Source organism: Marinovum sp. PR37, assembly GCF_028807375.1.
Lineage (GTDB): Bacteria > Pseudomonadota > Alphaproteobacteria > Rhodobacterales > Rhodobacteraceae > Marinovum > Marinovum algicola.
This window is the reverse complement of sequence record NZ_JARAML010000012.1, coordinates 1-56,630: the sequence shown is the minus strand read 5'-3', so window position 1 is coordinate 56,630 and position 56,630 is coordinate 1. Positions and strand designations below refer to the sequence as shown.

Below are 56,630 nucleotides of genomic sequence, written 5' to 3'. Positions count from 1 at the left end.
CGCCCGGGCGGCCTGTTCGTCGACGCTCTCGGCGCGCACTTGCGCGGCACCCGTCATCGCCTTTCGTTCGTAGGGCACGACCTGAACCATCGGCGTTCCGGCGGGCAGATGCGCTTCGGCGCTCTGCGCCTGCCAGACAAAGGGCACATTCACCGGCACCTCCAGCGCGTCACAATCCACCGCTCCGGAAAAGGCCCGGAAGGGCAGCTCGAAATGGTTCTGCGGATGCAGGAAGGCGGCTGACCAGCCCGCCGGCAGGATCACACGCCAGGGATTGAGGAACTTCAGCGGCTGGACGGCCTGAAACGGCGGCCGGCCGGCGCCGATCTGACCCGGGTGGTGCGGTTCGATCGGAGCGAAGGGCAGACCCTCGGCCCAGCGGAACTGCAACTGGCCGGTGTCCGGGTCGACGCCGGCGGAAATGTCGAAGGGCAGCGGGATGATCCAGCCCAGCGCCATGATGTCTGCCACCGGCAGGCAAGCCCGCACCGTCAGCCCCGGCAGCCCATGGGCATCGCGCAGACCCATCTCGCGCGGCAGGTCGCGAAACCACTGCGGCAGGAATTTCGCCGCCGGCTGCGGATGCGGAATATGGTCGAGCAGCTCGGGCGGGCACAGGAATTGCATTGCCTCAACCTAGCGGTGGCCCTTGATCGCGCAAGCAGAAATCCGGCGGCCTGCCCGGCGCGCCCCCGGTCTGCGCGCCGCAATAGGCGCAGTGCCACTGGCTCTCCTCCGCCCCGCGCCGCTCCCGCCAGCGACACTGCCGCGTCGCGGGCCGCGCAAAGATCAGCAGCAGGATAAAAGCGATCAGAAGGCCGAGTAGGATGATCATGGGACCGCAGGTGGCTTGGCGTGCCGGATGACATCTAGCTCGCGCGGCGCGGCTGTCGACCGGCCTGCCGGGTTGCTCGGCGCGAGGGAGGTCCCGGATCAGGTCCGGGACGGGGAGAGCTTGGGGCGCGGGGCCCGTCCCCTGTCGCGGTCCATGGGCCTGACCCGGACCCGATCCGGCGGCCTGCCCCGGACGTGATCCGGGGCCTCCAAGCCCGATGCGCCCCGGGGATCAGACCGCGCGTTCGACCATCATCTTCTTGATGTGGGCAATCGCCTCCGCCGGGTTCAGCCCCTTGGGGCAGGTCTTGGTGCAGTTCATGATGGTGTGGCAGCGATAGAGCTTGAACGGATCTTCCAGATCGTCCAGCCGCTCGCCTGTGGCCTCGTCGCGGCTGTCGATGATCCAGCGATAGGCATGCAGCAGCGCCGCCGGCCCGAGGTATTTGTCGCCGTTCCACCAATAAGACGGGCAGGCTGTCGAGCAGGACGCGCACATCACGCATTCATAAAGCCCATCGAGCTTCTTGCGGTCCTCAATCGATTGCTTCCATTCCTTGGCCGGGCGATTGGTCTTGGTCTCCAGCCAGGGCATGATCGAGGCGTGCTGGGCATAGAAATGCGTCAGATCGGGGATCAGATCCTTGACCACCGGCATATGCGGCAGCGGATAGATCTTCACGTCGCCGCTGATCTCGTCGAGGCCGTAGATACAGGCCAGCGTGTTGATCCCGTCGATGTTCATCGCGCAGGAGCCGCAGATGCCTTCGCGGCACGACCGGCGGAAAGTCAGCGTCGGGTCGATCTCGTTCTTGATCTTGATCAGCGCGTCGAGCACCATCGGCCCGCATTTGTCCATGTCGAGGAAATAGGTGTCGACCGTGGGATTGCCGCCCTCTTCCGGGCTCCAGCGATAGATCTGGAACTTGCGAACATTGGTCGCGCCCTCGGGCTTGGGCCAGGTCTTGCCGGTCTTGATGCGGGAATTCTTGGGGAGGGTCAGTTGTACCATGTCGTTGCTCCTATTGCAGCAAGGCGCTGACGCCATTGGTCAGCAGGCATTGGAGGGTCTCGGGTTTGCGCGCAATCCCGGTGATGATTTCCCAGGTCGAGGCGGTGGGCCCGGTGACGCTGTCCGCCGCAAGCACCAGAATCTGCTGCGACGTGGCATTGTCGATAATGCAATCGGTATAGGGCGCGACCGGCACGCCGGGCAGCCGCTCGGCGGCGGCACGCGCCACCACGGATTTCGCCGCGCCACGGGCCAACTGGTCCTGCGACGCCGGCGTACAGGCGGCCAGCACCAGCGCCAGCGCGGCGAGGGAGATGGCCCTCGTGCCCGTCACTCCGGTCACGTCAGTGCCCCGGGCAGATCAGCGTGCCGCGCTGCATCACGCCCAGCCCCATGACACAGCCGAAAGTCTCGGACGGCGCCGCGCGCGCGGGCTCGACATAGACACGGGCCTCCTTGCCCGGCGCGACGTAATGATCGTCGGCGGCCACATAGGATTTGGCATCCACCCCACTGATCCAGCCCTTTTCGCCATAAGACTGGGACAGCGCGGCAACCGGAGCGGCGCAGAACGCCGCGAGAGTCAGTACCTGGGTCAGCTTCATCAGAACGTCCTTTCCTTGGGCGCGATCCGTTTCAGCGCGATACCGCCCTCGTCTTCTGTGGTCAGCGGGTCCTTGACCACCGGGCGGAAGCTGAGATCGACCTTGGTGCCATCGACCGTGGCGATGGTGTGTACCCGCCAGTTCTCGTCGTCACGCTTGGGGTGATCCTCATGGGCATGGGCGCCACGGCTTTCCTTGCGCGCCTCGGCGCCGACGATAGTGGCCAGCGCATTGGGCATCAGGTTGGTCAGCTCCAGCGTCTCCATCAGATCGGAGTTCCAGATCAGCGAGCTGTCGGTGACATGCAGATCGTCAAGCTTGGCGGCGATCTTGGTCATCTTCTCGACACCCTGCGACAGGGTCTCGGCAGTGCGGAAAACGGCGGCGTCCTCCTGCATGGTCTTCTGCATTTCGAGCCGAAGCTCGGCCGTCGGCGTGCCGCCCTTGGCGTTGCGAAGCCCGTCGAACCGGTCGAAGGCCTTGTCGATCTCGGCCTTGGGCGCGGTCGGCACCGCGCTCTCGGCGTCGACCACCTTGCCGGCACGGATCGCGGCGGCGCGGCCAAAGACCACCAGGTCGATCAGCGAGTTCGAGCCGAGGCGGTTGGCGCCATGCACCGAGGCGCAACCGGCCTCGCCCACGGCCATCAGACCGGGAACCACGCGGTTGGGGTCATCCGCGGTGGGGTTGAGCACCTCGCCCCAGTAGTTGGTCGGAATGCCGCCCATGTTGTAATGCACCGTCGGCAGTACCGGGATCGGTTCTTTCGTGACATCGACACCGGCAAAGATCTTGGCGCTCTCGGAAATCCCCGGCAGGCGTTCGGCCAGCGCCTCGGGCGGCAGATGCGACAGGTTGAGGTGGATGTGATCCCCGTCCTCACCGACGCCGCGGCCTTCGCGGATTTCCATGGTCATCGAGCGGCTCACGTAGTCGCGCGGCGCCAGGTCCTTGTATTGCGGTGCATAGCGCTCCATGAAGCGCTCGCCTTCGGAGTTGGTGAGGTATCCGCCCTCGCCCCGCGCGCCTTCGGTGATCAGGCAGCCGGAGCCGTAGATGCCGGTGGGGTGGAACTGGACGAACTCCATGTCCTGAAGCGGCAGGCCGGCGCGGGCCACCATGCCGCCGCCGTCGCCGGTGCAGGTGTGGGCCGAAGTGGCGGAGAAATAGGCGCGGCCATAGCCGCCGGTGGCCAGCACCACGGTCTTGGCGTTGAAGACGTGCATGGTGCCGTCGTCGAGCTTCCAGCAGAGCACGCCCTGACAGGCGCCGTCTTCGCTCATCAACAGGTCGATGGCGAAATATTCGACGTAGAATTCGGCCTTCTGCTTCAGCGACTGGCCGTAGAGCGTGTGCAGGATGGCATGGCCGGTGCGGTCGGCGGCGGCGCAGGTGCGCTGCACGGCCGGGCCTTCGCCGAACTCGGTGGTGTGGCCGCCGAAGGGACGCTGGTAGATCTTGCCTTCCTCGGTGCGCGAGAACGGGACGCCGTAGTGCTCGAGTTCATAGACCGCCTTGGGCGCCTCGCGCGCGAGATATTCCATCGCGTCGGTGTCGCCGAGCCAGTCGGAACCCTTGACCGTGTCATACATGTGCCACTGCCAATGATCGGGGCCCATGTTGGAAAGCGAGGCGGCGATACCGCCCTGCGCCGCCACGGTATGCGAGCGGGTCGGAAAGACCTTGGTCACACAGGCGGTGCGCAGGCCCTGTTCGGCCATGCCCAGCGTCGCGCGCAGGCCAGCACCGCCGGCGCCCACCACAACGACGTCATAATCATGCGTCTCGTATTCGTAAGCTGCTGTCATTGTTGTTTTCCTTCTCGCGCGGCGGATCAGAGGGCGAGTTTCAAAAGAGCGAAGAGGCCGGCCACCATCAGCGTGTAGACCAGCGCCGCCGTGGCCACGAGGGTCAGCTTGCGGGCGATGCCGTGGACGTAATCCTCGACTGCTTCGTCAATTTCCATCTTGATGTGGGTCAGGCCCACGATCAGCCCCATGGCGATCACGATCAGCGGGAACGGGCGCGAAAAGAAGGCCATGACCGCTTCCTGGCTGCGGCCGAGCGCGCTGCCAAAGACAAAGACGAACAGCGGCACCAGCACGACAAGGCTGATCGAGGTCACCATCATTTTCCAGTGGTGATGCGTGCCTTCGCGGCCCGAGCCAAGCCCTTCGGCGCGTTTGCGATCTGTCAGGTAATTCATCCTAGGCCTCCTTAAAGCACGATGGCCGTGAACAGGGCCAGACCGGTGGCGGCGATGAACATGCCCCAGCCCATCTTTTCCGAGGTCTCGAGCGAGAGCCCGTAGCCGAAATCCCAGATCACATGCCGCAGCCGGCCCAGCATGTGATACCAGATCGCCCAGGAGGCGAGCAGCAGGATCAGGTCGCCGAACCAGCTGCGCAGCAGGCCGTCGATCAGGCCGAAGGCACTTTCCGAAGTCGCCGCCGCCAGCAGCCACCAGACCACGAGGAGGGCGCTGCCGAGCGAAGCAATGCCGGTGAGACGGACCATGATTGACGAGATCGAGGTGATCTGCGGCCGGTAATACGGTCCAATCATGAAAGGAGAGAGCGGGCGATTGCCCCGGTTCACATCAGCCATGGCGGTTCCTTTCGGTTCTCTTGACTATAGGTGATAGTGATTTTTTCCGGCGTGTCACCGGGCGCGCCCCCGATAAGACGTGGTTTTTTGGCCCAATTGGCGGATTTTTCGGGATTTGTGATCACAGCCTCGGAGGCAGTGATCACAAAATTGCCGCTATGCAGAAAACCCGGTGATTCGGTGCAGATCCAGGCGGCATATACCTGCCAAAATTCATCAGGTATATGTTAGCGATCACGTCTCGGGCGGGTCTCGGGGAGGTCTCGGGAGGGGTGTGATCACGCGGTTTGGAGGGCGGGACAATGGGGCAGACCCGCCCTACCTTTGGGTCAGACGGGCATCAGCGCCCAGTAGTCGAGATCGAGCAATACATGGCTCAGGTACTTGCCGTCCGCGCCCTTGAGGGTGAAGGGATCGCCGCCGGAAGTGGCCACCAGCCGCAGCCGGATCGCGCCGACGCCGGGCGCGCCGGTCTCGGCCTTGTCGAGCACCTCTGACCAGGCCTTGACCGTCAACCCGGAATAACAGGGGTTGGCATGTGCGCCGCCGTTCAGCCCGACGATCATCTGGGCATTGGCCAGCCCGTTGAAGCTGAGCGCGCGCGCTAGCGATATCACATGCCCACCGTAGATCAGCCGCTGCCCGTCGGGACGGAAAGTGGCATCAAAATGCACTTTGGCGGTGTTCTGCCAGAGCCGGGTGGCCAGCATGTGTTCGGCCTCTTCGACGGTGACGCCATCGACGTGATCGATGGTCTCGCCCACCACATAGTCACCCCAGCGGTGCGGCTCGCCTGCCAGATCGAAATCATAGCCGGAAAAGTCGAGCCCGTCGGGGATCACGAGATCCGCCGCCGGGATCACCTTTTGCAGTTCGGGGATCACCGTCTCCGGTGCCGGCGCCGCGAGATCGCGTTTGCGCACCATGACCCAGCGGACATAATCCAACACGACTTCGTCGCGCTGGTTGAGCCCCCGGGTGCGGACATAGACCACGCCGGATTTGCCGTTGGAGTTCTGCTTGAGCCCGATCACCTCGCTTTCCGCGCGCAGGGTGTCGCCGGGATAGACCGGAAGATGCCAGCGCCCCTCGGCATAGCCGAGGTTGGCGACGGCATTGAGCGAGATATCCGGCACCGTCTTGCCAAACACCAGATGGAACGCCGCCAGATCATCGACCGGTGCGGAAGGCAGGCCCGAGCCGCGGGCGAATTCATCCGAGGAATAAAGCGCGTGACGCGCCGGGTACAGGGCATGATAAAGCGCCCTTTCGCCGCCAGAGACGGTGCGCGGCACGGCGTGGCGGATCACCTCGCCCAGCCGGTAATCCTCGAAGAAGCGGCCCGGGTTGGTCTTGGCGGTCGTCGTCGCGGCCATTACTGCGCCCCCAGCTTCATGTCCGGCGAATACTTACCCTCGACCTCCTTGGTCACCGCCTGACCACAGCGCATGACGCCATTGGCATGGTCAAAGGCATAGGTCGGGTCGCCGTAGAGCGCCCAGCCCTTGTCGAGCGCGGCCGAGACCTTGTGACAGAATTCCGACGTGTCGTCGGCGGATAGAAAACGATAGAGTTTCATTTAGTTACCCCGGAAATGGAGACGGGCCGATCAGCCCGTGGATATAGCCGATCACACCCAGAAGCACGATCGAGGCCAGAAAGAACATGGCATCCTTGCCATAGGAGCCCGGCGCCGGCGCCACCCAGCGCGGCTCGGCCCGGTTGATCACCAGAATCTCGGCCGTGGCCCAGATCAGCAGCCCGCCAAACAGCACGATCGAGGCGACATCGCCATTGACCAGCAGATGCGCCAGCGCCCAGAGGCCGAAGCCCATCAGCATCGGATGGCGCATGCCCCAGAGCAGGCGGCCTTTCTTGGGGGCGGGCGACATCATGAAGAGCGCGATCAGCACCATCAGGTTGTTGAGATGCCGCGCCCATTCCGGCGGATACCAGACATCGACGAACGGCGCCGCGCGATAGCCCAGCACCATCAGCACCACCGAGACAACCAGCGCCAGCGCCACCGCCCCCTTGCCCTTGCCGCCCATCGCGGCGCGGCGGGCCGGGAGCAGACGTTTGAAGAAATGTGCCAGCGCCCAGAGCGCGAGACCGAGGACAAGAAGAAACATGAGGCTACTCCGATGAGAGGGCTGCAATTGCCTCTGCTTTTGCCAGTATCTCGCGTGCCGTGGCAACATGCAGGTTCTCGACGATGCGGCCATCGACGACGGCCACCCCCTGCCCCTTCGCCTCGGCCTCCTCGAAGGCGGCGATCTGGCGCCCGGCAAGATCGATGTCCTCGCCCGAGGGCGCAAAGACCTCGTTGGCGATGGCCACCTGCGCCGGGTGGATCAGCGTCTTGCCGTCCATGCCCAGGTCACGGCCCTGCTGGCATTCGCTGCGCAGGCCATCGTCATCCTTGAAGGCATTGTAGACCCCATCGACAATCACCACACCATGCGCCTTGGCCGCCAGCAGGCAAAGCCCGAGCGACGCCATCAGCGGCAGGCGATCGGCGCGGAAGCGGCATTGCAGATCCTTGGCAAGGTCATTGGTGCCCATGACAAAGCCCGCGAGTTTCGGATGGGCGGCGATCTCTTCGGCGCGCAACATGCCTTGCGGCGTCTCCATCATCGCCCAGATCGGCAGGTCGCCGGTGATCTCGGCCAGAGCATCGAGATCGTTGGCGGAATTCACCTTGGGCAGCAGAACCGCGTCGGGCCGCATCTCGACCACCGCCCGGGCGTCTTGGTGGCCCCATTCGGTGTCGAGCCCGTTGATCCGCACGATCCTCATCCGCGGGCCATAGCCGCCTTCGGACAGAGCCGCGGCCAGCGTCGCCCTGGCATTGGCCTTTTCCTCGACCGAGACCGCATCCTCGAGATCGAAGATGATCGCATCCACCGCCATGCCCCGCGCCTTGTCCAGCGCCCGGGTCTTGGAGCCGGGAATATAGAGAACGGAACGGTAAGGGCGCGCGCGCATATCCATCGAGAGGATCCTCCTTGCAAGATTGTTGCGCGGATTAGGGTCATTAATTTCCGAAAAGTTCAAGGGGTGAAGTGCCGCAGTGCAGCAGAAACCCCGAAAACAGGCAACGTGCGCCAGGTTTACCGCGGAATTAACCCATTTGCCGCAGGCTGATCCCATCCACCGGCCGGCGTCAGACGCCCGCCCCAACCAGAGGGACCGACATGAAAAACGTCTTTGAACTGAGCCTCGGCCTTGGCGCCTGCCTGCTGGCGCTGGCCGCCGATCGGGCCAGCGCCCAGACCACCCCCAATTGCGCCCCGCGTGACGCGGTGATCGCGCGGCTGGCGGAAAAATACGGCGAAAGCCGGCAATCCATGGGCCTCGGCGGCAACAATGCGGTGATGGAGCTTTTTGCCTCGCGCGACACCGGCAGCTGGACGATCACCGTCACCACCGCCAACGGCATCACCTGCCTGATGGCCGCCGGCCAGGCCTTTGAAACCCTGGCCGAGCCGCTGCCCGCCAAGGGCAGTGACACCTGACGCCCCTGTGAACACCGCTATGCCAGGGCATCCCAGATCAGCTTCACCCCGGTGCAGCTCAGCAGCACATAGGTGACCGCGAAAAACGCCCGCTCGGGGATCATGTGATGCGCCTTCACCCCCAGCCAGGCCCCGATCAGCGCGGCGGGCGCAAGCAGGAGATCGGCAATCAGCGTCTGGATGGTGAAAATGCCGAGGAAGCTGTAAGGCACGAATTTGAACAGGTTGATCACCCAGAACACGATCACTGTGGTCGCCTGATACCGGGTCTTGTCGAGCTTGCGGCCCAGCAGAAAGACCGCCGCCGGCGGGCCGCCCGCATGGCTGACGAAGCTGGTGAACCCGGCGGTCATCCCCGACAGATAGCCGCCGCGCAACGGCAGCGGCCGCCCGCCCAGCGTGACCCAGCCGCGCGCCAGGCTGATCTGCCAGATCACGAACGCCAGCGAAATCACCCCGATCAGCAACCGGATGGCATCGTCATCGGCGATCCGGTAGAGCCAGGCCCCCAGCGCCACGCCGGGCAGCGCGCCCAGCATCAGCGCCCGTGCCTCGGGCCAGGACCAGCGCCGCCAATAGGGCCGCAGGCTGGCCAGATCGATCAGCATCAGAAGCGGCAGCATGATCCCGAGGGCAAGGCCCGGCGGCAGAACAAGCGCCAGAATCGAGGCACTTGCAAAGGACGCGCCCGAGCCGAAACCGGCCTTGGACACCCCGGCAAACACCACCGCAGGCAGCGCCACGGCGAAAAATCCGGGGGAGAATTCCAGCATCTGCGCCTCGTCTAACTGCCCTTGTTTCCCGGTCTTTATCGCTATCACCCCGGCACTTCCAGCCGTTGCGCCGTTTGGCGCCGCAGCGCAGCGCACTTGCGCCGCGCCGAATTCCGGCTTACGCAAACGGCCAAATTCAACACCGACCGGAGAAATTCCCATGGCCAGACCCAAGATTGCCCTGATCGGCGCAGGACAGATCGGCGGCACGCTCGCCCACCTCGTCGCGCTCAAGGAACTGGGCGACGTTGTCCTGTTCGACATTGCCGAAGGCACCCCCGAGGGCAAAGCGCTCGACATTGCGGAATCCGGTCCCTCCGAAGGCTTCGACGCCCGGCTCAAAGGCACCCAGGATTACGCCGACATCGCCGGCGCCGATGTCTGCATCGTCACCGCCGGCGTGCCGCGCAAGCCCGGCATGAGCCGCGACGACCTGCTTGGCATCAACCTCAAGGTGATGAAATCGGTCGGCGAAGGCATCCGCGACAACGCTCCCGACGCCTTTGTCATCTGCATCACCAACCCGCTCGACGCCATGGTCTGGGCGCTGCAACAATTCTCCGGCCTGCCCGCCGAGAAGGTCTGCGGCATGGCCGGCGTGCTCGATTCGGCGCGTTTCCGTCACTTCCTCGCCTCGGAATTCGACGTCTCGATGAAAGATGTCACCGCTTTCGTTCTGGGCGGCCACGGCGACACCATGGTGCCTTCGGTGCGCTATTCCACCGTCGCCGGCATCCCGCTCCCCGATCTGGTGGACATGGGCTGGACCACGCAAGAGAAACTGGACGCCATCGTCCAGCGTACCCGTGACGGCGGCGCCGAGATCGTCGGCCTGCTGAAAACCGGCTCGGCCTTCTATGCCCCGGCCACCAGCGCCATCGAAATGGCCGAAGCCTATCTGAAAGACCAGAAGCGCGTCCTGCCCTGCGCGGCCTATTGCGACGGCGAATTCGGCCTGAACGGCATGTATGTGGGCGTGCCCACCGTGATCGGCGCCGGCGGCGTCGAGCGCATCGTCAACATCAAGCTCAACAAGCAGGAGCAAGAGATGTTCGACGCTTCGGTCAAGGCCGTGAAAGGCCTGGTCGAAGCCTGCAAGGGCATCGACAGCACCCTGGCCTGAGCCGTCCGGCCCTGCGCCCGGATAGCCGAAATGATCAAGGGCGTCCCTGCGGGGGCGCCCGTCTTCGTTTCGGCGTTTTCGAGATGGCGCGCGTCCAAGGCGGTTGCAGGATTTGCATCGCCGCCGGGGTTCCGCGGCGCCTTGCATGGCAGGTGATTCGCGGCAGTCCGCAGAGAGGCCCGGTCGGCCGCAGAGTTTGTGATCACACGCTGAAATCGTGTGATCACAAATGTCGGGTTTTCGGCGCTAACACCGTTGACGCGACAGTTTTACGTTTAGGAACCTGTTTTTAATATGCAATGGCACAATGCAATTGCAGCAAGACGGGACAGTTGATCCATGAACATTCATGAGTATCAGGCGAAGGCACTGCTTCGCTCCTACGGCGCGCCGGTATCCGATGGCCGCGTCGTTCTGAAGGCGGACGAGGCCAAGACCAAGGCTGGCGAGATGGACGGGCCGCTCTGGGTCGTCAAGGCCCAGATTCACGCCGGTGGCCGCGGCAAGGGCTCCTTCAAGGAAGAGAGCGCCGGCGAAAAGGGCGGCGTGCGGCTGGCCAAGTCGGTCGAAGAGGCCGCCGAAGAAGCCAAGAAGATGCTGGGCAAGACCCTGGTCACCCATCAGACCGGCCCGGCCGGCAAGCAGGTCAACCGCATCTACATCGAAGACGGTTCCGACATCGACCGCGAACTCTATCTCGCGCTGCTGGTCGATCGCCAGACCAGCCGCGTGTCCTTTGTCTGCTCGACCGAGGGCGGCATGGACATCGAAGAGGTGGCCGCCAGCACGCCGGAGAAGATTCTGTCGTTCAGCGTCGATCCCGCCACCGGCTATCAGCCCTATCACGGCCGCCGCGTCGCCTTTTCGCTGGGCCTCGAGGGCGCGGCCGTCAAGCAATGCGTCAAGTTGATGGGCATTCTCTACAAGGCCTTCATCGAGAAGGACATGGAGATGCTGGAGATCAACCCGCTGATCGTCATGCCCGGCAACGAGCTCAAGGTGCTCGACGCCAAGGTCGGCTTTGACGGCAACGCCATGTACCGCCAGCCCGACATCTCCGAGCTGCGCGACGAGACCGAGGAAGATGCCAAGGAGCTTCAGGCCTCGAAATACGACCTCAACTACATCGCGCTCGACGGCGAGATCGGCTGCATGGTCAACGGCGCGGGCCTGGCCATGGCGACGATGGACATCATCAAGCTCTACGGTGCCGAGCCGGCCAACTTTCTCGACGTGGGCGGTGGCGCCACCAAGGAAAAAGTGACCGAGGCGTTCAAGATCATCACCAGCGATCCGAACGTGAAGGGCATCCTGGTCAACATCTTCGGCGGCATCATGCGCTGCGACGTCATTGCCGAGGGCGTGATCGCCGCGGTCAAGGAAGTGGGCCTGAAAGTACCGCTGGTGGTGCGTCTCGAAGGCACCAACGTCGAGAAGGGCAAGGAGATCATCAACAATTCGGATGTTGACGTGATTGCCGCCGACGACCTCAAGGATGGCGCCCAGAAGATCGTGAAAGCGGTCAAAGGGTAATCGTAGGGTGGGTTTGTAACCCACCCTCGCGGATCACGGTGGGTCGCAGACCCACCCTACGGAAACGACAAGGAGACTCCTTTCAATGGCAGTCCTCGTAGATGAAAACACCAAGGTGATCTGTCAGGGCCTCACCGGCTCGCAGGGCACCTTCCACACCGAACAGGCCATCGCATACGGCACCAAGATGGTCGGCGGCGTCACCCCCGGCAAAGGCGGTCAGACCCACCTTGACCTGCCGGTCTTCAACTCGGTGCACGAAGCCAAACATGTGACCGAGGCCAATGCCTCGGTGATCTACGTTCCCCCGCCCTTCGCGGCCGACTCGATCCTCGAGGCGATTGATGCCGAGATGGAGCTGATTGTCTGCATCACCGAAGGCATTCCGGTGCTCGACATGATGAAGGTGCAGCGGGCGCTGGAGAACAGCAAGTCGCGGCTGATCGGCCCGAACTGCCCCGGTGTCATCACGCCCGACGCCTGCAAGATCGGCATCATGCCCGGCCATATCCACAAGCGCGGCTCGGTCGGTGTGGTCTCGCGCTCGGGCACGCTGACCTATGAGGCGGTCAAGCAGACCACCGACATGGGCCTGGGCCAATCCTCGGCCGTGGGCATCGGCGGCGACCCGATCAAGGGCACCGAACACATCGACGTGCTGGAGATGTTCCTCGCCGATGACGAGACCACCTCGATCATCATGATCGGCGAGATCGGCGGCTCGGCCGAAGAGGAAGCGGCGGAATTCCTCGCCTCCGAAAAGAAGAAGGGCCGTTGGAAACCGACCGCGGGCTTCATCGCCGGACGCACCGCGCCTCCGGGCCGTCGCATGGGCCACGCCGGCGCCATCGTCGCCGGTGGCAAAGGCGGCGCCGACGACAAGATCGAAGCGATGCGCAGCGCCGGCATCGTGGTGGCCGACAGCCCGGCAACGCTGGGCGAGGCCGTCAAGGAGGCCATCGACAAGGGCTGACCCCTGTCAGAGGCTGAAAACAATCCTATGGTAAGGCGGGGTCACCCCCGCCCTACCGACTAAAGACAACCGGTTCACGTCCGCCAAAGGTGCAAAGATGACCGACCAAAGCCCCAACGACATCTTCAAGGCCTCGAGCTTCATGCAAGGCCACAATGCGGAATATCTGGAACAGATATACGCCCGCTACGCCGACGATCCGGCCTCGGTCGACGAGGCCTGGCAGGAATTTTTCCGGCAGCTGGGCGACGATGATCGGGACGTCAAGAACGAGGCGAAAGGTCCCTCCTGGGCGCGCGCCGACTGGCCGCCGCAGCCCGGTGACGACGTCACCGCCGCGCTGACCGGCGAATGGCCCGCCCCGCCCCCGGCCGAGAGCCGCGCCGCCGGCAAGAAGATCGCCGACAAGGCCCGCGCCCAGGGCGTCGAACTGACCGACGATCAGATCCAGCGCGCCGTGCTCGACAGCATCCGGGCGCTGATGCTGATCCGCGCCTACCGTATCCGTGGCCACCTCGCGGCCAATCTCGACCCGCTGGGCCTGCGTCAGGACAGCCCGCACCCCGAGCTCGATCCGAAGACCTATGGCTTCACCGCCGCCGACATGGACCGGCCGATCTTTATCGACAACGTTCTGGGGCTGCAGATCGCCTCGCTGCGGCAGATCGTCGAGATCGTGAAGCGGACCTATTGCGGCACCTTCGCGCTGCAATACATGCATATCTCCGACCCTGAACAGAGCGCCTGGCTGAAAGAGCGCATCGAGGGCTACGGCAAGGAAGTGAAGTTTTCCCGCGAAGGCCGGAAAGCCATCCTCAACAAGATGGTCGAGGCCGAGGGTTTCGAGAAGTTCTTGCACGTCAAATACATGGGCACCAAGCGCTTCGGCCTTGATGGTGGCGAAAGCCTGATCCCGGCGATGGAGCAGATCATCAAGCGCGGCGGCGCGCTGGGGGTCGAAGAGATCGTCATCGGCATGCCGCACCGCGGCCGGCTCTCTGTGCTCGCCAACGTGATGAACAAACCCTACAAGGCGATCTTCAACGAGTTTCAGGGCGGCAGTTTCAAGCCCGAGGACGTGGACGGTTCCGGCGACGTGAAATACCACCTCGGCGCCTCCTCGGACCGCGAGTTCGACGGCAACAAGGTGCACCTGTCGCTGACCGCCAACCCCAGCCACCTCGAGGCGGTGAACCCGGTGGTTCTGGGCAAGGCCCGCGCCAAGCAGGATCAGCGCAACGACGCCGAACATTCCACGGTGATCCCGGTGCTGCTGCACGGCGATGCGGCCTTTGCCGGCCAGGGCGTGGTGGCGGAATGTTTCGCGCTGTCGGGCCTGCGCGGTCACAAGACCGGCGGCACCATCCACGTCGTGGTGAACAACCAGATCGGCTTTACCACCGCGCCGCACTTTTCGCGTTCCTCGCCCTACCCCACCGACAACGCGCTGGTGGTCGAGGCGCCGATCTTCCACGTCAATGGCGACGACCCCGAGGCGGTGGTGCATGCCGCCAAGGTGGCCACCGAGTTCCGCCAGAAGTTCCACAAGGACGTGGTGATCGACATCTTCTGCTATCGCCGCTTCGGTCACAACGAAGGTGACGAGCCGATGTTCACCAACCCCTTGATGTACAAGAAGATCAAGGGACACAAGACGACGCTCTCGCTTTATACCGAGCGGCTGGTCAAGGACGGTCTGATCCCCGAGGGCGAGATCGAGGACATGAAAGCCGCCTTCCAGGCCAGGCTGAACGAAGAGTTCGAGGCCGGCAAGGATTACAAGCCCAACAAGGCCGACTGGCTCGATGGCAAGTGGTCGCATCTCGACCGGCAGAGCGACGACGATTACCAACGCGGCGAAACCGCGATCAAACCCGAGACCATGGAAGAGGTCGGAGCCGCGCTCGTCCGGGCGCCCGAAGGCTTCCCGCTGCACCGCACGGTGGGCCGGCTGCTCGAAGCCAAGCAGAAGATGTTGGAGACCGGCAAGGGCTTTGACTGGGCCACCGCCGAGGCGCTGGCCTTCGGCTCGCTGCTCACCGAAGGCTATCCGGTGCGCCTGTCCGGCCAGGACAGCGCCCGCGGCACCTTTTCGCAGCGCCACTCCGCCCTGATCAACCAGGACACCGAAGAGCGGTACTACCCGCTCAACCACGTCCGCGAGGGCCAGGCGCGCTACGACGTGATCGACAGCGCCTTGTCAGAATATGCGGTCAGCGGCTTCGAATACGGCTATTCGTTGGCCGAACCCAACGCGCTGGTGATGTGGGAGGCGCAGTTCGGCGACTTCTCGAACGGCGCGCAGATCATGTTCGATCAGTTCGTCTCGTCGGGGGAATCGAAGTGGCTGCGGATGTCGGGCCTGGTCTGCCTGCTGCCGCATGGCTACGAAGGCCAGGGCCCCGAGCACTCCTCGGCCCGGCTCGAGCGCTTCCTGCAAATGTGCGGCCAGGACAACTGGATCGTGGCCAATTGCACCACGCCGGCCAACTACTTCCACATCCTGCGCCGCCAGATGCACCGGACCTTCCGCAAGCCGCTGATCCTGATGACGCCGAAATCGCTGCTGCGGCACAAGGTGGCGGTCTCCGAGGCCGAGGAATTCACCACCGGCTCCTCCTTCCACCGCGTCCTCTGGGACGATGCCGAGAAGGGAAATTCCGAAACCAAACTGGTCGACGACAGCAAGATCCGCCGCGTCGTCATGTGCTCGGGCAAGGTCTATTACGACCTGCTCGAGGAACGCGACAAACGCGGTCTCGACGACATCTACCTGATGCGCTTCGAACAATTCTATCCCTTCCCGGCGATCTCGGCCGTGAAGGAGCTGGAGCGGTTCAAGGACGCGCAGATGATCTGGTGCCAGGAAGAGCCCAAGAACCAGGGCGCCTGGACCTTCATGGAACCCAACCTCGAATGGGTGCTCAACCGGATCAACGCCACCCACAGCCGCCCGGTCTATGTCGGCCGCGCCGCCAGCGCCTCGCCGGCCACGGGCCTCGCCTCGCAACACAAAGCTCAACAACAGGCGCTGGTCGACCAGGCGCTGACGATTGAAGGAAACGACTGATATGCCGACCGAAGTACGCGTGCCCACGCTGGGTGAATCCGTGACCGAGGCCACCGTGGCGACCTGGTTCAAGAAACCGGGCGACAGTGTCGCGGTGGACGAGATGCTCTGCGAGTTGGAAACCGACAAGGTGACGGTCGAGGTGCCCTCGCCCGCCGCCGGCAAACTGTCCGACATCGTGGCGCAAGAAGGCGAGACCGTGGGCGTCGACGCCCTGCTTGCCAATATCGCCGAGAGCGGCGAAGCCGGTGCCACCGAACCCAAGGAACGCCCGGCCGAAGCCAAGACCGAGGAAGAGACCTCCGGCGCGGCCGACGGAGCCGCCAGCGGCGGCGGCAGCGTCGATGTCATGGTCCCCACCCTCGGCGAAAGCGTGACCGAGGCGACGGTCTCGACTTGGTTCAAGAAGGTCGGCGATCCGGTGGCCCAGGACGAGATGCTCTGCGAGCTGGAAACCGACAAGGTCAGCGTCGAAGTGCCCGCCCCGGCGACCGGCGTTCTGGCGGAAATCACCGCCAAGGAAGGCGACACCGTCGAGGCCTCGGCCAAGCTGGCGGTGATCTCGTCCGAAGGCGGCGCCGCGGCGTCCGCTGACGATGCCGGGCATCCGGCCGGCGGCAGCCAGTACACCACGCCCCCCGCCGGGCGGGACGAGAACGACGTCGAGGATGCCCCCTCGGCCAAGAAGGCGATGGCCGAAAAAGGCCTCTCGCGCGATCAGGTGCAGGGCTCGGGCCGCGACGGCCGGGTGATGAAGGAAGACGTCGCCAAGGCGGTGGCCGCCACTTCCGCAGCCGCTTCGGCATCGGCCCCCGCGACCGCGCCCCGTGCGCCGGTGGCGGCCGAGGATGCCTCGCGCGAGGAGCGGGTCAAGATGACCCGGTTGCGCCAGACCATCGCCCGCCGCCTCAAGGACGCGCAGAACACCGCCGCCATCCTGACCACCTACAACGAGGTCGACATGACCGAGGTCATGGCGCTGCGCAACGAATACAAGGATCTGTTCCTGAAGAAACACGATGTGAAGCTCGGCTTCATGTCCTTCTTCACCAAGGCCTGCTGCCATGCGTTGAAAGAGGTGCCCGAGGTCAACGCCGAGATCGACGGCACCGACATCGTCTACAAGAACTTCGTGCACATGGGCATCGCCGCCGGCACGCCGCAGGGCCTCGTCGTGCCGGTGATCCGCGACGCCGACCAGATGTCCTTTGCCGAAATCGAAAAGGCGATCGGCGAAAAGGGCAAACGCGCCCGCGACGGCAAGCTGTCGATGGCCGAGATGCAGGGCGGCACCTTCACCATCTCCAACGGTGGCGTCTATGGCTCGCTGATGTCCTCGCCGATCCTCAACCCGCCGCAATCGGGCATCCTCGGCATGCACAAGATCCAGGACCGGCCGATGGTGGTGAACGGCGAGATCAAGATCCGCCCGATGATGTACCTGGCACTAAGCTACGATCACCGCATCGTCGACGGCAAGGGCGCGGTCACCTTCCTCGTCCGCGTCAAGGAAGCGCTGGAAGACCCGCGGCGTCTGCTGATGGATTTGTAACCCGGCGCCGGGCCGTCGGCCGGGCGTCCGCCCGGCACGCCCGCGGGAACCGCAACCGGGAGGGGGCCGCGCCCCCGCCCCTTACGCGGCGGCCTGGGGAGGGAAACGAGGAGGCACAAGATGCAACTGCTTTGCCGCTACGACGTGAACGATTTTGCCAGCTGGAAAGAGCATTTCGATGCCGACACCGAGGCACAGCGCGACGCCGGCCTCTCGCTTCTGCAAATCTGGCAGGAACACGACACGCCATCCCGGGTGTTCTGCCTCTTCGAGGTCAACGACCTGGACAAGGCCCGCGACTTCATCGATGGTCCGCGCGCCAGGGCCCGGTCCGAGACAGCCGGCGTCCGGGACGCGGCCTGCCACATCCTGGATACGCTATGAGGATCGCACCCGCCGCCCCGGCCCCCCAGGCCCCCCTCGCCCCGGACCTGCTCCGGGGCCTCTCGCTTGCCCGCCCCCAGGAGGCCCCGGGTCAAGCCCGGGGCGCGTTGTGTCCGTGACCCCCGAGCTCACCGCCCTCACCCTCGCAGCCCTGCTGCAAATCGGCCAGATCGCCCTGATGGCGGTCCCGGCCAATCTCGAGCTCGGCCCGGGCAAGACCCTCTCTCCGCGCGACCGCCCCCGTCTGGGTGGCGCGCTCGAGGATCAGGTGAGCCTGCGCACCGCGCGGCTCTACCGGGCGATGAACAACCACTTCGAGAGCCTGATCCTCTTCGCCATCGCCACCCTGGTGGTGACCTTCGCCGACAAGGCCAGCGGTGTCACCGCCGCGGCCTCGGGCCTCTACCTTGTCGCCCGGCTGCTCTACATCCCGGCCTATGCCTTCGGCTGGGTGCCCTGGCGCAGCCTGTTCTGGGCACTGGGCCTTGTCGCCATCCTCACCCTGCTCGTGGCAGCCTTGCTATGAGCCCAACCCGCATCTTCTTCTGGCCGCAAATATCCCGGGGGTCCGGGGGCAGCGCCCCCGAATTGCCCGACCAAGAAAGGACACACCATGGCAAGTTATGATGTCATCGTCATCGGCGCAGGCCCCGGCGGCTATGTCGCCGCCATCCGCTGCGCGCAACTGGGTCTCAAGACCGCCTGCGTCGAGGGCCGCGAGACCCTCGGCGGCACCTGCCTCAACATCGGCTGCATCCCCTCCAAGGCGCTGCTGCACGCCACCCATCAGCTGCACGAGGCCGAGCACAACTTTGCCAGGATGGGCCTCAAGGGCAAAAGCCCCTCGGTCGACTGGAAGCAGATGCAGGCCTACAAGGACGACGTCATCGGCCAGAACACCAAGGGCGTCGAATTCCTGTTCAAGAAGAACAAGATCGACTGGCTCAAGGGCTGGGGCTCGATCCCCGCGGCCGGCAAGGTCAAGGTCGGCGACGAGGTGCACGATGCGAAAAACATCATCATCGCCTCGGGCTCCGAGCCTTCGCCGGTGCCCGGCGCCGATGTCACCGTCGACGAAAAGGTCGTGGTCACCTCCGAGGGCGCGCTGGCCCTGGGCAAGGTGCCGAAAAAGATGATCGTCATCGGCGCCGGTGTCATCGGGCTCGAGATGGGCTCGGTCTATGCCCGGCTGGGCACCGAGGTCGAGGTGATCGAATTCCTCGATCACATCACCCCCGGCATGGATTCCGACGTGCAGAAGCAGTTCAAGAAGCTGCTCGAGAAGCAGGGGCTGAAATTCACGCTCGGCGCCGCGGTCTCGAGCGTCGAGGCCACCAAGACCAAGGCCAAGGTCAACTACAAGCTGCGCAAGGATGACAGCGAGGCCACGGCCGAGGCCGATGTGGTGCTCTGCGCCACCGGTCGGCGGCCCTTTACCGACGGCCTCGGCCTCTCCGATCTCGGCATCGAGACCACCAAGGGCGGCCAGATCAAGGTGGGTGACGACTGGCAGACCAGCGTCAAGGGCATCTATGCCATCGGCGACGCCATCGAAGGCCCGATGCTGGCGCACAAGGCCGAGGACGAAGGCATGGCAACGGCCGAGGTCATCGCCGGCAAACATGGCCATGTGAACTACGGGGTCATTCCGGGCGTGATCTACACCCATCCCGAGGTCGCCAGCGTCGGCAAGACCGAGGAACAGCTCGAGGAAGAAGGCCGCGCCTACAAGGTCGGCAAGTTCTCCTTCATGGGCAACGGCCGCGCCAAGGCGGTGTTCGCCGGCGACGGTTTCGTCAAGCTGCTGGCCGACAAGGAAACCGACCGGGTGCTCGGCTGCCACATCATCGGCCCGGCGGCCGGCGACCTGATCCACGAAATCTGCGTGGCGATGGAATTTGGCGCCTCCGCCGAGGACGTGGCGCTGACCTGCCATGCCCATCCGACCTTCTCGGAAGCGGTGCGCGAAGCGGCGCTGGCCTGCGGCGACGGCGCGATCCACATGTGAGACCGCGCCGGTGGCGGGCCCAGCCCCGCCACCGGCCATGCCAGAAATCCTCACGGAATTTTTGCACATTTTTCCGGTGACGGAATTTCGCCTGCCCGACCGGCCGGATCGTTCAGGGCCGGGTCAGGTGCCGGTTTTCCTCCGGTAGATCCGCGAACCCCGCCTCGAGCATCAGCTCCTGCGAGCGCCGCTCGACCACCTCTTCCAGCGTGTTCAGAAAGCTCGCGCGCGACTGCCCCGGCGCGATCGGCTCGAGGAACTCCACCACCGCAAGGCCGGGTTTGCGCAAAACGCCGTGGCGCGGCCAGAAGACACCGACATTGGTCGCCGCCGGCACGCAGGGCTGGCCCAACTCAGCGTAGAGCACATGCGAGCCCACCTTGTAGGGCAGATAGCGGTTCGGCGCGACGCGGGTGCCCTGCGGATAGATCACCAGCTGCCCGGGGTTGGCCATGCCGGCGGCGACGTCGGCCACCATCTTCTTGATCGCGGCCCCGCGCTTGCCGCGAGCCACCGGAACACAGCCGATGCGGGCGGCATATTGCCCGAGGACCGGTGCCCAGAGCAGCTCGCGCTTCATGATGAACTTGGCCGCCGGCAAGGCCGAGAAGATGATGATGATGTCGAGAAACGACTGGTGCTTCGCCGCGACCAGCACTTCGCCCTGCGGCACCGCGCCACGCACCTCGGTTTTCAGCCCGACCATCCAGCCGGCGGTCCAGCGGACCCAGCGGCAATAGGTCTTGCAGGCCCATTGCGCGCCGTCGCGGCTGGCCAGCGCCAACGGAAAATAGGCGATCCCCATGAGGCCGAGCATCAGGTACATCTGGAAATTGAACAGCAGCGACCGCGCATATTGCATCAGCGAAGTCCCCCAAGCACGCGCATCGCCGCATAGCGGGTGGCGGCAAAGGCCACCACCGCCGCGAGGAGTGGCACCAGCAGCGGCAAGAGCCAATGCCCCCCCTGAAAGCGCAGCCCGGTGAGCACGCCGGCCTCGGAGCCGGCGCCGGGCAGCAGAACCACCGCCAGCAGCCCGGCAAGGACGCCGGCGCCGGCGCCGGTGGCGGCGCGCAGAGTAAAGCGGCGCACGAAGGCGCGGGCGATATAGGTGTCGGTGGCGCCCACAAGGCGCAGCACCTGAATCACCTGGGCATTGGCCGCCAGCGCCGCATTGGCCGCCAGGGTGATCATCGCGCCCATGGTGCCAAAGATCAGCACGATCGCCAGCCAGCCCAGCAACTTGAGCCGTCCTGCCGCGCTGACCAGCGGTTTGCGCCAGCGGGTATGATCGTCGAGCACCGCGCCGGGCAGCTCGGCCTGGAGCCTGAGCCGCAGCCCGTCGCCGTCATAGCCCGAGGCGGTCTCGCGCACCTCGATCAACTGCGGCACCGGCAGGCTCTCGACCGGCAGGTCCGGGCCGAACCAGGGCTCCAGCAGGGCGCGCTGTTCGTCCGGCTCCAGCGCGCGGGCCTCGGCCACGCCGGGGGTCTCAGACAGGATCGTGAGCGCGCGCTCGGTCTGCGCGGCCATCTGCGCGGCGGGTGCCGAGATCCGCAGCGTGGCGCTGCCGGCCAGTGCGTCACGCCAGTTCGCGGCCAGCCGCCCGGACGCCAGCGACAGCGCCAGCGCAAAGACCGCGAGAAAGGCCATGGCCCCGGCAGTAAAGACGGTCAGCCGGGCGGTGAAGCCGGTGGGCGGCACCACCCGGTCGGCGCCGGCATCAAAGGACAGCATGTCGGTCACGGCGGCGAGGTTGATCTTCACAGGTCCGCCCCCGCCAGTTGCAGCTTGCGCCCGGAGATCCGCAAAACGCGGGCCTGCACGTGGTGCTTGGCGGCGCGGATCAGACTGAGATCATGGGTGGCAATCATGACCGTCTTGCCCATCTTGTTGAGTTCGACGAGCAATTTCAGCAGCCGCTGCGACATTTCCCAGTCGACGTTTCCGGTGGGCTCATCCGCAAGGATCACGTCGGGCGACAGGATCAGCGCCCGGGCCAGCGCGGCACGCTGCCGCTCGCCGCCCGACAGCTCGGGCGGCAGGGCCTGGGCGCGATGCGCCAGGCCGACCCAGGACATCAGCTCCTTGAGGTTGGCCTGCGCCGCCAGCCTGTCCTGTCCCGAGACCGCCAGCGGCAAGGAGATGTTCTCGGCCACCGGCAGGTGATCGAGGAACTGGCAATCCTGATGCACCACGCCGATCCTGCGGCGGGCATAGGCGATGCCGTCCCGGTCGAGCTCGCGCACGTCCTGATTGAAAAGCCGCACCTGCCCGCCGGTCGGCACCAGCGCGCCGTAACAGAGCTTGAGAAAGGTGGTCTTGCCGGCGCCGGAGGGGCCGGTGAGGAAGTGGAACGACCCCGGCGCCAGCCTGAGCGACAGGTCGGTCAGCAGTTCGCCGCCGCCATAGCTGTAGGCCACTTCATCAAGCTCGATCACGTATGCGCCCCGCCCTGTAAAATAAGGTTCGTCGTCAAGTCCGGCCCGTAATGCAACAGCCCTGCCCCACTTGCAATCCGCGCCCTTGGCGGCATTGCGCTTTTCCTTGCCGATCGGTGGACATATGATCCAAGCTGAGGCAGGGGTAGCCCCCGAAAGAGCGACAGGTGGGAAAGATGCGGCTGACGTGCCCGAATTGCGACGCGCAGTATGAGGTTCCGGATGATGTGGTTCCGCCCGAGGGCCGGGACGTGCAATGTTCGGCCTGCGGCAAGACCTGGTTTCAGCCCGCCGCCGGCGCCCCGGAGCACGAAGATTTTGACCCCGCCCGGCAGTCGGCACGCCCGGGCCCGGAAGACGCGTCAGCCGCCGCGCCGGAGCCAGCGCCCTCCACACCGCCGCAGCCCGCCGCGCCCCAGCGCCAGCTGGACCCGGAAGTCGCCAGCGTGCTACGCGAAGAGGCCGAGCGCGAGAGCCGGGTGCGCGAGGCCGAGCGCGGCGCGGTCGAGAGCCAGCCCGATCTCGGGCTTGACGACATGCGCCGCACCGAAGACGAGCAGGCGCAGCGCGCGCGACAATCGCGCGAGCGCATGGCGCGCCTGCGCGGCAAGGATCCGAAAGCGCCGGAGCCGACGCCCAGCGCCACCGCGGCGGCGGCCGCCGCCGCCAGCGGCTCGCGGCGCGAACTGCTTCCCGATATCGAAGAGATCAACTCGACCCTGCGTTCCACCGATCAGCCGCGCAAAAGCGAGGCCAGCGAAGAGATCGCCGCCGAGCCCGAGCGCACCGCACGCAGCCACTTCCGCCGTGGCTTTACCTGGGTGTTGCTTCTGGTGGCGATTGCGGCGCTGATCTATGCCTATTCGCCGCAGATCGCCGAGACGGCCCCGGGACTCGCGCCAGCGCTCGAGAGCTATGTGATCTGGGTCAACGGGCTGCGGGGCTGGCTCGATGCGCAGGTGCTGGCGGCGCTGCACTGGCTCGACGGCATGTCGTCGGAGGCGGCACAAACCCCGGGCTGATCCCGGCCTCGCCCGCCATCAGAACCGGTCGAGCAACCGTTCCAGATAGTCGCGTTCGATTTCCGGCCGGGCGCCCTCGCCCGAGCGGCGGCGGATTTCATCCAGAAGCTCACGGGCGCGGCGATAGACGTCTTCGCCGTTCAACAACTCTTCGCCGCTGCTGATGGTGCCGGAATTGCCGGCGTCGCGGCCCAGCGGATCACGGCGCTCGCCCTCGCGGGCGCCGGCGGTGTCGCCCTGACCGCCCTGTTCCCGCTGTTCCTCGGCCAGCGCTTCGCCGAGGTTGCGCATGCCCTCGCGCAGCGCGTCCATCGCTTCGGCCTGGCGATCGATTGCCTCGGCCAGATCATCCGCGCGCAGCGCCTGTTCGGCGCCCTCCATGGCGCGTTCGGCATCCTCGAGCGATTGCTGCGCCCGGCGGCCGGCCTCGGTGCCCTGACCGGGCAGAGCGCCACGCTGGCGTTCGACCTCGCGCCGCAGCGCCTCCTGCCGGTCGGCCAGTTCGCCTTCGAGCCCGCCTTGACCCTGTTCACCCTGCTGCTGACCTTGGCCCTGGCCTTCGCCCTGCTGGTGCTGCTCGCCCTGGCCCTGCTGGCCATCCCGACCCTGGTTGCCCTGGTTCTGGCCTTGCTGGGCATTGGGGTTGAACTGTTCCTGAAGGTCGCGGAACGCCTGATCCGACAGCCCCTGCTGATCGCGCAGGGTCTCGGCCAGCCCGTCCATTGCCTGTTGGCCGGGCGACTGCTGGCCCTGACCCTGCTGGCCCTGGGTGACCTGCATGTTTTCGAGCATCTGCTGCAATTCGGCCAGCGCCTGTTCGGCCTCGGCCATGCGGCCCTGTTCCATCAGCTCCTGGATCCGGTCCATCATGGCCTGAAGATCGTCTTGCGTCATCTCCATCATGTTTTCCGGGGTCTGCGCCGTTTCGGGCTGTTCCCCGTTCTCGCGCTGCTGCTGGGCCAATTGCCGCATGTAATCCTGCGTCGCCTCGCGCAGCTCCTGCATCAGCTCGGCGATCTCCTGATCCGAGGCGCCGTTCTTCATCGCCTCCGACAACCGCTCCTGCGCCCGGCGCAGCCGTTCGAGCGCATCCGACAGGTCGCCATCCTCGAGCAGCACCGCCAGATCCCACATCGCAGCGGCCAGTTCGTCACGTTGCGCACCGGTCATGCCGGTGGCGGCAAAGCTCTCGAGCCGGCGTTGGATGGTACGCATCCGCAGGTAGGGCACGGCCGACCGGAAAAGACCTTCGGGGCGGTGGGTGATGGCACGCAGGATCATTGCCGCGTCGCCGGCATTGCCGCGCGACCACAAGAGCGCCCGGCGCTGGTCGATGATGGCGGCGGCGAAAGGATCGAAAAACCGGCGGCCGGGCAGCGGCGTGGCCAGGGTCTCGGGCGCGCTGGTCTGGTCGCGGTCGTCGATGACCCGCAGCTCGATGGTGACCGGCAGGTTGGCCCAGGGATGTTGCGAGAAATCCTCGATCAGGGTCTCGTTGAAGGCCGCCCGCGAGCCGGAAATCGGCAGCGGCAATGGCACCCTGATCGCCTCGCGAGGCTCGGGCTCGACGGCCAGGCCATGGCGGCGGTCGACCTCGGCCAGATCGAGCCGGATGGTGGCCTCGCCGGAGCGGATGCCGTAATCGTCCTCGGCCTCGAAGGGCAAGGACATCTCGCCGCGCGCGGCGGTGGTGATCTCGTCGATCACGCGCACCTGCGGGGCGGTGTCTGCGGCGAGCGCGATCTGCCAGTCACGGCCGCCCGGGCCGTCGATCACCAGCGCCCCGGGCTGGCGCACCTCAAAGCTCTGCGAGGCCTCGGCCACGCTTTCCACCTCGGCAGTGCGGCCCGAGACCGTCTCGCGCGCCGTCAGCGCACCGACCTCGCCGTAAAACCGCAGGGTGATGCGACTGCCCTCGGCCACCTCCAGCGTGCCGCCGGTCTGATCGGCAAGGTAGAGCGACGGCAGGCCGGTATAGGCCGGCGGCTCGACCCAGCCTTCCCAGGTCGGGCCAGAGGCCAGCGCCTGGCCGCCGGCGGTGACGCCGGTGACCGAAGAGACCTTCCAGAACGAGCCGAAGAGCAGCGCCACCGCCAGCGCCAGAACCGCCACGTAACGCAGGGCAAAGGGATCGCGCCGCGACACCCGCAGATCCGGCGAAACGGCGCGCGCCTCGGCGGCGCGCGCGGCCATGCGATCCTGATGCGCCTGCCAGACCGCGACCGAGGCGGCATCACTGCCGCCGATCGCCTGATTGTCACGCAGGGTTTGCAGCGGCCGTCCCCGCAGCGTCGCATCGAGCCGGTCGAGCGCCTCGTCGCGGCGCGGCCGGCGGAACCGGCGCAGGCCAAGGCCCAGCGTCAGCAGCCCGCCCAGCGCAAAAAACACGATCAGCGCCCAGACCGCCTCGAGCGGCAGGAGATCCTGCATACCGAGCATCAGGAGGGCAAGCGCCACAAGCGCCACCGACCACAGCGGCCAGAAGGCACGCGTCACACGCTCGGACCAGAGGCCGAGATATGTCAGGGTCACCGCGCCGCGAATGCGGCTCACACTCTCAAGATACCGTGTCGTCCGGGGGATGATACCGCTCCATACTGACCGGCCCGAACGCGGGGGCGCGTCAGAGCCACTCGGGGATGGTATCGCGGTTTATCATTTCGTCAAAGGTCGGACGGGCGCGGATGACAGCAAATTTATCATCCCGCACCAGAACCTCGGGGATCAGCGGGCGGGTGTTGTATTCGCTTGCCATTACAGCACCATAGGCCCCGGCCGAGCGGAAGGCGACCAGAGCGCCGGGGACCAACGGCGCCATCATCCGGCCCCTGGCAAAGGTATCCCCCGATTCGCAGACCGGGCCAACGATGTCATAAGCGGTCTGCTCGACCCCGGCCTCGGGCTCGATCACCGGCACGATATCATGCCAGGCATCGTACATCGCCGGGCGGATCAGGTCGTTCATCGCGCCGTCGAGGATCAGGAACTGCCGGTCCTCGCCCTGTTTGACGTAGATCACCTTGGACACCAGGATACCGGCATTGCCGGCGATCAGCCGCCCCGGCTCGATCTCGACCTCGCAGCCGAGGTGGCCGACGGTCTCCTTGATCAATGCGCCGTATTCCACCGGCAGCGGCGGCGCCTCGTTCGAGCGGGTGTAGGGAATACCCAGCCCGCCGCCGAGATCGAGGCGCTCGATGTCATGGCCGTCGGCGCGCAGCGTTTCGGTCAGTTCGGCCACCTTGCGGTAGGCCAGCCGGAACGGCTCGAGCTCGGTAAGCTGCGAACCGATATGCACATCGATGCCCACCACCTTGAGGCCCGGCAGACTGGCGGCATGGGCATAGACCTCGCGGGCGCGCGAAATCGGGATGCCGAACTTGTTCTCGCTCTTGCCGGTGGCGATCTTGGCGTGGGTCCTGGCATCGACATCCGGGTTCACCCGGATGGTGATCGGCGCCTCGACGCCCAGCGCGCTGGCGACTTCGGAGATCACCGCCATTTCCGGCTCGCTCTCGACATTGAACTGGCGGATGCCGCCGGTCAGCGCAGTGCGGATCTCCTCATGCGTCTTGCCGACACCGGAAAACACGATCCGCTCGCCCGGCACGCCGGCCGCCCTGGCACGGGCATATTCCCCGCCCGAGACCACATCCATCCCCGCCCCGGCCTGCGCCAGCGTCTTCAGGATCGCCTGGTTCGAGGCCGCCTTCATCGCGTAGCAGACCAGATGCGGCAGACCGTTCAGCGCCTCGTCGAACAGGGTGAAATGGCGCAGCAGCGTGGCGGTGGAATAAAGATAGAACGGCGTGCCGACCGTGGCGGCAATCTCGGCCACGGGCACGTCCTCGGCGAAAAGCGCGCCGTCGCGGTAGAGAAAATGATCCATGGCGGCGGTCATAGCAAAACCGCCGGTGGGATCAATGGGCGATCAGCGCCGCGTGCCGGGCGCCGCGCCGCGCCCGAGTGCCACCTGCACCGCCTGCGCCTGCCGCGCCGCCACCGCCCGAAATCGGGGCGCGAAGCGCGGGTTCATCACGCCTTCGCAATGGGCCAGCTGATAGAGCGCGTGGCGCGGCGTGCCGGTGCCGCTGACAAGCGCCGGGCCGTCGACGGTCAGGCCGATATCCCAGCCCATGATGCCGCATTCCGGCAAGAGCGCATGGGCCGCAGAGGCCAGCTCGCAGGCCGCGCGCCAGTCGGGCAGCTCCTGCCCCGTCAGGCGCCGGCCGGTAACCGGATGGCTGCTGCGCCACTCGGTGTCAGGCCCGCTGCCCCGACGGATCTCGCCCAGCGTGCCATCGGACAGGTCGACCGGGCAGAGCATTCCCACGCCCGCATCCGGCAGGCAGGCCAGCGCATAGAGCACGGCAGGCGCCTGCGGCGCTTCGGCCAGGGTCACCAGCCGGAGGGTGACAAGCGCCGGGCCGGTCAGCGCCGTCAGTGCGCCGTGCTGACGCAGCGCGCTCTGGAACACCAGGCCGGTGCGGCCGTGATCCCGCATCAGCTCTTCGGCAAAGCTCGCGAGATCGGCGCAACGGCCATTGGCAAAGCGCAGGAAACGACCTTCGTCGTCGATCCGGTCGATGCGCGGCACGCCGGTGCTGAGCCGGCCGAAGGTCGGCTTGGCCAGCAGCGGATAACGCGCCCCGGCGGAGAGAAAACCCAACAATTGGCCGGTGTTCCTGAGCCGGGGGATGCCGCCAAAGGCATGGCTCTTGCCGACGGTGGCCTGGGTCTCGGCGGTGGGCATTCCGCGTTCGGCAAGGTACTGCACCAGCGCCACTTTGTCCGAAACGATGGCGTCGTGGTGCCAGACCCCATCCGGGGAGAGCGAAAGATTGAGCTCGCGGCTGGCCTGTTCGCCAAGAAAGCGCGCGCGGCCGCGGCCGGTGTGCGCGTTGTCGTAAAGCCCGAAATCGTAATATTCGCCGGTGTCGATCCCGGTGCCCCTGACCCGCAGCGCCAGCATCTGGGCATATTGCCTGACCGGCCCGACTCCGTGTTCGCGGGCCACCCGCATCAGCCGGCCCTGGCCTGCGGCGGGTGGCACGGAAACGGCTGTCTTGTTGGCAGAGACAAAGGTCATGGCGCGCTGTGGATTCCCCTGGCTGAGTCCGGCCATAATTTCCCAGCCAAATATGGCTGGAATGGGGCAGCTGCGTTACAAACGCGGGAATTCTGGTAGAGGAATGCGCGCTAAAGTATAGGCCGGCTGCGCAGGAAGAGATAGAGCGGCAAGCCGCAGGACAGGCCGATCAGAAAGGTTGCCGGAATCGCCAGCAGCGCCTCCCAGTTGCGGCGGACCGCCACCTCGGCGGCGATCCAGAGGGTCAGCGCCAGGGCGGCAATCGTCGGGTCCCAGACCAGCCCGCTGGTCGCCGCATTGACATGCCAGGCCGCCACCAGGCCCGGCAGGTCAAACCCGTTCTGCGAAAACCAACGCAGGAGATAAGCCATCGGATGCACCGCCCCCCAGAGCGCGAGCGCGAGGTAGAGCCAGCGAAGCGGAGAGACCCCGGCCATGGCGTTCAGCTCGAACCGCCGGAAAGGCCGACCTCGGCGGTGCCGGTGACCGACAGGTTCACCGGCGTCCTGGCCTCGGGCCGCTCCGGTTCGCCGTCGACGCCACAGGCCGCCAAAAGCACGAACGCGGCCAGCGCCGCGAGGCGGCTCATGCCAGCGCCTCTTTCCAGCGCGCCACCTGTTCGCGCACCCGCGACGGCGCGGTGCCGCCATAAGAGGTGCGCGAGGCCACGGAATTATGCACGCCCAGCACGTCAAAGACGTCCTGGGTGATATGCTCATGCACCGATTGCATCTCTTCGAGGCTCAGGTCGGGCAGATCGCAGCCCTTGGCCTCGGCCTTGGCCACCAGCGAACCGGTGACGTGATGCGCATCGCGGAACGGCATGCCCAGCACCCGCACCAGCCAGTCGGCCAGGTCGGTCGCGGTCGAGAACCCGGTTGCGGCCGCGGCCTCGAGGCTGTCGCGATTGGCCGACATGTCCTTGACCATCCCCTCCATCGCGGCCAGCGCCAGCATCAGGTTGTCGGCGGCGTCGAAGACCTGTTCCTTGTCTTCCTGCATGTCCTTGGAATAGGCCAAGGGCAGCCCCTTCATCACCGTCATCAGCGCCACGTTGGCGCCGAAAATGCGGCCGATCTTGGCACGGATCAGCTCGGCGGCGTCGGGGTTCTTCTTTTGCGGCATGATCGAGGAGCCGGTCGAGAACCGGTCCGAGAGCGTCACGAAGCGGAACTGCGCCGAGGACCAGATCACCAGCTCTTCGGCCAGGCGGCTGAGGTGCATGGCGCAGATCGAGGCGGCGGCGAGGAATTCCAGCGCGAAGTCCCGGTCAGACACGGCGTCGAGCGAATTGGCGGCGGGGCGGTCGAAACCCAGCGCCTGCGCCGTTGCCTCGCGGTCGATCGGAAAGGAGGTGCCGGCCAGCGCGGCGGCGCCGAGGGGGCATTCGTTCATCCGGCGGCGGGCGTCCTGGATGCGCGAACGGTCGCGGGCGAACATTTCGACATAGGCCATCATGTGGTGGCCCCAGGTGACAGGCTGGGCGACCTGCAAATGGGTAAAGCCCGGCATCACCCAATCGGCCCCGGCCTCGGCCTGGGCCAGCAGCGCCTTGATCAGCGCGCCCAACGCCTGATCGACCGCATCAAGCTGGTCGCGGGTCCAGAGTTTGAAATCGGTCGCCACCTGGTCATTGCGCGAGCGGCCGGTGTGCAGACGGCCCGCCGGTTCGCCGATCACCTCTTTCAGCCGGGCCTCGACATTCATGTGAATGTCTTCCAGCGCGGTGGAAAAGGCGAACCCACCACCCTCGATCTCTGACAAGATCGTGAGAAGCCCTTCCCTGATCGCCTCGGCGTCTCTACCGTCGATAATGCCTTGGGCGGCCAACATCGCCGCATGGGCGCGGGAGCCTTCGATATCCTGTGCGGCCATGCGCTGATCGAAGCCGATCGAGGCATTGATCGCCTCCATGATCGCGTCCGGTCCAGCGGCAAAGCGGCCGCCCCACATCTGGTTTGAGGATTTGTCTGACATGAAGCTCACTCGTCGGGGATTGAATGCATCGGCTCTTGCTGCCGCTGTCTATATGGGCTTGGGGGCAAGCGCAAATGCTGCCGATCCCGCCGCGCTCGAGGCGCTGCGCGAGGGCGACATGCAAAAGCTCAAGGTGCATCCCGCCCCGGTCTCGGTGCCGGCACGGGATTTCACTGATTTCGATGGCGCGGCGCTCAACCTCGACGATTACCTTGGCAAGGTGGTCCTGCTGAACTTCTGGGCCACCTGGTGCGCGCCCTGCCGCAAGGAAATGCCGATGCTGGCCGATCTCCAGACCGAGCTGGGCGGCGAGGATTTCGAGGTGGTGACGCTGGCCACCGGCCGCAACCCGGCGCCCTCGATGACCCGGTTCTTCGAAAGCATCGGTGTCGACAACCTGCCGCTGCACCGCGATCCCGATCAGGCGATAGCCCGCGGCGTCCGGGTGCTGGGCCTGCCGACAACGGTGATTCTCGACCGCGAAGGCCGGGAGATCGCCCGCCTTGAAGGTGACGCCGATTGGTCGGGCGAGAGTGCCAAGGCCATTTTGCAAGCGATGATTGACAGCTGACCCCTTGGAATAGCGCCGCTTTTCGCGCCTCCTGACCTAACGGCAACAGGCCGCCGACGCCTGCCGCGGTGCAGCATTAAATATGCTGCAAGCGCGGCAACTCGTGTTATACTGGCCGGTGACAGAAATCGTGGCGAGCGCCACGTCCGGGCGTGCCCGGTGCCGCGAAGGACGACACGGAGAGATGCAGACAGGCTTGAAGCAGGCCCTCGACAGCTGGAACGCCTGTCTTGCCATGGGCGCGCTGGCCGCGCAGGCCCAATGCGTCATCGCCTATCGCAGCCTCGGCATGTTTGGCGGCTGGTCGGTTGCGCGGGATGAAACCACCCGCATGTTCACCGAAAAGCCAGCGGCCTTTTTCGAGGCCAATCTGGCCGCCGCGCTGGCGCTGGCGTCGGGCCAGCGCCCCGAGCAGGTGACGTTGGTCTGGGTGGCGCCGCTGTCGGATGCCGTGGGCGACAACCGGAGCCGGCTTGCAAAACGCGGGCCTGCCGGGCCGGGAGCCCTGTTCGGAAACCTTGCATAAACAGGAAAGACTGATGAATCTGCTTGTCAAACAACTTGAAATGTCGGCGGCCTGCCTTCAGATGGCCAATCGCGCCTTCGAATCCAACATGCGCCTTGCGCAGGTCATGATGACTTCGGCCTTCGAGAGCGCCAAGCTGCTCTCGCCGGTGGGCCCGGTCGTGGCCACCCCGGCAAATACCGCGGCCGAAGCGCCCGGCAAACCGGCGACGGCCAAGTCGGCCGCCCGCAAGGCCCCGGCGCGCAAACCCGCGGCGAAACCGGTGAAACCGGTCGCGGAGAAACCGGCCCCCGCAGCATCGGCTGCCAAGGCGGCTAGCGCACCGGCCCAGGTGACAAAACCTTCGGCCAAGGTCGAAACGCCGAAGCCCGCAGCCAAGGTCGAGGCACCGACGGCCGAGGCGCCGAAACCTGCTGCCAAGGTTGAGGCGCCCAAGACAGACGCACCGAAGCCTGTTGCCAAGGTCGAAGCGCCGAAAACCGAAGAGGCCAAGCCTGCCGCCAAGGCCGAAGCGCCCAAGACAGTCGCACCGAAGCCCGCTGCCAAGGTCGAAGCGCCGAAGACCGAAGCGGCGAAGCCTGCTGCCAAGGCTGAAGCGCCGAAAACAGAAGCGGCGAAGCCTGCTGCCAAGGCCGAAGCGCCGAATGCAGAAGCGGCGAAGCCCGCTGCAACAACCGAAACGCCGAAAACCGATGCTCCCAAGGCAGAGCCGCCCAAGGCGGCGACCGCGAAACCGGCCGCCCCGGCGCGGCGCACCCGCAAGCGCATGCCCGCGACGCCCAAGCCGATGCCGGGCTCCAAGTAAGCTCGGCTTCAAGGCTCAAGAGCTCCACGACCCCCGCCACCGGCGGGGGTTTTTTCTTGCCTAGCCCCGGGCCTGCCCCGGCGCCAGCCTCACCATCGCGCCCCAGCTCAGCGCGATGAACAGCGCCGCCGCGGCAAGGCAGAGCGCCACGCCGCCAATCTGATAGGCCAGCCCCGACATCACCGTGCCCAGAAGCCGGCCCGCCGCATTGGCCATGTAGTAGAAGCCGACATCCAGCGTCACGCGGTCGTCGCTGGTGAAGGCGAGGATCAGGTAGGAATGCAGCGCCGAGTTCACCGCAAAGAGCGCCCCGAAAATCAGCAGGCCGATCACCAGCACCCCGGTCAGCCACGGGGCCGGCGCGCCAGACATCACCACCAGCGCCGCCAACGCCGCCGGCACCGGGATCAGCGCCGCCACCCAATGCCGCGCCAGGGCGGCAATTTCGGGGTCGGGCCGGGTTCGGGCGCGCAACAGCCGTGGCGCCGCGGCCTGCACCGCGCCATAGAGGATGGTCCAGACCGCCATGAAACTGCCGATCATGAAAAAGGCCGCGCGGTTGCCGGCTTCGGTGCCATCCGACAGCACGGCGTAGAAATAGATCGGGATGCCGACCACGAACCAGACATCGCGGGCTCCAAAAAGGAACACCCGCGCCGCGCTCAGCCAGTTGATCTCGCGGTTCTTCGATATCACCTCGCGGAATTTCGCGTCCTTGCGCCCCATCGACAGCCCCGCCGGCATGCGCAGCGCGACAGCCAGGAGGATCAGGGACAGCACCGCCGCCATGCCCAGCACCGAGGCGGTGAAGCCGAAAAGGCCCAGCGCCGCAGCGCCGGCCAGGAAGCCGAGACCCTTGACCGCGTTCTTCGAGCCGGTCAGCAGCGCCACCCAGCGAAACAGCCCGCCGCCCTCTTTCGGGGCCAGTACCTTGACCGCTGATTTCGATGACATCTTGGCCAGGTCCTTGGCCACGCCGGAAGCCCCCTGCACCGCCATCACATAGGCCACCGAGGCGCCCACCGCCCAGCCGGGATCGAGCTGCGCCAGCGCCAGCAGCGCCAGCACCTGCACTCCCAGCCCGGCATACAATGTCGAGGTCAGGCCAAAGCGCGCGGCGATCCAACCGGCAGAGAGGTTGGTCACCACGCCGGCGATCTCGTAGAGCACGAAGAGATAGGCCAGCTGTACCGGGCTGAAGCCCAGGGTGTGAAAATGCAGCAGCACCAGCATCCGCAGCGCGCCATCGGTGAGCATGAACGCCCAATAGGCCGCGGTGACGGCAATATAGGCGGCAAGCCCGTTCGGGGTCTCAGCGGTCTGAGCGGTCATTGCTTCGGCTCCGCTCTCAGAGGTCCGCGCCGACCATCAGGGCAACATCGGCCAGCCGGTTGGCATATCCCCATTCATTGTCGTACCAGGCATAGATCTTCACCTGCGTGCCATTCACCACCATCGTCGAAGGCGCATCGACAATCGCGGACCTTGGGTCATTGGTGTAATCGGTCGAGACCAGCGGCCGGGTCTCATACCCCAGAATGCCCGTGAGCGGACCTTCGGCGGCGGCCGCTTCAAACAGCGCGTTGACCTCTTCGGTCGAGGTTTCGCGCGCCACTTCGAAAACGCAATCGGTCAGCGAGGCATTGAGCAGCGGCACCCGCACCGCATGGCCGTTCAGCTTGCCGGCAAGCTCCGGGTAGATCAGCGTGATCGCCGTTGCCGATCCGGTGGTGGTGGGGATCAGCGAATTCAGCGCTGACCGGGCGCGACGCAGGTCCTTGGCGGGACGGTCGACGATGGTCTGGGTATTGGTCACATCGTGGATCGTGGTGATCGACCCATGTTTGATGCCGAGGTTCTCGTGGATCACCTTGACCACCGGCGCGAGGCAATTGGTGGTACAGCTTGCCGCCGTGACGATGCGGTGACCGGCCGGATCATAGCGGTCGTGATTCACCCCCATCACGATATTGGCGGCGTTGCCGTCCTTGACCGGGGCGGAGACCACGACCTTTTTCACGCCCGCGTCGAAATAGGGCTGGAGCGTGGCCGCACTCTTGAAGACCCCTGTGCAATCGATCACCACGTCCACACCCTCGAGCGGCAGATCGGCGATCTCACGGCCTTGCCGGCAGGGGATGCGGATGCCGTCGATGGTGATGCTTTGGTCATCGGCGGCAAATGTGGCGGGCCAGCGGCCATGCACCGTGTCGAACTCCAGAAGATGCGCGTGCATTGCCGGGTCGCCGACCGCATCGTTGACAAAGACGATCTCGGCGCCGCGTTCGAGAAGCGGACGCAGGGCGAGCTTTCCCATCCGCCCGAGGCCGTTCAAGGCATAGGTGGTCATGCAGTTTCCTTTTCGCGGCCGATGTCATCGACCCTGTTTTGCAGCGAGACGCGGTCGAGCGCATCGAGCGGCAGCGCGGCAAAGGCGATGATCCGGTGCCGCATCATGGCGTAGGTCTGTTGAAAGGCCAGGCTGCGCTCGGCCGCGCTGCCGGTAGTCTTGACCGGATCGGGCAGGCCCCAGTGGGCGCTGATCGGCTGACCCTGCCAGGCCGGGCACTCCTCGTTGGCGGCGCGGTCGCAGACGGTAAAGACGAAATCGAAGGTCGGCGCCTCGGGCCCCTGGAATTCATCGACGTTCTTGGCCCGCAGATCGCCGGTCGGAATGCCCTTGGCGGCCAGTATCTCGAGCGCCATCGGGTTGAGCTCGGAACCGGGCCTGGTGCCGGCCGAATGGGCGTTGAACCGGTCGCCCGCCACATCGCGCAGGATCGCCTCGGCAAAGATCGACCGGGCAGAATTGCCGGTGCAGATGAACAGAACGTTGTAGCTGCGGTCACGCATGGTCTGGCTCCTGTCGGACAGGGGGTGAAAGATCGGCGGGCAGAGATCGGGCCGCCCGCGACAGCAATCGAGAAACAGATCGCTCACCAGACCCTGCGCCGCCTTTGTGTCAAGCGCGTAAAGCAGCGAGGTGCCGCGCCGGGTCTGGGAAATCAGGCCGACCCGGGTGAGCGCGGCAAGATAGACCGAAAGCGTCGAGGCCTTGTGCCCCAGCACCTCGGCGATCTCGCCGGCCGGCAGCGCGTCGGGGCAGCGCCGGACCAGCAGGCGAAACACCGCAAGGCGCTGCGGATGGCTGAGCGCGGCGAGTTGTTCGGTGAGGGTGGCGGCTTCTTTTTCCATATTTTGTGAAATATCGAATGAAAGATGATTCCACAACGAAAAAGCGCCGCGCCTGCCCCGCGTCGAAGGTCGGGCTTTTATCCCTGCCCCGGCGCCGATAAGGTTTCGGAAACCTTGGAAAACCGCCCGACATGCCGCTGCCCCGCCGTCATTTTCTGACCCTGACCGCCGCTGCCCTGGCCCTGCCGGCGCAGGCCGAGGCGCCGCCGGTGATTGCCGCGGCGGCCTCTTTACGCTTTGTCATGCCGGCCTTGACTGCGGGCTTTACCACCGCTGGCGGAGGGCCGGTGCGGGTGGCTTTTGGCTCCTCCGGGACGCTGGCACAGCAGATCCGAAATGGCGCCCCGTTCGAGCTCTTTCTGTCGGCCGATGCCGCCTATGTGCAGGTTCTGGCCGATAGCGGTGCGGTTCAGGCGGCCGCCACGGTCTATGCCCGCGGCCGCCTGGCGCTGATCGCGCCGCACGGCGGGCTGGCAGTGGATGCGGCGATGGACGGGCTCGCCGCGGCGCTGACCCGAGGCGAGATCCGCCGCTTTGCCATCGCCACCCCGGAACATGCGCCTTATGGCCAGCGCGCCCGCGAGGCGCTGCTGCATCGCGGGCTCTGGGAGGCCATCGCCCCGCATCTGGTCTTTGGCGAGAATGTCGCCCAGGCGGCGCAATTCGCAAGCTCGGGCAATGCGCAGGGCGGGCTGGTCGCGGCCTCTCTGGCGGCGGCCGACACCCTGCGGGCACGGGCCGAAAGCGCGCTGATCCCCGACGCCTGGCACAGCCCGCTCGATCAAAGCATGGTGCTGACGCCCAAGGCTGGCGCGACCGCCCGGGCGTTTCACGAGTTCATGCAAACACCGGCGGCGCAGGAGATCCTGGCCGCCTATGGCTTTGCCGCGCCGGAGCCCGCCTGATGGACTGGCCCGCGCTCTGGCTCTCACTGCATCTTGCGGGTTGGACGGTCGTGCTGCTCTTGCCGGTGGCGGTGTTTCTCGGCCGCTTCATGGCCTTTCATCGCTTTGCCGGCAAGGGCGTCGTCGAGGCGCTGGTGATCCTGCCGCTGGTTCTGCCGCCAACGGTGCTTGGGTTCTACCTGCTGGTGGCCTTCGGCGCCGAAAGCCCGGTGGGCCGGCTCTGGCAGGGCGCGTTCGGCGGGCCGCTGGTGTTCAGCTTCGAGGGGCTGGTCGCGGCTTCGGTGCTGTTCAACCTGCCGTTTGCGGTGCAACCCGCCCAGCGCGGCTTCGAGGCGGTGCCGCGCGAGGTACGCGAAGCGGCGGCCTGCTGCGGCATGGCCCCGCTGACGGCGCTCTGGCGGGTCGAGCTGCCGCTGGCCTGGCCCGGGGTGCTGACTGGCATGGTGCTGACCTTTGCCCATGTGCTGGGCGAATTCGGCATCGTGCTGATGGTCGGCGGCGCGATCCCGGGCGAAACGCGGACAGTGGCGATCTCGATCTACGACCGGGTGCAGGCCTTTGACATGGCCGGCGCGGCGCAGATGTCGGCGGTGCTGCTGGCAATCTCGCTGGTGACCATCGCGGTGACCTTCCGGCTTTCGGCGCGCGCCGGGCGGAGGCTGTCGTGACGCTCGAGGTGGCGGTCAGTTCCGGGGCGCCGATCCCGCTCGATGTGGCGTTTCAGGTCGAGGCCGGCGAACTGCTGGCGCTGGTCGGGCCCTCCGGCGCAGGCAAATCCACCCTGCTCCGGGCGATTGCCGGGCTCTGGCAACCGGACCAAGGCCGCGTCGCCGTGGGCGGCGAGACCTGGCTCGATACCGCGCGGGGCACGCGTCTGCCCACCCATCGGCGGCGGCTGGGCGTGGTGTTCCAGTCTTACGCGCTGTTCCCGCAGATGACGGCACTGGCCAACGTGATGGCCGCCGGCGCCGATGAGACGCGGGCGCGCGCCGTGCTGGAGCTGGTGCATCTGGGCGGGCTCGAGGCACGCCGGCCGGCGGAGCTTTCGGGCGGGCAGCAACAGCGGGTCGCGGTGGCCCGGGCGCTGGCGCGCGATCCGGCGGTGCTCTTGCTCGACGAGCCGTTCTCGGCGGTCGACCGGGGCACCCGCGAGGGGCTTTACGCCGAGATCGAGCGGCTCCGGGCACATCTGAACATGCCGGTGGTGCTGGTGACCCACGACATGGAGGAGGCCCGCCGGCTGGCCGACCGCATCGTGGTGATCGACCGGGGCCAGGTGCTGCGCGACGGGCCGACCGAGGATATCCTGTTCGATCCGCGCGCCCTGCGCGGCATGGGATTGCGCGAAGCCGGAGCAACGCTGACGGCGCGGATCGATGGCCAGGAGGAGGACGGGCTGACCCGGCTGCGCAGCGCCGGCGGGCCGCTCTGGCTGCCGCGGATCAGCGGCACCCCGGGCGATCTGGTGCGGGTGCGGATCATGGCGCATGACGTCATGCTGGCCCGCCGCCGCCCCGAGGCGATTTCGGCGCTCAACGTGATCCCCGGGGTGATCGAGAGCCTGCTGCCGGGCGACGGGCCGGGCGCGCTGGTGACCCTGACGGTAGGCGACGAGGTGCTGTTGGCGCGGATCACCCAGCGTTCGGTGCAGGCGATGGGGCTGGCGGTCGGACAAAGCTGTTTCGCGCTGGTCAAGTCGATGGCGGTGGCCCGGCATCAGGTCGGGCGCGAAGACCCGTAGACAGGGCGTCGGCCCCCAGTGCGGGGTACGGTGGCGCAAGGCGCCCCATTGGAACCGCATAGAGCAGGATCGGCGGGCAACGGGACATGCGAGGGTGAGTGGGCACCGTTCGGTGTTTTCGCAAAGGGATGCGTCGCGTCTCGGGACGGGGAGAAAGGCCCCGGATCATATGTCCGGGGCGGAAAGGCGGCGGCGGGGCCCCGGATCAGGTCCGGGGCGCGCGACGGCTCAGAGGCCGTTGACCGGCACCTTGAGCACCGGGTTGCCGTCCTTGTCGCGCGGCACCTCGCCGGCGCGCATGTTGACCTGAAGCGAGGGGATGATCAGCTTGGGCATGGCCAGCGTGGCATCGCGCTCGGTGCGGAACTTGATGAAATCCTCGCGCGTCTTGCCGCCACCGACGTGGATGTTGTGCGCCTTTTCCTCCGCCACCGTGGTCTCCCACTGGATGTCGCGGCCGTTGGGGCCGTAATCGTGGCACATGAACAGCCGCATCTCGTCCGGCAGGCGCAGCACCTTCTGGATCGAATCGTAGAGCTCGCCGGCATCGCCGCCGGGGAAATCCGCCCGCGCCGAGCCGCCGTCAGGCATGAAGAGCGTGTCGCCGACAAAGGCCGCATCGCCGATCACATGGGTCATGCAGGCCGGAGTATGCCCGGGCGTGTAAAGCGCAAAGGCCTCCATCGTGCCGATCATGTAGCGATCGCCATCCTCGAACAGCTTGTCGAACTGGCTGCCATCGCGCTGAAACTCGGTGCCTTCATTGAACACCTTGCCGAAGGTGTCCTGCACCACCATGATTTTCGATCCGATGCCGATCTTGCCGCCGAGCCGGTCCTGAATATAGGGCGCGGCCGAGAGGTGATCGGCATGAACATGGGTTTCGATGATCCACTCGAGACGACACCCCTGCTCTTCGATCGACCGGATCAGCGCATCGGCGTGATCATAGGTGATCCGCCCTGCCGCATAATCGATGTCCATGACGGAATCGATGATCGCACAGGCGTCCGACCCCGGATCCCGGACGATATAGGAAATCGTATTCGTGGCCTCGTCAAAGAAAGCCTGCACCTGCGGGGTAACGGTCATGTTCACGGGATAGCTGGTCATAATGCCTCTCCTGATCCGGGGCGCCCTGCGGCGCCTTTGGCCTGACGTCAGTTAAACTAGCATGAAAGACGTTTCAATACATAGCAATGTTTGAATGCGTCAATCGAACCACCGCGACAAGGGTTTTGCTACGTAGCGGAACCCTGTGAAGTTTTTTCTTGCAGCGGATTTCTGAACACTGGTTCATGTGGCCCGGGCGGCGGCGGTGACTCGGACTGGACGCGCAGATTGACGCCCCCTCAATTCACGCTCAAATCACGATATATCGTGGCATCCGTGAATTTCCTGTCAATATCTTCACTCAAGGTTAACCCAGGATTAATGGGAGTGACGTGATGCCTTTGCGCGTCATCCTATACCGATGCCCCGGAATCGACTGTGGCGCAAATACCACCGCAAATGTGAACGCGCACAAAATTCACGTTTTACATTACCAATCTGACGCAAATTCTTAATATCTCCGTATAAAACGAGCATACTAGTCTCAAAAAATGCCCAAAATAAGGGCAACAATAAAAAATCATAACCGCCCACAAGGGTGGACAGTAGAGGTAGAGCAAATGGCAAGAATCAGTGTCTTTGGCATTGGGTATGTAGGCGTGGTCTCAGCGGCCTGCCTGGCCCGCGACGGTCATCAGGTCATCGCGGTCGATGTCGAGCCGGGGAAGGTCGAGGCGATCAATGCGGGGCTTTCCCCGATCGTCGAAAACGGATTGGATGCGCTTATTGCGCAGGTTGTCGGCGACGGCAAGCTGTCTGCCACGGACGATGTGCAGCATGCGATCGACAACAGCGACGTCTCCTTTATCGCCGTCGGCACGCCCAGCGCGCCGGATGGCTCTGTCGGGCTGACCTATGTCGAGACCGCCTGCCGCAACATCGGCGCGGCAATGGCGAAAAAGCAGGGCTACCACAGCGTGGTCATCCGCTCGACCATCGTGCCCGGCTCGACCGAGCACACCTGCATCCCGGCGCTGGAAGCCGCAAGCGGCAAGATCGCCGGGCGCGACTTCGGTGTCGGCTATTACCCCGAATTCCTGCGTGAAAGCACCGCGATCGAGGATTACGACGATCCCGGCCTGATCGTCTTCGGCGCGCTGGATCAGGGCACCGCAGACATCCTGACCGCGATCAACATCGACCTGCCCTGCGACATCAAAGTTGTCGATGTGCGCACCGCCGAGATGGTGAAATACACCTCGAACACCTGGCGCGCGGTCAAGGTGACCTTTGCCAACGAGATCGGCAATATCGCCAAGGCCGCCGGCCTCGACGGGCAGACGGTGATGGAGATTCTCTGCTCCGACACCAAGGTCAACATCTCGTCCTACTTCATGCGGCCCGGCTTTGCCTTCGGCGGCTCCTGCCTGCCCAAGGACGTGCGCGCCCTGCGCCATCTGGCGGAGACGCAGAACACGCCGGCACATCTGCTGAACGCGGTGCTCGAGGCCAACGAGGCACAGATCCGCCGCGCCGAGGCGATGGTGGAACGCACCGGGGCGAAAAAGGTCGGCTTTGTCGGCATTTCCTTCAAACCGGGCACCGACGACCTGCGCGAAAGCCCGCTGGCAGAGCTGGCGGCACGGCTGATCAGGAACGGCGTGCAGGTCGATGTCTATGATCCCTATGTGCACGAAGCCTATGCCAACGACAATTCGGCGGCGGGCCGCGGCAATGACGTGATCCCCGATCTCAAGGACCGGATGACCCCGGACCTGGATGCGATGATCCATGAGGCCGGCGCGATTCTGGTGGGCAACTTCTACCGCGACACGCTGGATACGCTCGAGGCCGCGGCCAAGGACCGCCCGGTGCTCGATCTGACCCGGATGAACCGCCAGAAGGTGTCGAGCGGCACCTACGAGGGCATCTGCTGGTAAGCCAGCACTTCGCAACATCGTGATCGCAGAGAGGAGCCGAGCCATGCTTGCGCTCTCCCATATGGCCTATTTTTCGTTGGTCGTCCTGTTGGTGACCCTGGTGCCCAGAGCGGCACTGGGGGAGATCCAGTATGCGACCAACACGATCTTCATCATGGGCTTCCTGGGCACTTGGCGGTACAGCTGGGCGGCCATCAACTTTGCCCGCGCGGTGGTCTTTCGGCGGGTCATCCATCCGCGGCGCAAGCGTCTTGCGCGGCGGCGGTTCGCCCAACGGGCCGGCAGATCGCACATGTACATGCTGGTCACCTCCTACATGGTGGAGCCGGAGGTCACCCTGCCCGTCTATCGCAGCGTGTTCCGCGCCGCCGCGCGCGCCCGGGACGGGGCGACGATCGTGGCTTCGGTGGTCGATGGCGCCGACGCGCGGCTGATCCGACAGATCTACGAGACCCAGGCCGAGGACATGACCGGCGTTCAGCTGATCGTCGATCGCATCAAGGCCAACGGCAAGCGCGACGCGCTGGCCAGGACCCTGCGCATCCTGGGTGGCCTGTCGCCCACCCACCGCGACATCCTCGTCTTTGTCGACGGCGACACCATGGTGCCCGAGGACATCTGGACCGAAAGCGCGCCGGTGTTCACCAATCTCAAGGTCGGCGCGCTGACCACCGACGAAGACGTCGAAGTCGGCCGCGAGAGCCTGTTCAAGGATTGGTTCGTGCTGCGCTTCAACCAGCGGCAGGTGATGATGTGTTCGATGGGGCTGTCCAAGCGGGTGTTGACGCTGACCGGGCGGATGAGCGTCTTTCGCGCCGATCTGGCCATCGATCCGACCTTCATTCAGGCCATCGGCCAGGATTTCCTCGACCACTGGCGGCTGGGCCGGGTGGATTTCCTGACCGGCGACGACAAATCCACCTGGTTCTGGCTGCTCAAGAACGGCTACGAGATGCATTACCTGCCGGATGTGCGCTCGGTCAGCTTCGAGTTTCAGCCGCGGCCGACGTTTCTAGACAGTTCCAAGACGCTGATGGTGCGCTGGTTCGGCAACATGATCCGCACCAACGGCCGGGCGCTGCGGCTCTCGCCGCGGCTGATCGGCGGCTTTACCTGGTGGTCGGTGCTCGACCAGCGGGTCTCGATGTGGACGACGCTTGTCGGTCCGATCACCGTGGCGCTGGCCGCGATCATGGTCAGTCCCTCGGTGATCCCGCTCTACATCGCCTGGGTGATGATCACCCGCTATATCTTCTGCGTCATCATCGCGCTGTTCCGGGGCAGCTGGTTTCCGGTCACCCATCCGCCGATCCTGTATTTCAGCCAGGTCGTGGGCGCGGCGCTGAAAACCTATGTCCTGTTCCGCATGGACAAGCAGAAATGGACCCGCCAGGGCGGCGGAACCGGCGGCGCGATCATCGCGCTGCGTGACAAGCTCAAGGCAACCGAAAGTGCCGCCCACCACGCGCTCGCGCTGGTCTGGCTGACGGTTGCGATCCTGTATTTTACCAAAGTCTGAGGTGCGCGATGCTTGACAAGATCACCATGGAAAAAGACGAACATGGCGCACCCAAAGCGCCTCAGGTCCCGACCGAGTTCGGATTTGACAACGAGCACCCGGTACTGCCGGTGCCGTTCACGGCCCAGATCGGCGAGGCCCGCTTTACCGGCACCGGGGTTTCGGTGACGGCGGCCTACGTCGAATTGCTGAACGCGGTTCCGCCGGCGCTGATCAACAGCCGTCAGCCGGTGCGCCTGCGGTTCGATTTCGGCGGCTTCACCATCACCCTCTTTCCCGAGGCCAAGGTCAGCGTCAATGCCACCGGCGACGAGCTCACCTTGCAATTCATCGACCCCACCGGCCCGCATCTGCCGCAGCTGCGGTATATCCTGAACACCTATATCGCCGGCGACGTCGTCAGCCTTGGCTCGATGATGAGCTACACCGGCCCGACCCAGCTCAAACAGCCGAAGGCGGGCGGCACCGAAGAGGACAACCGCCGCCGGCTCAAGAGCATCGGCGTGGTGCTGACCTCGCTGCTGCTGATCTATCTGGCTCTGAGCGCGCTCTTTGTGCGCTACACCACCAATTACGAGCTGCGCCCGGTCTTCATCATGCGCGCCGGCAATGAGATGCGCGCCACCAGCGGCGGCCAGATCATCTATCTCAACCCTGCCGCCGGCAAGGGCGAGGTGCTCTATTCGCTCTCGGCCACCACCGGCGACGTGCTGAATTTTCAGTCGCCCTGCGACTGCACCGTCACCCTGACCGATGGCATGTTCGAAGGCGCCACCGTGCTGCCGGGCGACAGCATCCTGATGCTGTTCGGCCAGGACGAAACCGTCAGCGTGCAGACCCAGATGAGCACCGAAGGCCTGTCGCGCGCGATGGCAGGCGAGGTGGTGCATCTTCAGATGAATGACGGCCGGGCGATCCCGGCGCAGATCATCCTGACCTCGGCCACCAGCGCCGCGGCGGAAGACGGCGATCTCTTCCTGCCGGTCCGGCTTCGGCCGCAGCCTGGCGCATTGACCGCCGATGATATCGGCAAATCCGCACGGGTGCGGATTTCCAAGGCACTTTTCGCCAAACCGTTTGAGAATGGGACGGACGGACAATGAAAGAGATCACCCCCCTGATCATCTGCGGTGGCAATGGCACGCGGCTCTGGCCGATCTCGCGCACGCACAGCCCGAAGCAGTTTCAACGGGTCGGCGATGCCGCGTCGCTCACCTTCTTCCAGTCCGCCGTCGAACGGCATTCCGGCGAAGGCTTCGGCACCCCGCTGATCGTCTCGTCCGCGAAACACGGCCGCACGCTGCATCGCCAGCTGCGCCAGATCGGCCGCGGCGCCGAGGTGATCCTCGAACCGATGGGCCGCAACACCGGCCCCGCCGTCCTTGCCGCCGCGCTCAAGCTGGCGGCCAGGGATCCGGATCAGCTGATGCTGGTGGTGCCGGCCGATCACGTGATCGAGGGCGACATCAACACCGCGATCAAGGCGGTGCAGCCGGGCGCGGAGGCCGGATACATCGTCACCTTCGGGATCAAGCCGCGTTATGCCGAAACCGGCTTTGGCTATATCACCGACGGCGGCCCGATCATCGCCCATCCCAACCTGCGCGAGGTCGAGCGCTTTGTCGAAAAACCCCCCACCCGCAAGGCGCGGCTGCTGGTCGAGAGCGACATCGCCTATTGGGCCTCGGGCATCAGCCTGTTCAAGGCGGCGACTATCATCGAGGAATACGCCCGCTACGATCCCGAAACGCTCGACCACGTGGTGCAGGCGCTGAGCGCCGCGTCCGAGACCGCCGAGGGCCTGCTGCTTGACGGCGAAGCCTTTGGCCAGGCCGATGCCGAACCGACCGAAAAGGCGGTCTTCGAGCAGACAAGGCGCATCGCGCTCTGCCGGCTCGACGTGGAATGGAGCGATGTCGGAAGCTGGACCGCGATGTACGGCATTTCCAACACCGACGCCTCGGGCAATGTCATTCAGGGCGACGTGATCTCGGTCGAGAGCAAGAACTGCATGATCCGCTCGGAAACCCGTCTGGTGACCTGTGTCGGGCTCGAGGATATCATCGTCGTCGACACCGCCGATGCGCTGCTGGTCACCAAGGTGGGCCATTGCCAGTCCGTCAAGCAGGTGGCCGAACACTTGAAGTCGAACGAGCGCATCGAGGCCGAGAAACACCAGCGCACCGATTACGAATGGGGCAGCATCCGCCAGCTGGTGGCGCGCGATCACATGACGCTCTGCACCGTCACCGTCAAACCCGGCGGCACCATGCGGCTCGATCCCGCGCCGGGACGCGAGGCGATCGTGGCGGCGGGCGAGGTGCTGCTGACCAATGGCCGCACCCAGGCGCGGCTGCGCGACGGCGACCGCCAGACGCTGTGCCATCAGACGCGCACGACGTTGAGCAATCCGACCGACACGGCGGTCGAGGTGCTGGTCTTCACCATCGTCTTGCAGGAGGCCCCGCAGGACCTGGCCAGCAGTGCGCGTCATGCCTCGTGAACGGAACACGAGACGCGCCGGCCTCTGGGTTGCGGCGGTGATGGCGGCCGGCATGGCCCTGCCCGGTTTCGCCGCGCCCGACAGCCATGGCCAGCAGCAGCGGCAGGCCGTCCTGCGGCTGGCCGAGGCGGTGGCGGCGGATGAGGCCGCGCGGTTCGGCGCCCGGGCGCTGATGGCCGAAGCCGGCTTTGCACTGCCGCCGGCGGCCGATGTCACGCCGATCGGGGCCCCCACCGGCGCGGCGATCTCGACCGGCAGTTTCGATCTGCGGATCGCGCTCGGCCGTCTGGCGCAGGCCTTCGGGCATGAGGACAACAGCGCCGTCCTGGCGGCGCAGGCCGGGCGCGGCCCCCAGGTGCGGATGATCGAAAGCGGCAGCCTCGGGCTGGCCGATCTGGCGGCGTTGATGGGCGAAGACGCGGTGCCCGGCACGGGCGGGCTCGAATTGCGTGCGCCGCTGATCATCCGGCACGGGGCCGAGCTGCGGATCGGGCCCGGCGAGCGGCTGGACCTCAGCCGCAACCACGGCGCCTTCGTGCTAAATTTCGGCCGGCTGGTGCTCGAGGGCGCTGTGCTGCGCGGGGTCGGTGGCGAAAGCCCCGACAATGCGGAATTCGCCCCCTTCGTCACCACCACCGGCGCCGGCACGCTGCACGTGCGCGACGCCGAGATCGCCGATCTCGGGTTTGGCAGCACGGTCAAATATTCCGGTCTCTCGGTCATTCGCGGCGCGCTTGACCGGCCCGCCGCCGGCTCTTTCATCGCCAACAGCAAGATCGCGCGGATCAAGCGCATCTCGGTGCAGGCCGCCGAGGGGCTGGTGATCGACGGCAACCGGATCGAAGACGCGGGATCGGCCGCGCTGGTCATCCTGCACAGCCGCGACACCCGCGTCACCGCCAACCTTCTGGCCGGGCGCTCGGTGACCAACGCGATCCGGGTGCTCGACGGCTCTTCCGGCACGGTGCTGGCGGGCAATGCCATCCTCGAGGGCGACCGCGTCGGCATCCTGATCAAGAACGCCCCCGACCGCACCCGGGTCGAGGGCAATATCGTCTGGGCCCGCGATGGCAGCGGCATCAAGCTCGACCGGGCCCGTTGTGCCCGTGTCAGCGGCAATTACGTGATCGGCAACCGGCAGAAGGGCATCGAGGTGCGTCACAGCCTGGCGGCGCATCTGGACGGCAACATCCTGGTCAGCAACAAGAGCGCCGGCATCTGGGTGTCGGGCCAGCCCGCCGGCGCGGTGACCCGGATCGAGGACAATGTGCTCGACGCCAACGGCGCCGGCGTGGCCACGGCCACGGCCGAGGCGATCCTGCTGGAAGGTAACGATTTTACCCGGCAATTCCCGCGGTTTCTGGCCGGAGACCTGGGCCGGCAGGCGCGTTACATCGCCTCGGACATTACCGGCCGCGCGCCGATCGCGTTGGACGCGGCGGGCCTGGTGCGGATCGCCGATCTGCCCAGTCATTGCGGGCAGGAGGGCTGAGCCATGGCAATGCGCCGAACCATCGTGCTGGCAACGGTGCTGGCCGGGACGCTGGCCAGCGCCGGCCTCGCCCAGCCGCTGACCCTGCCGGCAGCCCCCGAAAGTCGCAGGATCGCCGTAGTGGTCGACCGTGGCATCACCCACACCCGCCAGTTGCCCACCGCCGAACTGCGGCGGCTGCGCAAGGCGATGGTCGGCAACAGGCCGCTGCGCGACGCCGATCTGCGCCGGCTGGCCGAGGCCGGGGACGGGCTGGCGGCACTGCGCATGGTCAAGCGCCTGCGGCCACGCGGCCCGGCGGAACATGCCTCTGACATCGCCTATTACGCCAGCATCGCCTCGGGCGCCGGCCGGCAGGGCCTGTTCGACGATTTTGTCGCGGCGCTCTATCTGCTCGACCCCGCGCGCGAGCCGAAACACCGCGTGTCGCAATATATCCGCGTGCTCTATCCCCATGCCTGGGCCGGCAACAGCCTGGCCCAGGATGCGCTGATTGCGCTCAATGGTCCGGGCAATCTGTTTGGTCCGATGTCCGAGGCCACCCGCGCCCGCATCCGTCAGGAGGGTGGCGCGCGCATGGTGCTGGCACTGGCGATGAAGGATCTGAGCCGCGACGATCTGGATGCGGCGGCGCTAACCCGGGTGATCGGCTATCTCGAGCTGGCCGAACGCACGGGCGATCTGCCCATCCGCACCGTGGCGCAGAGCCTGCGCCGGAGCGCCGAGGCGCGGCAGCGGCACAGGGAGGCGACATGATGACGCGATGCGCAACATTCCGGCGGCGCGCCGCCGCGGCGATGCTGGGGCTGGGATTGGCCAGTCTGGGACTGGCGGGGCCGGCGGCGGCTTCGGGCTATGGTTGCCGCGGCTTGGCCGAAGGGCAGTTCATGGCCAGCGTCGAGGGGCGCGACGGCGTGTTCTTTCGCCTGCATCCCGACCTGCACAATCATCACCCGATGGCGCCGGAGACGATCGCCGATCTCGCCACACTCACGCAGGCGCTGGCCGCGAAGGGGACGGCACTGATCTATGCGCCGGTGCCGGTGAAATCGCTGGCGATGCCGAAATACCTGTCTCCCGCCACCACCGATTACGGCTTTGACTATTCGCTGGCCACCACAGTCTATCTCGACGCGCTGTCGCAATTGCAGGCGGCCGGGGTGCGCGCCGTCGATCTGCGCGCCGAAATGGTCGACGCCACCGGCCCCCTGCCCTATTTCCGCACCGATCCGCGGCTGACCGCCGAAGGAGCGCGCTTGGCCGCCGCCGCCATCGGCGCCGCGATCAAGGCGGTGCCGGGGATCGAGGCGCTGGCGCAAGGCCGGTTCGAGACGGTGCCCACCGGTTCGGCCAGCGTGGCCTCGCACGCCCGCCTTGTCCGCCAACGCTCCTGCGCCGAGCCGCTGCCGCCGGCCGAAACCGCGACCTGGAAAACCAGCCGCACCTTTCGTGCCGAGGGCGCGAGGGGCGTTGTCGCCTTGGTGGGCAGCGAGCATTCCGACACGCCGGAGGCCAATTTCGCCGGCTTTCTGGCACAGCAAACCGGGCTCAACGTGGTGCAATATTCGGTGCCGGGTGGTGGTGCCTTTGCGGCGATTTCCACCTATCTGACCTCGGCCGAGTTTCAGAACGCCCGGCCCAGCGTACTTGTCTGGGAACTGCCCCAGGCCGAGGCGCCGGGGCTTCATGACGACCAGCCGATGGCCGAACTGATCGCCGCCGCGCGCCACCGCTGCGACATCCCCCTCGAAGTCGCGCGCGACGCCGACGATCCCAAGACCCTGCGCGTCGATCTTTCGACGCTTGATACGGAGAGTGCGCACATGCTGTTTGTCGATGCCGCGGGCGCCCCGGCCCGCCGCGCGGTTCTGGCCTTTGGCAATGACGCGGGCGAGACCCGCCACCGCGAAATCCTGCGCCACCGGGCGCAACTGCCCAGCGGGCGGTTCTATGCGCCGATGACCGGTCTCTGGAGCGGGGGCGCCAGCTCGGTCGCGGTGACGCTGGACGTGGATTTCGGCGAGCATGCGGAGGTGCGGGCATGTCTGCGCTGAGCCGTCTTCTGGGTGCGCCCTGCGTGCTGGCGCTCTTGGCGCCGGCGGCGCTGCCGGCCGCGCCGCTCGATCTGGCCTTCCTGCCGCCGGCGGTCGAGGAACAATCGCTCTGCGGCCGCGCCGCGACCGAGCGGCGCGTCGACGACGGCAGCCCCGGCGACGAGGACGCGCTGACCGAGATGGAACGCGCCCGCTATCTGCAACGCGACATCCGCCGTTATCAGAGCGCCGATCCCGACCGGCATTTCGACTTTATCGCCACCCTGCGCGCGCGGCTGTCGAGCGCGGACGCGCGCTTTTCCGGGGCGGCCGAACTGATCGACCTGATCGGTCTGCACATCGACGCCGGCCGCTTCGATGCAATTGAACAGGCCGGGCTTGTGGCGCAGCTGACGGCGCAACGCCCGCTGCTGACCAACGGCCAGAAAATGCAGCTGGCGCAGTTCCATCGCAATGGTATCGGCACTCCCGCCGACACCTCCGCCGCCGATGACCTGATCCTCGAGGCGGCCTTTGCCGGTCACCCCGAAGCGCTCCTTTTGGTGGCGCGGCGCATGGCCGAAGCGCGCCCCCTGCCCGGCTGGGACGCGCCGGAGGATCTGACCGCCACCATGGCCTTTGGCGGGCTGCTGGGACAGATGGACAGTGGCGTCTGTGCCCGCGCCGAACGCATCGCACACGAATACCTCACCGGAGGCATTGTCCGCCGCAATGCCGAGATCGGCTGGGCGTGGTATCGCTTCGCCGCCGATCTGGGTTCGGCCAGGGCGGCCTGGCGTATGGTGGAATTTCATCTCTCGGCCGCAGCCGAAGATCAGGACAGCGCCGAGATGCTGCATTATCTCCGGCGCGCCGTGGCCCGCGGCATCGTGGTCGATGACGGTTCCCGGGGGCGGCTCGAGGAGGGCGGCATCGACGCCGACACCCTGCGCGAGGTCCTCGCCCATACCCAGGCCGACGACCGCGGCCGCCGCCGCGCCTCGCTGACGCCGCTGTTGCAGACCGGCGTGAACATCGATGCCATGGAGACCAGCCTCTCGGGGCCCTACCTCACCTATCTGCGCGAGCTCGCCACCATTCCCGGCGCGCCCGGCCTGGTCTTTACCCAGCTGGCGCAGGAGCTTTCGGTGCGGCTCGGCCGCTGGGCCGGCGAAGACGAGATCATCGCGCAGCTCGAGATCGCCACCGCCCGCAACGACCCCGCAGGCATGCGCGCGCTGGCCGCCAGGCTGCTGCGCTATCGCGACGATCCCGCGCAGTTCAACCGCGCCGTCGACCTCTTGACCCTGGCCGCCACGCGCCACCGCGACGCCGCCGCGATGAACGACCTCGACCGGCTGTTCCGCTGCCAGGCGCCCGATGCGCCGCTGCTGGATCAGGCCGAACCCTGGGCGCGGGCCTATGCCGGCACCACGCACAAGATGGTGGCGCTGACGCCGTCGAACCTGATGGCGCTCGATCCCTACAAGGACCCTTGGCGTCTGGCCCGTCTGCAATCGCAGGCGCTGGACGGGCGCACCCTGTCGCTCGCCCATTACCTGCAACTCGTACAGCGCGACCCGATCGCCACCGAGACGGCGCAGCGGATCTGGGCCGACCGCACCGACAATTCCGACAAGACGCTGGAAGAGTTCGCCAAGCTCGAGTTTGCGCTGGCCACCAATCCGGCGGAACGAGCGCTGGCGCTGGAATTCTTCCGCCGGGTCTATCTCAACAATGGCGTGACCACCGCGCTCGACCTCTCGATCGCGATGATCAACGACAGCGGCATGAACCCGGCCATGGCCGAAGATGTGCGGCACCTGCTGCGCCAGGCCAGCCACCGGGGCGAAGGTGCCGCGATCCGACTGCTGGCGCGGCTTGGCAAGACGCCGGAGGCCGAACGCCGGGTCTTTGACGAATTTGCCGGGATCATCGACGACCGTGGCGATTTTCTCGCGATGATGTTCGCCCTGCCCCACGTCGCCGAAACCAGGCGCGACGATTACTTCGACCGCGCGGTCAGCCTGATGGCCTGTTCCACCAAGGACACCGACGAACTGGGCGAGGCACATGCACTCCACGGCACGGCGCCGATGTCGTTTCACTGGCGCCAGATCGGGCTGGCCATCGCCGGTCACAACACCCTGTCGAAACTGCGACTGACCAATGGCCAGATGGCCGGATTCGACACCCGGCCGGCACCGGGGCCTGCGCAGGTTGTCGCCCGCGACCGGGCCGGAGACCTGCAAGGCCAGTGGCGGCTGTTTCACCTGACCGCGCAGCCCGATCTGGCGAGTTACGCGCCGCAACAGGCGGCCGCGCATTTCAAGGCACTGGTTGACCGCGGCGACACCCTGCCGCGCGCCTTCGAACAATACCTCGCCGCACCGGAGGAGCTGCGCCGGGCGATCGACGAAACGTTCGATTTCCCGCAGCTGGTGGCCCGGATCGCCGCAGCAGGCGAGCCGGAGGCGCTCTGGCGTCACGCCCGGCTGCTGCAAAACCGTGCCACAACGGCGCAATCCCTGGCCGAGGCCATCACCGCCCTGCGCGCCGCCGCCCACGCGGGCGCGGTGCCGGCGATGGCGGAACTTGGCCGCAACCTTGCCATGGGCGCGGGCGTCGCTCGCGATGAAACGGAGGCCCTAGAATGGCTCGACAAAGCCGCCACCGGCGGAGATTCAGACGCCGCGGATCTGGCGCGCTGGCTGCGGCTGCGCTGAGCCTCGGGCTTGCTGCGCCGGCGCTGGCCCAGACCTGCCCGGAACCGCCCGCGCCGGTGCTGACGCTCGCCTATGACAGCCGCTACGCCCACCAAGGCGCGACCCGCTCCGAGATCGACCCGGCTGCCGAGGCCGCCGCCGAAGCCGCGCTGGCGCCGCTGGACGATTTCATCCGCGACCTCGCCGAACTGGCCAACCGGGTGTATGAACCAGGCGCGCAGAAAGCCGTGATCGCCGATTGCGTGATCGCCCAGCTTGCGACCTGGGCCGAGGCCGGCGCGCTCGAGACGCTGGCCACCGAGACCGCCCAGCTCACCATTGGCGCGCGGCTGGCCGGTCTGGGGCTGGCCCTGCGCCAGATCGTGCCCCATGCCACCCGGCACGAAGATCTCTCGGCCATCCAGCGCTGGCTGAGCGCCCTGGCCTATCGCCAGCTCGGTTTCTGGGAACAGGCCCCCGGCGGCGCCCGCCAGGGTAATCTGCGCGCCTGGGCGGCGCTCGGCGTGGCGGCCATCGCCGATCTGGGCGGCGACCGACTGTTGCGCGGCTGGGCCGCCTGGTCGACCGATTACGTGCTCTGCACCGCCGCCCCCGATGGCAGCCTGCCGCAGGAGATGACCCGCGGGCGGCTGGCCTTCCACTACCAGATGCACGCGGTGGCGCCGCTCGTGGTGGCCTCGCGCCTGCTGGCCGATCACGGTTTCGCCCCGGGGGCGCGCTGCGACGCCGCGCTCGACCGCGTGGTGGGCTTTGTGCTCGACGATCTGACCGACGGCGCCACCACCCGCGAGATCACCGGCGAGGAGCAGAGCTATTTCGACGGCAGCCGCGAGATCTCGGCCTACAACCTCGCCTGGCTCGAGGCCTACCTGACCCTCACGACCTCGTCGGATCTGGAAGTGCTGGCAGCGGTTTACCGCCCGCTGGCCAGCTCCAAGCTCGGCGGCGACCAGGGGCTGATCTGGCGACGTGCAGCGGAGTGAAGAAATGCCGTGCCGGGGGGCAGAAATTTGCAAAAACCCACTGGACACTCCGGCACGGCTCTCCTAGAAGGCATCCACCCGAACGCAACGCGTTCTCCCGTGCCCGGGTAGCTCAGGGGTAGAGCAGTGGATTGAAAATCCTCGTGTCGGTGGTTCGATTCCGCCCCCGGGCACCACAACTACTTCACAGCCCATTTCCGCATGAGAAAATTGAGTGAAATCAACTTTCTTGGTATCCATGTGTCCATATGCGTCCCCATGCATCCACGCCGTTGACGGTAAATCCGGCGGTAGAGGCGGCAAGGGGTTTACCGTCACGAGGATACCATGTCGCTTACCGATGTTGCCTGCCGGAATGCCAAGCCTGAGTCCAAGCCGCGGAAGCTGACCGATGGCGCCGGGCTGTATCTCTACATTTCGCCTGCGGGCACCAAAACCTGGCGGGTAGATTACCGTCACGAGGGCAAGCGGCAGACTGCGACGCTTGGTCAGTATCCGCGGGTCAGCCTCGCCACGGCTCGCGGGATGCGGGACGAATTGAAGCGCAATCTGGGCGAAGGCGTCACCCCGGCGAAAGGTGATGGGCTGGCCGTCCAGAACCCGTTTCAGCGGGTGGAGAACGAATGGCTGGAAGCCCAGCGCGGGGCGTGGTCCGAAAAACACTATGAGCGCATCGCATCCCGGTTTCGCCGCGATGTATTCCCCTTCATCGGGAAGCGCGACATTGCCGAGATAGAAGCCCCCGAACTCTTGAAGATCATTCGTGCCGTGGAGGCCCGGGGCGCGCTGGACGTGGCGTCGCGGATTCACCAGACCCTCGGGGCGATCTTTCGCTACGGGATTGCGTGTGGCCTCTGCAAGCGTGATCCGGCGGCGGACCTTCGCGGAGCCTTGCGCCCAGCGCCCCGGGTCAAGCACGTAGCCGCGCTGGGCGCGTCAGAGATGCCTGCCTTCCTCAATGCCCTGTCACATGCCGACTGTGAACCGCAAAGCCGTCTGGCGCTCCTGCTGGCCATTCACACGGCCTGCCGCACCAATGAAATCCGGTTCGGGCGATGGGATGAGATTGATGGTGATGTGTGGCGCATCCCCGGAGATCGGATGAAGATGGGGGCTGATCATGTGGTGCCGCTGTCCCGGCAGGTTCTGGCAATCCTCGATCAGTTGCGAGAACTGGCGGACGGAGGCGGATAAATCGTGCCGGGAGACAAGCCGGTGAAGCCTATTTCCGAGAACCGGATGCTCTATCTGGTGTATCGGCTGGGGTTTTATACCAAGGCGACCGTGCACGGCTTTCGTTCCACCTTCTCGACCGTGGCGAACGAGTCCGAACTCTGGTCCCCGGATGCGATCGAGAAGGCCTTGGCGCATTCGCCAAAGAACGCAGTGCGGGCGGCATACTATCGCGGGATGCGCCTGGAAGAGCGGCGGCGGCTTATGCAGTGGTGGAGCGACAAACTGGACGAATGGGAAGCCGCCGGGCGGGCCAAGCAAGCGTCTGCCACAGTCTTGACCATTGATACCGACCTTTCGGACCTGCTCAGCTAGGGGTTGAGTATGAGTTGCGCCCCTCGCACTCCGAGACTTTCACGCTAGATGTGAAAGTCCGTTTATTTTCTGATGCTTGGCGGAATATCGGCGTTGTGATAAGCTGAACTCTGGATTGAAAGCGCAAAGGCCCCGCAGCTTGCGACTGCGGGGCCTTGCTAACCAGAAAAGGTCTATCGAATGCCCCTCGACAATACCACTTCCAGCCCGACCGGGCAAGCGTCTCCATGCGCCGCGAATACCGATCTGTCGGATTTGCTATGTGTCCAGATGCGTCCGGATGTGTCCACATTCGAACCGTTGGACAGCATCAATGTCGACCTACTGAACGCTGGCGCATCGCTCCATTGGCTGCATGTTAAAGAGAAACGCCCGGTCTCCGCAGGCTGGTCGACCACCCCGAAACTCAGCGAATCAGAGCTACGCGATTCCTATCGTGAAGGGCGGAACATCGGCGTCCGCCTGGGTCTGCCGTCCAAGATTGGCGACGGCTTTCTGCACCTCATTGACCTCGATGTGCGCAATCCGGCGAAGTCTGGTGAGGCCTGGGGCAAACTCTTGGAAATTTGGCCGGAAGCTCGGACGTTCCCGGCTGTGATCAGCGGCAGCGGCGGCGACTCCCGTCACATCTATTTCCTGTCGCCAGAACCCATGCCCAAGAGGAAACTTGCCAAGGGAGACGGCTGGGAAATCGACCTCATGGGGACCGGTTCGCAGGCAGTCTTGCCGCCCTCGATCCACCCCAAGACGGGGAAGCCCTATGTCTGGGAACGCCCCTTCACCGACAAGGCCCAAATCTCGCCGGTGACGCTGGGCCAGTTTGCCGAAGGTCGCGCGCCGGAAGTGTCACCCACTGACCTTTCTGACCTCCTGCGCATCCGCGCGGACCCGGCAGAGGTGCGGCGCGCGCTCGACATGATCACTGATGCAGACGACCGCGATACGTGGTTGCGCGTCGGCATGGCAATCAAGGACGAATACGGCGACACCGACGAAGCGTTTGGCATGTGGTCGCACTGGTCACGGCAATCCATCAAATTCGATGAACGCGGGCAACGGATGGCTTGGAAGTCCTTTCGGGGCGGCGCAATCGGAATTGGCACCCTGTTCCAGATTGCTAAGGCCTATGGCTGGGAAATGGAAGCATTCGAATACCGCGCCGATGACTTCGATGACCTGCCGTCTTTGCTGGAACCGCAGACGCCCGCGGCGTCGCGCCTAACCTTCCTCACCCCCGACGAGTGCGACGCATCCGAGACGCGGAAATACCTGATCAAGGACTTGGTTTCGCAAGGTGACGTGGGCTGCATCTTCGGCGCACCCGGCGCGGGCAAATCCCTCGCTGGCCCGTTCCTCGGATACATGGTCGCGCTGGGCAAGGAAGCCTTCGGGATGCGGACCCGGCGTGGAAAGGTCTTCTATGTCGCCGCAGAAGATCACCACGGGATGAAGGGGCGGGTGAAGGCGCTCAAACGTGAACACGGAAGCACCGATGCCTTCAAGCTGGTCGGCGGTATTTCCCGCCTCCTGCCCGCAGCCGGGGAGAAGCGCGCGCCCGATCTGCAAGCCTTGCTCGAAGCAGTGGAAGCCCAGCGCCCGGACCTGATCTTCATCGACACCCTGGCCGTCGCCTTTGGCAGCTTCGATGAAAACTCAGCCGAACCGATGAACCAGATTGTTCGCATCGCGCGGGCGCTCACGACCTGGGGCGCGGCTGTTGTGCTGATCCACCACGACACCAAGAGCGAAAGCGGCACCCCGCGCGGTCACAGTGTCCTGAATGGCGCGCTGGACGTGGCCCTGCACGTCAAGAAGGACTCCGATGCCGGGATCATCCGAGGCAAGCTTACCAAGAACCGCAACGGTAGCTGCGAACGGGATGTTGCCTTCACGATCTCTGCCGACAGCTTCGGGTTCGATGATGACGGCGACCCGCTGACCTTCCCGCGCTGCAATCCGCTGGTCGGGGTGCCAAAGAAGATCAGACGACTTGCACCTTCCCGACAGGCTGCGCTCGATGTTCTCGTGCAGGCAGGCGGCAGGCTTTCGGAAAAGGAATACAAGGCACTTGTGGCGGATAGCCGCGCCGTTTCTGGCTCAGATGACTCTAACTCCCGCCGAACTATTGCCGGGAAAGCGATCAGCGATCTGATTAAGGATAGACGTATCACTTTCTCAGGCGGGGACTATTCGATCTGTGACGGGTTCGGGCCGTTGTTCCAGAACGGAAACAAGTCGGAAGCAAACATTCCCATTTCAGAGACTGTCGTGTGTGAAGGAGGACCGAATGGGTGAGGCAAAGCGAAACCGGGAGGCTGCTCGTGCGGCCTTCATCGCGGAAATAGAGCTTTGGTCTTTTCCGCCAAGCGAATGGGAAACTCGGATGGTTCGAGACGTAGCGAAGCTGCCATTCGTCGCGGTCAACCGTTTGCCTATCCCCGCGTTGGAGGCACGCGGAATGAGGGCCGGGAAGTGTCATGAAAATGCGCGATTGGTCGAGGAAGCTGGAACTGCCGGTGAGAAGCGTATAGCGCGACAATCAGGGTGAGATCAGCGCGACAATCAGGAT

General features: G+C 65.8%; 53 protein-coding genes and 1 tRNA gene (1 of these 54 running past the window's edge). 29 read left to right on the top strand and 25 right to left on the bottom strand.

Annotated elements, in window-relative coordinates; translation table 11 throughout:
* The 11 genes from PVW49_RS11840 to PVW49_RS11790 all read right to left on the bottom strand — a co-directional run.
* A protein-coding gene (locus PVW49_RS11840) for a hypothetical protein (RefSeq protein ID WP_048532675.1) crosses the window boundary here: on the bottom strand, positions 1-627 show its 5' portion. It extends 78 nt beyond the left edge of the window; only the first 627 of its 705 coding nucleotides appear in the window; it begins with the start codon at positions 625-627; its stop codon lies off the left edge, out of view.
* Between the two features lie 439 nt (positions 628-1,066).
* Complete coding sequence (locus PVW49_RS11835; protein WP_048532678.1) at positions 1,067-1,846, bottom strand: succinate dehydrogenase iron-sulfur subunit; 780 nt, start codon at positions 1,844-1,846, stop codon at positions 1,067-1,069.
* A 10-nt stretch (positions 1,847-1,856) separates the two neighbouring features.
* Positions 1,857-2,189, bottom strand: a complete 333-nt coding sequence (locus PVW49_RS11830; RefSeq protein ID WP_048532679.1) for a hypothetical protein — start codon at positions 2,187-2,189, stop codon at positions 1,857-1,859.
* A 1-nt stretch (position 2,190) separates the two neighbouring features.
* Positions 2,191-2,451: a hypothetical protein gene (locus PVW49_RS11825; protein WP_274590610.1), complete on the bottom strand. Its 261-nt coding sequence runs from the start codon at positions 2,449-2,451 to the stop codon at positions 2,191-2,193.
* Positions 2,451-4,259 carry a succinate dehydrogenase flavoprotein subunit gene (gene sdhA / locus PVW49_RS11820; RefSeq protein WP_048532683.1) on the bottom strand — a complete coding sequence of 603 codons (1,809 nt, stop codon included), beginning with the start codon at positions 4,257-4,259 and terminating at the stop codon, positions 2,451-2,453. The genes PVW49_RS11825 and sdhA overlap by 1 nt, the downstream gene beginning before the upstream one ends.
* 26 nt (positions 4,260-4,285) lie before the next feature.
* Complete coding sequence (sdhD, locus tag PVW49_RS11815; protein WP_274590609.1) at positions 4,286-4,657, bottom strand: succinate dehydrogenase, hydrophobic membrane anchor protein; 372 nt, start codon at positions 4,655-4,657, stop codon at positions 4,286-4,288.
* Between the two features lie 11 nt (positions 4,658-4,668).
* On the bottom strand, positions 4,669-5,058 hold the full coding sequence (sdhC, locus tag PVW49_RS11810) for a succinate dehydrogenase, cytochrome b556 subunit (protein WP_074836339.1): 390 nt from the start codon (positions 5,056-5,058) through the stop codon (positions 4,669-4,671).
* 329 nt (positions 5,059-5,387) lie between these two features.
* Positions 5,388-6,434, bottom strand: coding sequence for a MaoC family dehydratase (locus tag PVW49_RS11805; protein WP_274590608.1), 1,047 nt, complete (start codon positions 6,432-6,434; stop codon positions 5,388-5,390).
* Entirely contained in the window at positions 6,434-6,637 is a 204-nt protein-coding gene (locus PVW49_RS11800; protein WP_048532691.1) for a DUF1737 domain-containing protein, read from the bottom strand. Before PVW49_RS11800 ends, PVW49_RS11805 begins: the two co-directional genes overlap by 1 nt.
* 4 nt (positions 6,638-6,641) lie before the next feature.
* A complete protein-coding gene (locus PVW49_RS11795) occupies positions 6,642-7,190 on the bottom strand; it encodes an NnrU family protein (protein ID WP_274590607.1) in 549 nt (182 codons plus the stop codon).
* A 4-nt stretch (positions 7,191-7,194) separates the two neighbouring features.
* A complete protein-coding gene (locus PVW49_RS11790) occupies positions 7,195-8,052 on the bottom strand; it encodes an HpcH/HpaI aldolase/citrate lyase family protein (protein WP_274590606.1) in 858 nt (285 codons plus the stop codon).
* Positions 8,053-8,255: 203 nt separating this feature from the next.
* Between PVW49_RS11790 and PVW49_RS11785 the strand changes: the two genes are divergently transcribed.
* Positions 8,256-8,576 carry a hypothetical protein gene (locus PVW49_RS11785; RefSeq protein WP_274565975.1) on the top strand — a complete coding sequence of 107 codons (321 nt, stop codon included), beginning with the start codon at positions 8,256-8,258 and terminating at the stop codon, positions 8,574-8,576.
* A gap of 17 nt (positions 8,577-8,593) precedes the next feature.
* Here the strand turns inward: PVW49_RS11785 and PVW49_RS11780 are convergent, their stop codons facing one another.
* A complete protein-coding gene (locus PVW49_RS11780; RefSeq protein ID WP_048532698.1) occupies positions 8,594-9,349 on the bottom strand; it encodes a sulfite exporter TauE/SafE family protein in 756 nt (251 codons plus the stop codon).
* A gap of 160 nt (positions 9,350-9,509) precedes the next feature.
* On the opposite strand from PVW49_RS11780, the gene mdh reads away from it, so the two are divergent.
* From mdh to lpdA, 8 genes are all read left to right on the top strand, one after another.
* A complete protein-coding gene (gene mdh, locus PVW49_RS11775) occupies positions 9,510-10,472 on the top strand; it encodes a malate dehydrogenase (protein ID WP_048532699.1) in 963 nt (320 codons plus the stop codon).
* A 339-nt stretch (positions 10,473-10,811) separates the two neighbouring features.
* Complete coding sequence (gene sucC / locus PVW49_RS11770) at positions 10,812-12,005, top strand: ADP-forming succinate--CoA ligase subunit beta (protein ID WP_048532700.1); 1,194 nt, start codon at positions 10,812-10,814, stop codon at positions 12,003-12,005.
* 85 nt (positions 12,006-12,090) lie between these two features.
* Entirely contained in the window at positions 12,091-12,978 is an 888-nt protein-coding gene (sucD, locus tag PVW49_RS11765) for a succinate--CoA ligase subunit alpha (RefSeq protein ID WP_048532702.1), read from the top strand.
* Positions 12,979-13,075: 97 nt separating this feature from the next.
* Positions 13,076-16,048: a 2-oxoglutarate dehydrogenase E1 component gene (locus tag PVW49_RS11760; RefSeq protein WP_274590605.1), complete on the top strand. Its 2,973-nt coding sequence runs from the start codon at positions 13,076-13,078 to the stop codon at positions 16,046-16,048.
* A 1-nt stretch (position 16,049) separates the two neighbouring features.
* Complete coding sequence (gene odhB / locus PVW49_RS11755; protein ID WP_274590604.1) at positions 16,050-17,600, top strand: 2-oxoglutarate dehydrogenase complex dihydrolipoyllysine-residue succinyltransferase; 1,551 nt, start codon at positions 16,050-16,052, stop codon at positions 17,598-17,600.
* 120 nt (positions 17,601-17,720) lie between these two features.
* A complete protein-coding gene (locus PVW49_RS11750) occupies positions 17,721-17,984 on the top strand; it encodes a hypothetical protein (RefSeq protein WP_274565977.1) in 264 nt (87 codons plus the stop codon).
* 115 nt (positions 17,985-18,099) lie between these two features.
* A complete protein-coding gene (locus tag PVW49_RS11745; protein ID WP_274566002.1) occupies positions 18,100-18,510 on the top strand; it encodes an MAPEG family protein in 411 nt (136 codons plus the stop codon).
* An 87-nt stretch (positions 18,511-18,597) separates the two neighbouring features.
* Positions 18,598-19,992: a dihydrolipoyl dehydrogenase gene (lpdA, locus tag PVW49_RS11740; RefSeq protein WP_274590603.1), complete on the top strand. Its 1,395-nt coding sequence runs from the start codon at positions 18,598-18,600 to the stop codon at positions 19,990-19,992.
* A gap of 112 nt (positions 19,993-20,104) precedes the next feature.
* Here lpdA and PVW49_RS11735 read toward each other — a convergent pair whose 3' ends face one another.
* The 3 genes from PVW49_RS11735 to PVW49_RS11725 are packed head-to-tail and all read right to left on the bottom strand — an operon-like array spanning position 20,105 to position 22,433.
* Positions 20,105-20,854: a lysophospholipid acyltransferase family protein gene (locus tag PVW49_RS11735; RefSeq protein ID WP_274590602.1), complete on the bottom strand. Its 750-nt coding sequence runs from the start codon at positions 20,852-20,854 to the stop codon at positions 20,105-20,107.
* Positions 20,854-21,729 (bottom strand): cell division protein FtsX, encoded by an 876-nt coding sequence (locus tag PVW49_RS11730; RefSeq protein WP_048533921.1) that lies wholly within the window; start codon positions 21,727-21,729, stop codon positions 20,854-20,856. Before PVW49_RS11730 ends, PVW49_RS11735 begins: the two co-directional genes overlap by 1 nt.
* A 26-nt stretch (positions 21,730-21,755) precedes the next feature.
* Positions 21,756-22,433: a cell division ATP-binding protein FtsE gene (locus PVW49_RS11725; protein ID WP_048532711.1), complete on the bottom strand. Its 678-nt coding sequence runs from the start codon at positions 22,431-22,433 to the stop codon at positions 21,756-21,758.
* Positions 22,434-22,609: 176 nt separating this feature from the next.
* Between PVW49_RS11725 and PVW49_RS11720 the strand changes: the two genes are divergently transcribed.
* Positions 22,610-23,455, top strand: a complete 846-nt coding sequence (locus PVW49_RS11720; RefSeq protein ID WP_074836317.1) for a zinc-ribbon domain-containing protein — start codon at positions 22,610-22,612, stop codon at positions 23,453-23,455.
* An 18-nt stretch (positions 23,456-23,473) separates the two neighbouring features.
* Here PVW49_RS11720 and PVW49_RS11715 read toward each other — a convergent pair whose 3' ends face one another.
* The 6 genes from PVW49_RS11715 to argH all read right to left on the bottom strand — a co-directional run bounded on the left by PVW49_RS11715 (position 23,474) and on the right by argH (position 30,521).
* Positions 23,474-26,008, bottom strand: coding sequence for a TIGR02302 family protein (locus PVW49_RS11715; protein WP_274590601.1), 2,535 nt, complete (start codon positions 26,006-26,008; stop codon positions 23,474-23,476).
* Positions 26,009-26,078: 70 nt separating this feature from the next.
* The gene (gene lysA / locus PVW49_RS11710; protein ID WP_074836449.1) at positions 26,079-27,344 is read right to left on the bottom strand and encodes a diaminopimelate decarboxylase; all 1,266 of its coding nucleotides are present in this window, start codon (positions 27,342-27,344) and stop codon (positions 26,079-26,081) included.
* A gap of 42 nt (positions 27,345-27,386) precedes the next feature.
* Positions 27,387-28,544 (bottom strand): sugar-transfer associated ATP-grasp domain-containing protein, encoded by a 1,158-nt coding sequence (locus tag PVW49_RS11705; protein WP_274590600.1) that lies wholly within the window; start codon positions 28,542-28,544, stop codon positions 27,387-27,389.
* Between the two features lie 110 nt (positions 28,545-28,654).
* Positions 28,655-28,981 carry a DUF2834 domain-containing protein gene (locus tag PVW49_RS11700; protein WP_274590599.1) on the bottom strand — a complete coding sequence of 109 codons (327 nt, stop codon included), beginning with the start codon at positions 28,979-28,981 and terminating at the stop codon, positions 28,655-28,657.
* A 5-nt stretch (positions 28,982-28,986) separates the two neighbouring features.
* Complete coding sequence (locus tag PVW49_RS11695; RefSeq protein ID WP_274565984.1) at positions 28,987-29,133, bottom strand: argininosuccinate lyase; 147 nt, start codon at positions 29,131-29,133, stop codon at positions 28,987-28,989.
* Positions 29,130-30,521 (bottom strand): argininosuccinate lyase, encoded by a 1,392-nt coding sequence (gene argH, locus PVW49_RS11690; protein ID WP_048532718.1) that lies wholly within the window; start codon positions 30,519-30,521, stop codon positions 29,130-29,132. The genes PVW49_RS11695 and argH overlap by 4 nt, the downstream gene beginning before the upstream one ends.
* On the opposite strand from argH, the gene PVW49_RS11685 reads away from it, so the two are divergent.
* The 3 genes from PVW49_RS11685 (at position 30,520) to PVW49_RS11675 (ending at position 32,423) form a co-directional block, all read left to right on the top strand.
* Positions 30,520-31,092 carry a TlpA family protein disulfide reductase gene (locus PVW49_RS11685; protein WP_074836306.1) on the top strand — a complete coding sequence of 191 codons (573 nt, stop codon included), beginning with the start codon at positions 30,520-30,522 and terminating at the stop codon, positions 31,090-31,092. The genes argH and PVW49_RS11685 overlap by 2 nt on opposite strands.
* Before the next feature lie 184 nt (positions 31,093-31,276).
* Positions 31,277-31,618, top strand: a complete 342-nt coding sequence (locus PVW49_RS11680) for an antifreeze protein (protein WP_274590598.1) — start codon at positions 31,277-31,279, stop codon at positions 31,616-31,618.
* On the top strand, positions 31,611-32,423 hold the full coding sequence (locus tag PVW49_RS11675; protein WP_274590597.1) for a hypothetical protein: 813 nt from the start codon (positions 31,611-31,613) through the stop codon (positions 32,421-32,423). Before PVW49_RS11680 ends, PVW49_RS11675 begins: the two co-directional genes overlap by 8 nt.
* Positions 32,424-32,483: 60 nt before the next feature.
* Here the strand turns inward: PVW49_RS11675 and arsJ are convergent, their stop codons facing one another.
* From arsJ to PVW49_RS11660, 3 genes are read right to left on the bottom strand one after another with little or no spacing between them, the layout of a single operon-like run.
* On the bottom strand, positions 32,484-33,755 hold the full coding sequence (gene arsJ / locus PVW49_RS11670) for an organoarsenical effux MFS transporter ArsJ (protein WP_074836301.1): 1,272 nt from the start codon (positions 33,753-33,755) through the stop codon (positions 32,484-32,486).
* Positions 33,756-33,771: 16 nt separating this feature from the next.
* Positions 33,772-34,773: an ArsJ-associated glyceraldehyde-3-phosphate dehydrogenase gene (locus PVW49_RS11665; protein WP_074836300.1), complete on the bottom strand. Its 1,002-nt coding sequence runs from the start codon at positions 34,771-34,773 to the stop codon at positions 33,772-33,774.
* Entirely contained in the window at positions 34,770-35,618 is an 849-nt protein-coding gene (locus tag PVW49_RS11660) for an arsenate reductase/protein-tyrosine-phosphatase family protein (protein ID WP_274590596.1), read from the bottom strand. Before PVW49_RS11660 ends, PVW49_RS11665 begins: the two co-directional genes overlap by 4 nt.
* 131 nt (positions 35,619-35,749) lie before the next feature.
* On the opposite strand from PVW49_RS11660, the gene modA reads away from it, so the two are divergent.
* The 3 genes from modA to modC are packed head-to-tail and all read left to right on the top strand — an operon-like array spanning position 35,750 to position 38,264.
* Positions 35,750-36,523 (top strand): molybdate ABC transporter substrate-binding protein, encoded by a 774-nt coding sequence (gene modA / locus PVW49_RS11655; RefSeq protein WP_274590595.1) that lies wholly within the window; start codon positions 35,750-35,752, stop codon positions 36,521-36,523.
* Positions 36,523-37,191 (top strand): molybdate ABC transporter permease subunit, encoded by a 669-nt coding sequence (modB, locus tag PVW49_RS11650; RefSeq protein WP_048532725.1) that lies wholly within the window; start codon positions 36,523-36,525, stop codon positions 37,189-37,191. Before modA ends, modB begins: the two co-directional genes overlap by 1 nt.
* The gene (modC, locus tag PVW49_RS11645) at positions 37,188-38,264 is read left to right on the top strand and encodes a molybdenum ABC transporter ATP-binding protein (RefSeq protein WP_274590594.1); all 1,077 of its coding nucleotides are present in this window, start codon (positions 37,188-37,190) and stop codon (positions 38,262-38,264) included. Before modB ends, modC begins: the two co-directional genes overlap by 4 nt.
* A gap of 228 nt (positions 38,265-38,492) precedes the next feature.
* Here the strand turns inward: modC and PVW49_RS11640 are convergent, their stop codons facing one another.
* Entirely contained in the window at positions 38,493-39,377 is an 885-nt protein-coding gene (locus PVW49_RS11640) for an MBL fold metallo-hydrolase (RefSeq protein WP_074836291.1), read from the bottom strand.
* 560 nt (positions 39,378-39,937) lie between these two features.
* Between PVW49_RS11640 and PVW49_RS11635 the strand changes: the two genes are divergently transcribed.
* From PVW49_RS11635 to PVW49_RS11575, 13 genes are all read left to right on the top strand, one after another.
* Positions 39,938-41,257 (top strand): nucleotide sugar dehydrogenase, encoded by a 1,320-nt coding sequence (locus PVW49_RS11635; RefSeq protein WP_074836290.1) that lies wholly within the window; start codon positions 39,938-39,940, stop codon positions 41,255-41,257.
* 43 nt (positions 41,258-41,300) lie between these two features.
* Complete coding sequence (locus PVW49_RS11630) at positions 41,301-42,776, top strand: glycosyltransferase (RefSeq protein WP_274590593.1); 1,476 nt, start codon at positions 41,301-41,303, stop codon at positions 42,774-42,776.
* A gap of 8 nt (positions 42,777-42,784) precedes the next feature.
* On the top strand, positions 42,785-43,879 hold the full coding sequence (locus PVW49_RS11625) for a hypothetical protein (RefSeq protein ID WP_048532733.1): 1,095 nt from the start codon (positions 42,785-42,787) through the stop codon (positions 43,877-43,879).
* Positions 43,876-45,279 (top strand): mannose-1-phosphate guanylyltransferase, encoded by a 1,404-nt coding sequence (locus PVW49_RS11620; RefSeq protein ID WP_274590592.1) that lies wholly within the window; start codon positions 43,876-43,878, stop codon positions 45,277-45,279. The genes PVW49_RS11625 and PVW49_RS11620 overlap by 4 nt, the downstream gene beginning before the upstream one ends.
* Complete coding sequence (locus PVW49_RS11615) at positions 45,269-46,771, top strand: right-handed parallel beta-helix repeat-containing protein (protein ID WP_074836287.1); 1,503 nt, start codon at positions 45,269-45,271, stop codon at positions 46,769-46,771. The genes PVW49_RS11620 and PVW49_RS11615 overlap by 11 nt, the downstream gene beginning before the upstream one ends.
* Positions 46,772-46,774: 3 nt before the next feature.
* A complete protein-coding gene (locus tag PVW49_RS11610) occupies positions 46,775-47,527 on the top strand; it encodes a hypothetical protein (RefSeq protein WP_274590591.1) in 753 nt (250 codons plus the stop codon).
* Complete coding sequence (locus PVW49_RS11605; protein ID WP_274590590.1) at positions 47,527-48,825, top strand: alginate O-acetyltransferase AlgX-related protein; 1,299 nt, start codon at positions 47,527-47,529, stop codon at positions 48,823-48,825. Before PVW49_RS11610 ends, PVW49_RS11605 begins: the two co-directional genes overlap by 1 nt.
* Positions 48,813-51,530, top strand: coding sequence for a hypothetical protein (locus tag PVW49_RS11600; protein WP_274590589.1), 2,718 nt, complete (start codon positions 48,813-48,815; stop codon positions 51,528-51,530). Before PVW49_RS11605 ends, PVW49_RS11600 begins: the two co-directional genes overlap by 13 nt.
* Positions 51,458-52,513, top strand: coding sequence for an alginate lyase family protein (locus PVW49_RS11595; protein WP_274590588.1), 1,056 nt, complete (start codon positions 51,458-51,460; stop codon positions 52,511-52,513). Before PVW49_RS11600 ends, PVW49_RS11595 begins: the two co-directional genes overlap by 73 nt.
* A gap of 101 nt (positions 52,514-52,614) precedes the next feature.
* Positions 52,615-52,689: transfer RNA gene (locus PVW49_RS11590), tRNA-Phe, on the top strand.
* A 151-nt stretch (positions 52,690-52,840) separates the two neighbouring features.
* Complete coding sequence (locus PVW49_RS11585; protein ID WP_274590587.1) at positions 52,841-53,707, top strand: tyrosine-type recombinase/integrase; 867 nt, start codon at positions 52,841-52,843, stop codon at positions 53,705-53,707.
* A 3-nt stretch (positions 53,708-53,710) separates the two neighbouring features.
* The gene (locus PVW49_RS11580) at positions 53,711-54,061 is read left to right on the top strand and encodes a tyrosine-type recombinase/integrase (RefSeq protein ID WP_274590586.1); all 351 of its coding nucleotides are present in this window, start codon (positions 53,711-53,713) and stop codon (positions 54,059-54,061) included.
* A gap of 180 nt (positions 54,062-54,241) precedes the next feature.
* Positions 54,242-56,356, top strand: a complete 2,115-nt coding sequence (locus PVW49_RS11575; RefSeq protein WP_274590585.1) for an AAA family ATPase — start codon at positions 54,242-54,244, stop codon at positions 56,354-56,356.
* Positions 56,357-56,630 lie beyond the last annotated feature (274 nt).

Excerpts from the sequence above, each read along its gene's own strand:
- PVW49_RS11795 (WP_274590607.1), bottom strand. The coding sequence starts at position 7,190 with ATGTTTCTTCTTGTCCTCGGTCTCGCGCTCTGGGCGCTGGCACATTTC.
- PVW49_RS11750 (WP_274565977.1), top strand. The coding sequence starts at position 17,721 with ATGCAACTGCTTTGCCGCTACGACGTGAACGATTTTGCCAGCTGGAAA.
- mdh (WP_048532699.1), top strand. The coding sequence starts at position 9,510 with ATGGCCAGACCCAAGATTGCCCTGATCGGCGCAGGACAGATCGGCGGC.
- sdhC (WP_074836339.1), bottom strand. The coding sequence starts at position 5,058 with ATGGCTGATGTGAACCGGGGCAATCGCCCGCTCTCTCCTTTCATGATT.
- argH (WP_048532718.1), bottom strand. The coding sequence starts at position 30,521 with ATGTCAGACAAATCCTCAAACCAGATGTGGGGCGGCCGCTTTGCCGCT.
- PVW49_RS11660 (WP_274590596.1), bottom strand. The coding sequence starts at position 35,618 with ATGGAAAAAGAAGCCGCCACCCTCACCGAACAACTCGCCGCGCTCAGC.
- sdhA (WP_048532683.1), bottom strand. The coding sequence starts at position 4,259 with ATGACAGCAGCTTACGAATACGAGACGCATGATTATGACGTCGTTGTG.
- lpdA (WP_274590603.1), top strand. The coding sequence starts at position 18,598 with ATGGCAAGTTATGATGTCATCGTCATCGGCGCAGGCCCCGGCGGCTAT.
- PVW49_RS11575 (WP_274590585.1), top strand. The coding sequence starts at position 54,242 with ATGCCCCTCGACAATACCACTTCCAGCCCGACCGGGCAAGCGTCTCCA.
- PVW49_RS11825 (WP_274590610.1), bottom strand. The coding sequence starts at position 2,451 with ATGAAGCTGACCCAGGTACTGACTCTCGCGGCGTTCTGCGCCGCTCCG.
- PVW49_RS11800 (WP_048532691.1), bottom strand. The coding sequence starts at position 6,637 with ATGAAACTCTATCGTTTTCTATCCGCCGACGACACGTCGGAATTCTGT.
- PVW49_RS11680 (WP_274590598.1), top strand. The coding sequence starts at position 31,277 with ATGCAGACAGGCTTGAAGCAGGCCCTCGACAGCTGGAACGCCTGTCTT.
- PVW49_RS11635 (WP_074836290.1), top strand. The coding sequence starts at position 39,938 with ATGGCAAGAATCAGTGTCTTTGGCATTGGGTATGTAGGCGTGGTCTCA.
- PVW49_RS11700 (WP_274590599.1), bottom strand. The coding sequence starts at position 28,981 with ATGGCCGGGGTCTCTCCGCTTCGCTGGCTCTACCTCGCGCTCGCGCTC.
- PVW49_RS11620 (WP_274590592.1), top strand. The coding sequence starts at position 43,876 with ATGAAAGAGATCACCCCCCTGATCATCTGCGGTGGCAATGGCACGCGG.
- PVW49_RS11705 (WP_274590600.1), bottom strand. The coding sequence starts at position 28,544 with ATGACCTTTGTCTCTGCCAACAAGACAGCCGTTTCCGTGCCACCCGCC.
- sdhD (WP_274590609.1), bottom strand. The coding sequence starts at position 4,657 with ATGAATTACCTGACAGATCGCAAACGCGCCGAAGGGCTTGGCTCGGGC.
- PVW49_RS11785 (WP_274565975.1), top strand. The coding sequence starts at position 8,256 with ATGAAAAACGTCTTTGAACTGAGCCTCGGCCTTGGCGCCTGCCTGCTG.
- PVW49_RS11630 (WP_274590593.1), top strand. The coding sequence starts at position 41,301 with ATGCTTGCGCTCTCCCATATGGCCTATTTTTCGTTGGTCGTCCTGTTG.
- sucD (WP_048532702.1), top strand. The coding sequence starts at position 12,091 with ATGGCAGTCCTCGTAGATGAAAACACCAAGGTGATCTGTCAGGGCCTC.
- PVW49_RS11605 (WP_274590590.1), top strand. The coding sequence starts at position 47,527 with ATGACGCGATGCGCAACATTCCGGCGGCGCGCCGCCGCGGCGATGCTG.
- PVW49_RS11625 (WP_048532733.1), top strand. The coding sequence starts at position 42,785 with ATGCTTGACAAGATCACCATGGAAAAAGACGAACATGGCGCACCCAAA.
- PVW49_RS11585 (WP_274590587.1), top strand. The coding sequence starts at position 52,841 with ATGTCGCTTACCGATGTTGCCTGCCGGAATGCCAAGCCTGAGTCCAAG.
- PVW49_RS11685 (WP_074836306.1), top strand. The coding sequence starts at position 30,520 with ATGAAGCTCACTCGTCGGGGATTGAATGCATCGGCTCTTGCTGCCGCT.
- PVW49_RS11720 (WP_074836317.1), top strand. The coding sequence starts at position 22,610 with ATGCGGCTGACGTGCCCGAATTGCGACGCGCAGTATGAGGTTCCGGAT.
- PVW49_RS11780 (WP_048532698.1), bottom strand. The coding sequence starts at position 9,349 with ATGCTGGAATTCTCCCCCGGATTTTTCGCCGTGGCGCTGCCTGCGGTG.
- PVW49_RS11640 (WP_074836291.1), bottom strand. The coding sequence starts at position 39,377 with ATGACCAGCTATCCCGTGAACATGACCGTTACCCCGCAGGTGCAGGCT.
- odhB (WP_274590604.1), top strand. The coding sequence starts at position 16,050 with ATGCCGACCGAAGTACGCGTGCCCACGCTGGGTGAATCCGTGACCGAG.
- PVW49_RS11835 (WP_048532678.1), bottom strand. The coding sequence starts at position 1,846 with ATGGTACAACTGACCCTCCCCAAGAATTCCCGCATCAAGACCGGCAAG.
- PVW49_RS11610 (WP_274590591.1), top strand. The coding sequence starts at position 46,775 with ATGGCAATGCGCCGAACCATCGTGCTGGCAACGGTGCTGGCCGGGACG.
- modA (WP_274590595.1), top strand. The coding sequence starts at position 35,750 with ATGCCGCTGCCCCGCCGTCATTTTCTGACCCTGACCGCCGCTGCCCTG.
- PVW49_RS11760 (WP_274590605.1), top strand. The coding sequence starts at position 13,076 with ATGACCGACCAAAGCCCCAACGACATCTTCAAGGCCTCGAGCTTCATG.
- PVW49_RS11595 (WP_274590588.1), top strand. The coding sequence starts at position 51,458 with ATGGCTCGACAAAGCCGCCACCGGCGGAGATTCAGACGCCGCGGATCT.
- PVW49_RS11665 (WP_074836300.1), bottom strand. The coding sequence starts at position 34,773 with ATGACCACCTATGCCTTGAACGGCCTCGGGCGGATGGGAAAGCTCGCC.
- PVW49_RS11615 (WP_074836287.1), top strand. The coding sequence starts at position 45,269 with ATGCCTCGTGAACGGAACACGAGACGCGCCGGCCTCTGGGTTGCGGCG.
- PVW49_RS11735 (WP_274590602.1), bottom strand. The coding sequence starts at position 20,854 with ATGCAATATGCGCGGTCGCTGCTGTTCAATTTCCAGATGTACCTGATG.
- sucC (WP_048532700.1), top strand. The coding sequence starts at position 10,812 with ATGAACATTCATGAGTATCAGGCGAAGGCACTGCTTCGCTCCTACGGC.
- PVW49_RS11805 (WP_274590608.1), bottom strand. The coding sequence starts at position 6,434 with ATGGCCGCGACGACGACCGCCAAGACCAACCCGGGCCGCTTCTTCGAG.
- PVW49_RS11790 (WP_274590606.1), bottom strand. The coding sequence starts at position 8,052 with ATGGATATGCGCGCGCGCCCTTACCGTTCCGTTCTCTATATTCCCGGC.
- lysA (WP_074836449.1), bottom strand. The coding sequence starts at position 27,344 with ATGGATCATTTTCTCTACCGCGACGGCGCGCTTTTCGCCGAGGACGTG.
- PVW49_RS11600 (WP_274590589.1), top strand. The coding sequence starts at position 48,813 with ATGTCTGCGCTGAGCCGTCTTCTGGGTGCGCCCTGCGTGCTGGCGCTC.
- modB (WP_048532725.1), top strand. The coding sequence starts at position 36,523 with ATGGACTGGCCCGCGCTCTGGCTCTCACTGCATCTTGCGGGTTGGACG.
- PVW49_RS11695 (WP_274565984.1), bottom strand. The coding sequence starts at position 29,133 with ATGAGCCGCCTCGCGGCGCTGGCCGCGTTCGTGCTTTTGGCGGCCTGT.
- PVW49_RS11730 (WP_048533921.1), bottom strand. The coding sequence starts at position 21,729 with ATGCTGTCCTTTGATGCCGGCGCCGACCGGGTGGTGCCGCCCACCGGC.
- arsJ (WP_074836301.1), bottom strand. The coding sequence starts at position 33,755 with ATGACCGCTCAGACCGCTGAGACCCCGAACGGGCTTGCCGCCTATATT.